Raw genomic sequence first — 57,671 nt, forward strand, 5'->3', positions numbered from 1 at the left:
CACCCCAGGTGACCGGGCCGGCGTCGTTCTGTCCCGTGCCCCTCTGGAGGTGCGGAGATGCGCGGGACATGCCGCATCCACGGGAAACATGAAAGACCCACAACGGTTACGCGGAATCAACGCCCAGCAACAGCTCCGAAACATCCAGTGGCCAGTATTCAAGGCATGGATACAACGGTGGATACACGGCAGGGCTTCCCCGGCGCCGCGGCGTCAGGACGCAAGGTGACCGAACAGGAGCGGGTCTACCTCCAGTTGCGGGACGACCTGCTCGCCGGCGCGATCTCGCCGCTGGTCCGCATCACCGAGATGCGGGTGGCGGAGCGCTACAGCGTCTCCCGCACGCCGGCCCGTGACGCCCTGGCCCGGCTTCGCGCAGATCGGCTGCTGGCCTTCCGAGACGGCGCCCTGTACCGGTACATGCCGACCCGCAAGGAACTGTCCGACCTCTACGAGCTACGCGTCACGCTGGAACGTCAGGGGATCGTCCGCTGTACGGGCGGCGCGGACACCGTCCATGACACCGCGCTGATCGAGGATGAGCTCGCCTTGTGGCATGAGCGGAAATCCCAAGGCGTCACCCCGGACGCTGGATTCGTCACCGCCGACGAGCAATTCCACCTCACGCTGCTGCTGGCCTCCGGCAACACGGAAATGGTCGAGATCCTGAAGGGGGTCAACCAGCGGATCCGCTCGGTCAGGATGCACGACTACCTCACTCAGGACCGCATCAACAGCACCATCGACGAGCACCTCGAGATCGGCGAACTGGTCCTGACCTGCCGCCTCCTGGAGGCGCTGGAAGCCCTGGAGAGTCACATCGGCGAATCCCAGACGGTGTCCCTGGCGCGCGCCACGGACAGCTTCTCCCTGTAACCCGGGCCAGATGCCCCAGACCTGGCCATTCGACAACGAAGGATACTGATGCCCTCCCTCTCCCCCACCGCTGCGGTCGCCCGTTCCTACGCGCGCATCGCCGCTGCCCACAGCAGTCACGTCTGGATCTCCCTGCAGGACGAATCCGCAGCTCTGAACGAGGCCTGGGGTGTGGAGCGCGAACTCGCAGCGGGCCGTGAGATGCCTCTGGCCGGATTGACCTTCGCCGTCAAGGACAACATCGACGTGGCCGGGCTCCGCACGACCGCGGCCCACCCGGGCTTCGACCGGCGAGCCGTGGTCAGCGCCTCGGTGGTGAGCCGCTTGCGAGCCGCCGGCGCGGTGTTCATCGGCAAGACCAATCTGGACCAGTTCGCCACCGGCCTGGTGGGCACCCGCAGTCCCTTCGGCCAACCCTCCAGTGCCCTCGCGCCGGAACGGGTGTCCGGCGGCTCCAGCTCCGGATCAGCCGTGGCCGTGGCAGAGGGACTCGTGGACTTCTCACTCGGCACTGACACGGCCGGCTCCGGACGGGTTCCCGCCGCCTTCAACGGCATCATCGGGCTGAAGCCGACGTACGGGCTGGTCGCCGCGGACGGCGTGGTCCCCGCGTGCCCGTCCTACGACTGCGTTTCCGTCTTCGCGCCGACCGTCGCGTTGTCCGCAGCCGTCCTCCGGATCGCGTCCGCTCCCTCGGAGCGCTACCCGCACAGTCGGGTGCTGCCGGACACGGCGCCCCTGTCCGCTCCCCGGGATCCCGTGGTGGCGATCCCCCAGGACCGGGATCTGACCAGCCTGCCCGAGGCCTTCCGGACTGCCTTCGCTGGTGCGATCGCACAGTTGGTGGGCCGTGGCGTCACCGTCCAGAAGATCGATTTCTCCCCCTTCGCGGAGGCCGGGCGGCTCCTCTATGATGGCGGCCTGGTCGCAGAACGAGCCGCCAGCTTCGGACGGTTCCTGGCCGAACACCCGGAGGGGACGGACCCCCACGTGGGGCGCATTGCCGCCCACGCGGAAGAGATCCCCGGAGTCACAGTCATCCAGGACCAGCAGGTGCTGGCTGAACTCACCCGACGGGGGCGGGAGCTGTTGCAGGGCGTGGACGCACTGGTGGTCCCCACAGCGCCGGAGCACCCCCTGATGACGGATGTCCTCGCCGACGACGCCGGTCTCATCAACACAGGGCTGGGGACCTTCACCAACTTCGTCAATCTCATGGACATGGCCGCCATCGCTGTTCCCGTCACCCACACCACCGGGGACGGCGCCTTCGGGATCACGTTCGTCACCAGGGCATTCCACGACCAGGTGGGGATCGACCTCGCCGCGGACTTCCTCCGTGAGCCGCCGGCCCTGTCCACCACCGCCGGAATCGACCTGGCCGTCTTCGGGGCGCACTTGCGCGGCCAGCCCCTGAACCGTCAGCTCACGGACCTGGGCGGTCGCTTCATCGACGACATCACCACGGCAGCCAACCACCGGCTCTACCTGGCCGAAGGGTCCCCGCCGCGTCCCATCGTGGCCCCGTCCGCCTCTGGCATCTCCGTGCCCGGCGAGCTGTGGCGCCTCCCCCTGACCTCTCTGGCGCGGTTGTTGACTGGCCTGCCGGCGCCGATGGGGCTGGGGCAGGTCTCCCTCTCGGACGGACGCACCGTCTGCGGATTCATCGGCCAGGTCCAGGGTGTGGAACGGGACATCACCTCGTTCGGCGGCTGGCGTGCCTACCTGGACGCTGCCGGTGAGGCCGCGCCCGCCCCCCTCCCGGTCCACGCCTAGCCCCTCCATAGCGTTCCTCTCTACTCGCCCCTCTCCGTCCAACCCCCTCCAAGGAGCTGCACCCACCATGCCGAACACCCGCCTCACCCGTACCCTGTCCCTCGCCGCCGTCAGTGGTCTGGTAGCCGCCTCGATGGTTGCCTGCGCACCCGCGGAGGGAGCCGGGGACACCATCACCGTGGGCACCCTCCGAGCCCAACCACACCTGTACACCCCGTACTTCTACGATCAGTTCGCACCGGAGGGCAAGAGCTTCGAGATCGTCCTGTTCGACTCCTCCTCGGACATCAAGAACGCCGTGGTCTCCGGATCCATTGATCTGGGCGTCACCGGCGCACCGTCTGTTCTCGCCGGATTGGCTGATGGCCAGGACGTCAAGATCATCGCCTCCTCGGCCGACGGCGGCTCCCGCATCGTCGGGGCTCCGGACATCACGGATCCGCAGGACCTGGCCGGCAAGACCATCGGTTACCCCATGGGTGCCTCACAGGAGATCCTGCTCAAGCTCACGCTCGAGAACCTGGGGATTGACCCGGACAACGACGTCACCCTGGTGAACCTGCCGTTCTCCGAAATGGCGAATGCCTATACCTCGGGTCAGATCGATGCCATGTCCTCAGCCGAGATCGGCCCATCGGTGGCCATGGACGCCGGAGCTGTTGACATCGTGTCTCCCTATGACACCCCGGTGGGAGAGGTCAACATCGTGCTGGCCGCCACCGGCGAGTTCGTGGCCGAGGAGCCGGACCTCGCCCAGGAGGTCGTGGACACCCACATCCAGGCCTCGGAGTACATGGCGGAGAACCCCGCGGAATGGTCAGCGGGCCTCGTGGAGGACTTCGGCATGGATGCCGCCGTGGCCGACCTCGCGATTCAGAACGTCACGCCCCGGTGGGAACTCGATGACGACTATCAGGCGCAGGTCGCCGCCCTGGCCGAACAGATGCTGGCCTTCGGGCAGATCAGCGAGGGCGTCGATACCTCGGCCGCCCTCGACCCCACCTTCGTTGATGCCTCCACCGTCAACGACTAAAACGAGCACTGATCAAAGGAGGACCCATGACCACTCCAGTCCCGACGACCTCCGCGCGTACCGCCGGTGATGTCGCCTCAGCCCCCGCCACCGCCCCGCCCCCTGGGGGCACCTCCACGAGAGGAGCAGCCTCCAGGCAGCCATCCACGGCCAGCCGATCCGGCACGGGCCGCGCCTGGCTACTGGCCATCCCCGTCCCCATCGTCCTCCTGATCCTGTGGACCCTGGGCGTCCAGGGCGAGTGGATCCTTCCCTTCGGCATCAAGATGGCCTTCCTGCCCACGCCCATGGACGTCGGCGCACGGCTGTGGGACTTCGCCTTCGGCGGGGTCATGAATGACGCCTTCAGCGGCACCCTGTGGGCCCACCTGTGGGCTTCTACCCTGCGCGTCCTGCAGGGCTTCGGCCTGGCCACCGCCCTCGCTGTTCCCCTCGGTGTGGTGATGGGCCGGTCCAAGACCGTCTTCCGGATGCTGGAACCGACCATCAATCTCATCCGACCGATCCCGGTCACCGCGTGGGCTCCTCTCACCTTGCTGATCATCGGGTTCGGGGATCGGTCCACGGTGTTCCTGGTCTTCCTCGCGGCGTTCTTCCCACTGTTGCTGAACACCATCACCGGGGTCCAGCAGGTGCCGGAACGGTTGCTGGAGGCGTCCTCCATGCTGGGTACCCCCACCAGCCAGGCCCTCTACAAGGTGGTCCTGCCGGCCGCCATCCCCAGCATCGTCAGCGGCATGAGGGTGGCGCTGGGTCTGGCATGGGTCATCCTCGTGGTCGGAGAGACCGTCGGTATCACCACCGGACTGGGCGCTGCCATCACCCAGGCCCAGGAGCAGTCCCGCACGGACCTGATCATCGCCGGGATGATCGTCATCGGCCTGGCCGGCTTCGCAGCCGATCGCCTGCTGACCCTGGCCGTCCGCCTCGTGGTCGGCCGCCGCCCCCTCGCCACGTAGAACCAGGAGAAATCACATGAGCATGACACCTCTGGGCACCGCCGTCGACGGCACGGTGGTCCTCACCCATCTCGGCAAGCACTTCCCCGGCGCTCCCCTGCCGGCCGTGGCAGACGTCAACCTGGACATCCACAGCGGCGAGTTCGTGTGCATCGTCGGAGCCAGCGGCTGCGGGAAGTCGACGGTCCTGCGCATGGTGGCCGGCTTCGAGCAGCCCACGGACGGCACCGCACAGGTCTCCGGACGGGACGTCAACGGCCCCGGCCCAGACCGTGGTGTGGTCTTCCAGGACTACGGCCTGTTCCCCTGGCTCACGGTGACGGAGAACATCGCCTACGGTCCGAGGCAGGCCCGGTTGGCCAAGGCCGACGTGCAGGACCGCACCTCCAGGGCCCTGGAGTCCGTGGGGTTGACCCGGGTCGCGAAGTCCTTTCCACACCAGCTCTCGGGTGGCATGCAGCAGCGAGTGGCCATCGCCCGGGTCCTCGCCAACCGACCGGCCGTGATGCTGATGGACGAACCGTTCGGCGCACTCGATGCCCTGACGAGAAGCGGGATGCAACAGGAGCTGCGACGAACCCATCTCGAGGCCGGCGTGACGATCCTGTTCGTCACCCACAGCATCGAGGAGGCCGTCTTCCTGGCGGATCGGGTCGTCGTCATGGCGGGGGGATCGTCCCATGGCAATTCCGGCCATGTCCGTGAGGTCGTCCCCATCACCCTGGGTCAGGACCGTGATCCCGCCTCCGGCGAGTTCAACGAGATCAAGCGGTACATCAACGGGCTGGTCCACGCGGGGAACGAGGTCCCGGCGTAGGCTTTCCCTGGCCCCTGAATCTGACACATGTCAACCTCTTCCGCGCCCAACTTGGGAGAACCCTTCGGATCAGCGCGCGGTAGCGCCCTCACACCGCTCGGGACTTTTTTACAGGTGTAAACTTTGCTCTGAACTGCAGGGCAAGGGAGACATTGATGAGCGATCGAGTGCAGGATGGACGGTCACTGGCACCGCTGGTGGACGCGGTCACGGCGCTGCTGGACGAGGGCGTGGACCCCCACCACCTGAGCGTCACGGACGTGGTGCAGCGCGCTCGGGTCAGCAGGCCCACCTTCTACAAGTACTTCAAGGACATCCCCTCGCTGGTGAGGGAGGTCGCTCTGCAGAGGATGGAAGCCACGTTCAGCCGTGTCCCGCAGGCGGCGCTCGGCGAATCCTGGACAGCCTTCGCCCGCGGCACGTTCATGACCCTGCTGACAGATCTGGCAGAACACCGCCGCTTCTACCTCGCCGTGCTGGCGATCAGTCCGGCGATCGTCATGACCGACTTCATCACCTACCTGTCCCGCCGCCTGCTCACGTCCTCTCCCCTGGGCCCGGTCATCCACCGCAGGAAGGGACCGGACACTCCCCGGCAGCGGGCCGACTTCCTGGCCGCGGGGACCGTGTGGCTGGTCCAGCAGTGGTTGGCCACCTCCACCGAACCGCTGGAGGACGTCGAGGAGATGGTGGACCGCCTCTCCTCCCTCCTCCTGTCCAGCTCCGGTGCCACGGAACAGGAGATCGCCGCGGTCCGCTCGGCATCGCCGGCTTCCACCCCCATCCCCACACACCCGCGCACGACGCCGGCCGGCACCTCCCCGGAAAGGATCGCCTGATGGCGCCGCCACGGAACCGCAAGCCCACCTTCCAGCTCCGGAACAGCGCCGGGCCGTGGGCAGCCGCCGGCGCCCCCGACTCTTCCGCCGACGGGTCCCCACCGCAGCCCACGAAGGCCGGGGCTTCTGCGCTCCAGAAGTACGGCGCCGTGGCCTGGTTCGGTGTGATCCTGCTGGCCCTGGCCATCATCCCGTCCCTGTACTCGGGGCTGCTCACCGGTTCCAACATGGACCCGACGGGTCGCCTCGATGCGGTGCCGGCCGCCGTCGTGAACCTGGACGAGCCGGCCGCATCCCAGGGCGAGACGATCCACTTAGGTGAGGACCTGGCCGAGGAGCTGGTGCACCCGGACGAGGACACGGACAACCTGGACTGGCAGCCGATGGACGACGCCGAGGCCCAGTCGGCCCTGGAGAACGGGGACGTGCTGGCCGTGCTGACCATCCCGGAGCAGTTCTCCACGCACGCGGCCGGGTTGTCCACGGGCGAGGCGGCGGACGCGGAGCAGTCCACTCTGCGCATGCAGACCAATGACGGCGCGAACATCATCATGGGCACCATCGCGAAGACCATCGGCGAGACCGCGTCCAGCACGGTCGCCGAGGGCATCGGCGAGGAGTACGTGAAGAACGTGCTGCTGGGGTTCACCGAGGTGCATGACGGCATGCAGGAGGCCGCCGACGGCGCCGGGCAGGTGGCCGAGGGTGCGCAGGATGCCGCGAGCGGCGCCGGTGACCTGGTGGTCGGGATCGACCAGCTGGCGGACGGCTCCGTCACCGTGGACACCGGTGCCCAGCAGCTGGCCGAGGGAGCAGCCTCCGCCGACGCCGGCAGCCAGGAACTCGCCCACGGCGCCACGTCAGTGAACGACGGCGCGCAACAGCTCAGCTCGGGGCTGGGCCAGATGCGGTCCCAGACCGAGTCCCTGCCCAGCCAGACCCAGACCCTGGCGGACGGGGCCGGGAAGGTGGCGGCCGGCGTCGGGCAATTGGACCAGGGGGTCACCGCCCTCGAGGACACTGCGGGCAGCCTCTCGGGCGGAGCCGGGCAGTTCACGGCGGGAGTGGACGAGGCCGTGGCCGGTGCGCAGCAGCTGCGGGACAGCGCGGGCGCGGTGGTGACCGGCGTGCAGCAGGTCCAGGGTGATGCGGGCGCGTTGGAGGAGAGGATCGCCAACCTGCAGGCCGCCTACGGTGCGATGACCGACGAGCAGCGCCAGGCCGCCCTCGCCGAGCTGGCGGACGGTGCGGGGCAGGTGACGGCCGGCGCCGAGCAGGCCGCGGCAGGGGCGTCCACGGTGAACGAGGGGCTCGGCGGGATCGTCGGGGATTCCTCCTCCGGCTCGGGGCTGGCCGGTCTGCAGGCCCACGTGGACCAGCTCGGCTCCGCAGCGTCCACGGCCGCCGCCACGGTCTCCGAGGTGGCGGACAACATCCACACCCTCTCGGACGGCGCCGACCAGGTGGCCGCGGGGGCCCAGGCCCTGGCGGACAGCTCCGGCACGCTGAGGGACGGGATCTCCACGGCGGCCACCGGCGCGCAGACCCTGGCCGATGGCACCTCGCAGCTGAGCGACGGCGCCGGCCAGCTGGCCGCCCGGATGCCGGCGCTGGCCTCCGGTGCGCAAGAGCTGGCCGCGGGCAGTTCCGAGCTGTCCTCCGGACTGGCCACTGCCGATGACGGTTCGCGCGAGCTTGCCTCCGGGCTGGGGGACCTGTCCGATGGCTCCGGCCAGCTGTTCACTTCCCTGCGGGACGGGACGGCGGACGTGCCGAGCTACACGGACCAGGACGCCTCGAGCATCGGCTCCGTGGCCGCCCTGCCGGTGAGCGCGGACCTGGAACGCACCAACGAGGTCCCCTCCTACGGCTACGGCCTGGCCCCGTACTTCATGGCCCTGGCCCTGTGGGTGGGCGCGCTGGGGTACTTCCTGATGCGCCCGGCCGTCCGCGAGACCATGATCGCCGAGCGCAAGCCGCTGTGGCGGGTGCTGCTGCGCTCGGCCGCTTTGCCCGCGCTGATGGGCGTGGCGCAGTCCCTGGTGATGGTCTCGGTGCTGGTCTTCGGCCTGGACCTGACGCCGGTGAACCCCTGGGGGCTGGCAGGCTTCGCCGTGCTGACCTCGGTGACCTTCATGGCCATCAACCAGGCGCTGATCGCCTTGCTGGGCCCGCCCGGGCGCTTCTTCGCCCTGATGCTGATCGTGCTGCAGCTCTCGGCCGCCGGCGGCACCTATCCCGTCCAGACCGCACCCGCGTTCTTCCAGGCGATCCACCCCTGGCTGCCGATGACCTACGCCGTGGAGTCCTTCCGTTCCCTCATTGCCGGTGGATCCATCGGTGTGGACCACGGGATCACGGTGATGCTGATCTGGATGGGCGTCGCGGTGGCGATGCTGGTGGTGGCCGTGGCGCTCCAGGGCATCAAGGCACGCCAGGCCACCTCCGGCACGGACCGGCCCGAGGTGCGGACCGCGGTGGCCACGGCGTAGCCCGCTCTCAGCGGTGCCCCGCCAGGGCCGCCGTGGAGAGCGCGGGCAGCCCCAGGTGCCCGCGCAGGGTGGTGGACTCGTACTCGTTGCGGAAGACCCCCCGCCGGCGCAGCTCCGGCACCACGTGGTCCACGAAGATCTCCGCCCCGGAGGGGAAGGTGTCCGGCATGATGTTGAAACCGTCCCCGGCCCCGGCCTGGAACCACTCCGTGAGCGTGGCCGCGATCTGCTCCGGTGTGCCGATGGCGAGCCGGTGACCACTGCGGATCCGCTGGGTGAGCTGCCGAGGTGTCAGGTTCTCCCGGCGGGCGAGGTTGAGCTGTGCCTCGAGGAAGCCGTGGCTGGTCCTCACCGAGTCACTGGGTTTCGGGAACTTCTCCCAGGGCAGGGGCCGGTCCAGGTCGAGCTCCCGAGCGTCGATGCCGAGGCGCCCGGCGATCAGACCGAGTTCCTGGTCCAGGGACAGGTACGAGTCGAGCTCGTCCGCCTTGCGGTGAGCCTCCTCCTCGGTGGAGCCGATCACGGTGGAGAGACCCGGCATGATCCTCAGGGTCTCGGGGTCGCGCCCGAAGGCCGCGGCGCGCCGCTTCATGTCCCGGGCGAAGGCGATCCCGTCCTCGAGGGTCGTCTGGGTGGTGAAGATGGCGTCGGCGTGCTTCGCACCGAGATTCCGGCCGCCCTCGGACGCGCCGGCCTGGACGATCACCGGCCGGCCCTGTGGCGTGTGCGGGAGCGTTCCGGCCCCCTCCACGGAGAAGAACTCCCCCCGGTGCCCCACCGGGTGCACCAGGTCCTGGGTGCCGTCCCCCCGTTCCACGGCCTCCGGATCCCAGCTCCCCCAGAGCCGGGTCACCACCTCGACGAACTCGTCGGCGCGGCGGTATCGATCGGAGTGGAACGCGGCCCCGTCCTGGCCGAAGTTCCGGGCGGCCGCATCACCGGCGGTGGTGACGGCGTTCCAGGCCGCCCGGCCGCCGCTGATGTGGTCCAGGGAGGAGATCCTGCGGGCCAGGTTGTAGGGGTGGTTGTAGGACGTGGAGGCGGTGGCGATCACCCCGATCCGTTCGGTCGCCGCGGCTACGGCCGTCAGCAGGACGATGGGGTCCAGCTTCCCAGTGGGTTGGGCGGGGTCCCCCTGGAAGGCGGGGCCGTCGGCCAGGAAGACCGCATCGAGGGCGCCTCGTTCGGAGATCTTGGCGATGGTGGTGAAGTACTCGACATCCGTGGTGGCGGAGGCGGGCACCTCCCCGAACTGGCGGGCGGCCGCGTGACCGCCCAGCCCCAGGACGTTCATGCCGATACTCATCTGTTGTGGACGGTGGGTCATCGGGCATCCTCTCGGGTGGGGTGGGGCACGGCGTCGATCAGCGCGCGCGTGTAGGACTGTGTTGACTCCTCGAAGACCTGGCGGACCGGACCGGACTCCACGAGCGCACCGCGCTCGAGCACCGTGACCGTGTCGGCCACCTGCCGGATCAGGCTCAGGTCGTGGGAGATCAACAGGAACGTCAGGCCGTACTGCTCTCGGAGGTCGAAGAGCAGGTCCACGATCTGCGCCTGGACGGTGACGTCCAGCGCGGAGGTCGGCTCGTCCAGCACGAGGACCGAGGGCGAGAGGACGAGGGCCCGGGAGATGGCCACCCGCTGGCGTTGGCCGCCGGACAGCTGGCTGGCCTTGCGCCGCCAGAGCTCGCGACCGATGCCCACACGGTCGAGCATTCTCCGGGCCTCCTCCAGCGCCGACCGGCGATCGAGGCCGCGGATCCGTAGGGGCTCGGCCACCAGCCCCTCCACGGGGATACGGGGGTTCAGGGCGGAGAGCGGGTTCTGGTAGACGAGTTGCAGCCGTTCCGGGGAGGCGTTCACCACCGGAGGCGTCCTCTCCAGCTGCTCGCCGAACACCTCGACCGTCCCCTGGTCGAACCCGGTCAGGCCGGCGACGATGCGAGCGATCGTGGTCTTGCCCGATCCTGATTCGCCGACCAGTGCGTGGATCTCCCCCGCCGCCACTTCGAAGCCGACGCTGTCCACGGCCCGGACGCCGGGCACGAAGGACCTGGACAGGCCGCGGACGCTGATCGCCCGCGCCGCGGGATCACGGCGGGCGGCGGACTCCTGCAGCCGGACCGCGTACTTGTCCGGGTTGAGGGCGGGCACGTCGGAGAACAGCTGGCGGGTGTACTCGGAGACAGGACGGTGCAGGACCTCATCCACCCGGCCCTGCTCAACAACGCGTCCGTGCCGGAGCACCACCACGCTGTCCGCCCGCTCCGCCGCCAGAGACAGGTCATGGGTCACGAGGATCAGTGTCAGGGAGAACTCGCGTTGCAGGGAGGTGAGCAGGTCCAGGATTCTCTTCTGCACCGTGACGTCCAGCGCGGAGGTCGGCTCGTCTGCGATCAGGACCTGGGGCCGGCCTGCGAGGGCGCTGGCGATCAGCACCCGCTGGAGCTGACCGCCGGACAGCTCGTGCGGATAGGACCGGTAGCGGTGCGCGGCGTCGAGGATGCCCACGTGCTCCAGCAGTTCCAGGGCCGCGTCGGCGGCCTCGGCGGAGCCCACGCCGCGGGCCTGTGCCACGGACTCCGCGATCTGTTGGCCCACGGACATCAGGGGGTCCAGGGAACCCAGGGGATCCTGGGGGACGTAGCCGAGAACGGTACCCCGCAGCGGCCGCCACTGCCGGTCCGTCAGGGAGGTCACCTCCCGGCCGTTCAGCGTCAGCCGCCCGGCCTCGATCCTGCCGTTGTCCGGCAGCAACCCCGCCAGCGCGGAGACCACGGAGCTTTTGCCGGAGCCGGACTCGCCCACCAGGGCGACGGTCTCTCCGCGGGGGACCGCGAAGGACACGTCCTCCACGCCGGTGGTGCGTCCCTGGCGCGAGACGTACGTCAGATGCAGGCCGCTGACCTCGGCGGCGATCGGCCCCGAGGCCGCCGCTTCGTCAAGCCCCTCCACTGGGGAACTGGGCCGGGTGGTGGTGAGCGTCATCAGGAGAATTCCTTTCTGAGCCGCGCCGCGAGGCGCTGCAGGTGGGACAGCGAGAGGACGGTCAGGACGATGGCGAGCCCGGGACCGATCAGCAGCCAGGGGGCGGACATCACGTACTGCCTCCCCTCGGAGACGAGCAGGCCCCACTCCGGTTGCGGCGGCACCGCTCCGAAGCCGAGGAAGCTCAGGGCGGAGATCCAGATGATGGCCCCGCCGAATTGCAGAGGGATCAGCGTGAGGACGGGCCCCAGGGAGTTCGGCAGGATGTGATGGATGAGTGTGCGGGTGCGGCCCGAGCCCTGGTGCTGCGCGGCCTCCACGAACGCCGAGTTCCGGATCCGCAGGACCTCCGAGCGGGTGATGCGGGCGAAGTTCGCGATCGAGGAGATTCCCACGGCAATGGCCGCGTTGATCGCCCCGAAGCCGAGCGCCACGATGATCACCATGGACAGCAGGAGTCCCGGAACGGACAGCAACACGTCCACGATCCGGCTCACCAGGGCGTCCACCCAGCCACCGAGGTACCCGGCCACGAGACCGAGGAGGATCCCCCCGGCCAGGCCCACGGAGACGGCCACGGCCGACGCCGAGAACGTGGTGGTGGTCCCGAAGACCAGCCGGGAGGCCAGGTCCCGGCCGAGGTAGTCGGTACCGAGCGGATGGGCGGCCCCCGGCGCCTCGAGGATCTGGCCCGCCCCCGCGTCCAGGGGATCGTAGGCGGTCAGCAGCGCGGGTGCGGCGACGGCGAGCAGCAACGCCAGGACGAAGAGCCCGGCGAGCCAGTCAGCGGTCCGCATGCTGCGCACCACCGCCCGGACCCGCCGTCGGCCGTCCGGTCCCGGGGCCGGACGGGGGCCACCGTCCGGTGACGGGGCTCCACCGTCCTGCGGAGCGAGGGCTGCGGGGGTCGGCAGGGTGCTGGTCATGATGATCCTTTCCGCACACGGAGCCGCCGCCCCCGCGCCGGATGCTGGGCCACCCGGGACTCCGTGATCACGATGCGGGGGTCGATCAAGGGGTAGATGAGGTCGGCGATCAGGTTGACCACCGAGTACAACGCGGCCACGAACAGCACCACGGCCAGGACCACGGGTGAGTCCTGTGAGCGCACGGCCTGTTCCGTCACCAGGCCGAGCCCCGCCCGGTTGAAGACGGACTCCACAATCACCGAGCCGGCGATCAGGTCCGCGATCGTGAGGGCGAGCAGGGTCAGCGCCGGGATGGAGCCGTTGCGCAGTAGGTGCCGGCCGATGATCTGCGCGCGTGACAGGCCCTTGGCCTTGAGCACCTTGACGAAAGGCTGGTCGTTCGCCTCGCCGAGTCCCTGGATCAGCACCTGCGTGACGGAGGGGCTCACCGCGATCCCGAGGGTCAACGCCGGCAGGATCAGCCCCGCGGGACCGTCGGTATCCAGGGCGGAGACCCAACCAAGCTGGTACGAGAAGATCTGCAGCAGGAAGAGCCCCACGAGGAAGCTCGGGGTGGAGAGCGCCAGCGAGGGGTAGACCGTGAGGACGGCCCGCACGGCCGCGGAGCGGCTGAACACGGCGAACACGGCCACCAGCGCGGCGATGAGAACGGCAATCCCGAAGGCCACGAGCGCCAGCAGCAGCGTTGAACCGATGCCCTGGGCGAAGAGGTCGCCCACGGCGCGGCCGGTGCCCAGCGAATAGCCGAGGTCCCCCTGGAAGAGCCGTCCGAGGGTGATGAAGAACTGCTCCACGGCGGACTGGTCCAGGTTGTAGTACTCGATGATGACCTGGGCTTGTTCCGGTGGAACCGGGTTCTGCGGGTTCTCCAGGCGGTTGCGGACCGGGTCCCCGGGCAGCGCGAAGAGCACCCAGTAGGTCAGCAGGTAGACCAGGGCCACCACCAGCAGTGCGTGCCCGGCTCGCCCGGCCACATACCGCCTCATTCCCTGCCCGACGCGCGGTCGCCCCGGTCGCTGCGGTGAGGCGGCGGTTCCGGGCGTCCTGGCATCATTCCCCGGGGAGACGGTGCTTTCCCGCGCGGCCTGGTGCGTCCGGACCCCGGCCGTCACTTCTCCTCCGTCCAGGCCCCGTAGAACAGCGGGCGGGCCTCGGCGCTGAAACCGAAGTCGTGGACGGTGGGCTGCACCGCGAAGATCTGGGAGTCCTTGATCAGCGGCACGGTGTAGGCCTCATCGATCACGTGGTCTTGGAGTTCTCCGAGGATCTCCTCGCGTGCGGCGGCGTCGGTCTCCGTGGCCTGGGCCTCGAAGAGCTCCTCCAGTCTCGCGTCCCCGGAGGGCAGCGCGAATCCGTTGGTCCCCTCCGGGTCCCAGGACGTCCTCAGGGTCGCCCACGGTGCCGGGTAGGGCCATCCGGAGCGCGTGGCCGCCACGTCCTCCGCGGCGTAGGCGGCCGAGACCTGCGAGTAGTCCGCATCCCTCAGCTCGAGGTTGATGCCCAGCTCCTTCAGTTGGGCCTGCACCAACTGGTACAGCGGCCGGGCGGTGCTGTCATAGACGTCGATCACCGTCACCAGATGCAGCTGCTGGCCGTCCTTGACCCGGTACCCCTCGGCGTCACGCTCGGTATAGCCGGCCTCGTCCAGGAGGGCGTTGGCGTGGTCCGGATCGTACTGAAGTTTCTCGCTCTGGTCCTTGAACCCGAAGGCGTCCTGGGTGACGATGCTCTGGGCCACGTCCCAGTTCTCCGTGTAGAGGTCCTCGATGATGCGCTCGCGGTCGATCCCGTTCTGGATCGCCTGCCGCACCCTGACGTCCTGCAGGGCGGGGATCTGCTGCTTGAGGACCCACTGGTTGGTGGCCCCGAGTCCCTGCGCGGAGATGATCTGGGCCCCCTGCTCCGCGAGCTGGGTCTCGTCACTGGGCTGGATGTAGCGGATGGCGTCCGCCTGCCCCGAACGGAACGTGCCGATGCGCACGGTGTCGTCCGTGACGGCGCGGACCACCACCTTGTCCAGGTAGGCCTCCCCCTCTTGGCCGACGCCCTCGGGCGCCCAGTCATAGCCCTCGCGCTGGGCGAAGACGATCTCCTCGCCGTACGTCTCGCTCTCCACCACAAAGGGGCCGCTGCCGATGAGCCCCGTGATCTGCTGCTGCTCCTCCAGCGAGGCCTCGATGGTGGCATCAGCGACCAGGGAGGCGGACCAGCCCGAGAGGACGTCGAGGAACTCTGCGTACGGGTGCTCCAGGACCACCGTCACGGTGTCCCCCTCGGCCGTCACTGATTCGACCGCCGGGAACTGGTTGTTCGCTTGAATGCCCTTGGCCTCGTCCCCTTCCGCCTGCCACTGGAGGTTGCGCTGCACGCTCGCCGCGTCCAGAGGCGTCCCGTCCGAGTAGGTCACGCCGGGACGGATGGTGAACTCGTAGGTCAGGCCGTCCTCGGAGACCTCCCAGGACTCGGCGATGTAGGGGGCCAGCTCCCCGGTCTCCGGGTCCTTCCAGATGAGCCGGTCGGTGACGTTCTCCACGTAGGCGCTGTCCTGCCAGGTCCCGGCGCCCTGCAGCTGGGTGGACCGGGACGCCTCGGCGTCGAGGTAGGTCAGGGTTCCTCCCTGCTTCTCCACAGGCCCGGTGGAGGCCGTCTGGCCGGCCGGGCTGCAGGCGGCCAAGGTCAGGGCCAGGGGTGTCACGGCCAGCCACAGCGCGGTCCGGCGAGTTCTTCTGGCGGGATGGTTCTGGATGGTCATGACTGGTTCTCCCCGGTGATGGTGGGTTTGCGTGCTTCGATGAGGTGCCGTGTCGAATGGGTGATGAACGGCCCGTGCGTCTGGATGCGGTCATGCAGGTCCCGGAGCCGGCCGCGGTATCCCGCCACGGTGAATCCGGGCACCCACCAGATGACCTTGCGCAGGAGGTAGACCACGGCGGCCACGTCATGGATCTCGATCCGCAATCTCGCTGACTCGAGGTTGACGATGTTCAGTCCCGCGGCCCGTGCGGCAGCAGTCTCCTCGTCGGGGTGCCGCGCCTGGCGGGCTACGGGCAGGGGGCCGAGGAAGAACTCGATGAGTTCGAACGCGCTGGCCGGGCCCACGTGCTGCGCCAGGTAGGTGCCCTCCGGCGTCAGGACCCGGGCGATCTCGTCCCACCAGATGGTCGCGGGGTGCCGGCTGGAGACCAGGTCGAAGGCGGCGTCGGCGAAGGGCAACGGCGGTTCGTCCGGGTCTGCCACCACCACCACGCCACGGGGGTGGAGCCGTGCGCTGGCCCGCGCGAGGTTCGGCGCCCAGGACTCCGTGGCCACGGCGGTCGGCGGGAACGCCTCAGCCTGGGCCAGGACCTCCCCGCCGCCGGTCTGGATGTCCAGAGAGGCGGAGGCGTCCCGGAGCCGGCGGGCCAGGCGGCCGGCGTACCCCCACGGGGGGCGTTCCTCGGTGGCCCGGCCCTCCAGCCAGGAGAAGTTCCACCCGGTCACGTCGGCGGAGGCGCCGGCCTCGAGGAGGTCCTCGAAGGTGTCAGTCATGGTCCGCGTCCTCCTGTTCGGCCTGCCCGTCCCGGCCCGTCGCCGGACCCTGACCACCCCAGAGAGCGAACTCGCCGGTCAGCAGATACTCGCCGACCGCCCGCGCCCGGTATTTCGCCGGGTTGTGGCTGGCGATGGTTCGGGCATTGCGCCAGTGCCGGTCCAAGCCCCGGACGGTGCTCGTGGCCGAGGCCCCGCCGACCTCGAAGATCTCGGTGGTGACCCGCTGCACCAGCTCGAGCACCACCAGTTGCGCCTGGAACACGTCGCGAGCCAGCCGCTGGGATTCCTTGGTCAGAAGATCCGTACTGGCCCCCTCCAGGGTGCCGTCAGCGGCCTTCCGCGCATAGGCGTCCAGCGCCGCCGACTGACTCAGCACGATCAACCGGGCCGCATGCGCCTTGGCGGCCACCTCGCCGACCACGGTCTGGACCACGTCCTGATCCCGGGGCGCCAGCTCACCCCGGTGGGCAAACGTCCGGCGGCGAGGGCGGACGTAGTCCACCGCGTCCTCCACCGCCGCCTGGGCCACGCCCGCGGCCACCAGGAGCAGGATCATCTGGAAGAGTCCGACCACGAACCCGGAATGCGGATCATCGGCGTCGAAGGCCCGGACGTCCCGGGGGTCCACGGGCACCTCGGAGAGGGTGAGGCCCCCGCTCGCGGTCAGCTGCTGGCCGAATCCGTCCCAGTCGTCCGCCACCCGCACCCCGTGGTGGGAGGCGTCCACCAGTACCGAATGCCGGGTGTCTCCGTGGACGGCGGAGAGGGAGATCCAGTCCGCGTAGATGCTGCCGGTGGTGTAGTACTTCGTCCCCGTGACGGTCCACTGCCCGCCGCGCTGCTCCAGCCGGGTGGTGATCTCGGATAGCTCCTGGCGCTCCGACGCGGCATTGCCGATCAGCGCCCCCGCGCCGATCCGGCGCAGCCACTGATCGCGGTGATCCCCGGGGGGTCTCAACAACAGCCGCTCCAGGAAGGCGATGTGCCCGCGGAAGAGGTGGGCCACGTTCGAATCGGCCGCGGCCAGGTCCACCAACAGTGCGGCGAAGTCGCTCAACCCCACGCCCCGGCCCCCGAACTCCGGTGGAACCCGCAAGGCGGTGAAGCCGCTGACCTTGAGCTCCTCCACCACCAGGAACGGCAGATCTCGAGTGCGCTCACGCTCTACAGCACCCGCACGGATGCGGGAGAAGAGCGGTGCGAACTCCGCCCGGAGCGCTTCGGTGCTCGTGCGCGCCGGGGTCGGTGAAACAGTGGTCATGGCTGCCCTCTCGGATGGCCGCGCCGGGCAGCGATCATCCAGGGATGTCTTCAGCCGGCTGCACTTGCCGGTCACCGCTGCGGGCCGGCCGAATCATCACCTGGTGCACCCCACTACAGCGAGAGGGTTGCAGTCCGGCCAGCCAGGGCTTCCCACCGGAACTCGTGATTCTGGGAACGAGGCTACGAACTCACGGTCCTGTCCGCATCACCTGATTAATCTGACGACTTCTACGCTCCGGTGTGCGCGAAGACCGCCGAGACCACGCCATAGGTCGTCATGGGAGGTCATCTCCTCATGACCTGGCCTGCCACGTCGTCCGAAACCGGCCAGGCTGAGCCCTCAGCCCTCGGCCTCCTGGCGCGAGGCCCGCGCCAGCCGTTCGACGAGCTCGTCTGGGATCGGCTTGCGGGGCGAGAAGGTGATGCCGGTCTTGGTCGCCTTGAGGCCGGCGGCCGCGATGTCATCGGCATGTGCGGAGAGGGCGCCCGGCAGGAGATACAGCCCGCCCTGCTTGCTGAACGCCGCATAGCTCGCCACGACGGTGCCACCGATGCTGAACCCCGGCATGTTGTAGGCCACCATCTCCTCCGCCTCAGGCAGGGTGCGGGCCAGGATCGCGCGCAGGCGCTGCAACTCCGGCCGGAACGGCTCGGGCGCCGCTGCGATGTAGGCGTCGTGGTCCGCGATCGTCGTCATGGGCGTGCCTCGCTTCTGGTGTTGTCGGTGGTCCAGATTCTCGTTCCCGGGATCCCGAGCCGTCCATGGTCCTTGGGCCGAAGGACCGCCCGGGCCACACCTGACTGGCCGCTCCGGATCGGTCCCCTGCGCCGGACCCTGCCCGGCGATAATGATCGCATGCCTTCCGCTGACGAGCTCCTGGGTGCACGCGCCGCCACCGTACTGACCCGTTCCATCCAGCAGGTCGTGCCGGGGACGGACCTGCATTCGTTGCCCCGAGCCGCGGAGTCGCTCGACGGCCTCGCCCTCCGCGAGCGCGCGGACCTCCTGCGGGAGGCCCTTCTGGCCGACCTCCCGGGCGACTACCAGTCGCTCGCCCACGTCATCCGTCAGGCGCGAAACAGCACACCGGATTTCGCCGGCTGGCTCATCTGGCCGGTCACGGGTGCGGTCCCCGCCCGGGCCGTCCAGGAGAACACCGCAGCAGCGTTTACGGATGCCATGGCCCTCCTGGCAGAACTCACGGGCCGGCTCACCTCGGAGTTCTCCCTCCGCACCCTCCTGCGTCACGACCTGGACCGCGGACTGGCGATCATCGCCGGTTGGACGGATTCCGCGGACGAGCACATCAGACGCCTGGCCAGTGAGGGCACCCGCCCCTACCTCCCCTGGGCGGTGCGCGTCCCGGCCATCACCGCTCATCCCGGCGTGACCGTGCCCCTCCTCGAGACTCTGTACCGGGATCCCAGTGAGTACGTCCGGCGTTCGGTGTCCAACCACCTCAACGACCTCAGTCGGGATGCCCCGGACCTCGTCGTCTCGACGGCACAGCGGTGGCTGGCGAACCCTGGGCCGCAGACGTCTGCCCTCGTCCGCCACGGTCTGCGCACCCTCCTCAAGAACGGCCACCCGGGTGCACTGGAACTGCTCGGTTTCGGGCCCGTGTGCGTCGACATCGACGGGCCGCATCTCACCGCGGACCGGGTGCCGTGGGGCGGAGAGGTCCGCTTCACCGCGGTGTTGCGCAACGTCGGTCCGGAGCCCGCTCGTCTCGCCATCGACTACGTGGTCCACCATCGCAAGGCCAACAGCACCCTCAGCACCAAGGTCTTCAAGCTGACCACCCGGACCCTCCAGCCCGGAGAGGAGATGGCCGTCACTCGGACGCACTCCTTCCGGGCGATCACCACCCGCCGCTACCACCCCGGCGGCCACGCGGTCGCCCTGCAGGTCAACGGGATCTCCACCGTTCCGGTGCCCTTCGAACTGTTACCCGCGGATCAGGCCCTCAGCCTCTCTTGAGGACCCGGATCGCCAGCTGGACCCGGTTCTCCACGCCCAGCTTGTCAAAGATCCGCCCGATGTGGGTCTTCACGGTCGGTACGGAGAGGAACAGCTCCCCGGCGACCTCCGTGTTCGTCAGCCCGTCAGCCACCCTGACGGCCACGTCCCGTTCGCGCGGGCTGAGGCCCTCCAATGGGTCCGTCACGGGCCGACGTCGGCCCTGCCGGGTCGCGAACGTCACGAGCCGGGCGAGGACGGTCGGGGAGACGGCCATCGTGCCGTCCGCCGCCCGGCGGACCGCAGTCACCAGGTCTTCGGGTGGCGTGTCTTTGAGCAGGAACCCGACGGCCCCGGCTTCCAGGGCGTCGAGGATGAAATCATCGGTGTCGTAGGCCGTCAGGACGAGGACCTGCGGCGGGTCGACGGCGGTCCGCAACCGCCGGGTCGCCTCGATGCCATCGCACCGCGGCATCCGGATGTCCATGAGGACCACGTCCGCCCGCAGGTTCGCGGCCAGCACCACGGCCTCTTCGCCGTCGGCGGCCTCACCGACGATCGTCACCTCGGGGTCACCCTCGAGGATCAACCGCAGCCCGGCGCGCATCAGGGACTCGTCATCGGCAATCAGGACGCGGATCGGTGAACTCACCTCTGCCATGGCAACCAGGCCTCCACGGTGAAACTACCCGCCGCCGCCTGGACTCGGACACTGCCGTCCAGCAGTTCGAAGCGCTCGCGCAGTCCGATCAGCCCATAGCCGCCGCTGCCATCGGAGACGGCGTGGGCGGGGACGGGGTTGCTGGCGATCAGGGTGATGCCTTCGCCGCGGACCCCGGTGAGCGTGAGCCGGACGGGACCGTGTGGCGCGTGCGTCCGTGCGTTGGTCAGACATTCCTGACCGAACCGGAAGACGGCGCGGGAGACCACCTCCGGAAGTGCCTCGCCGTCATCGGCTTCCAGCAGCCCGGAGGTGGTGAACTCGACCGGAGTGCCGAGTTCACGCGTCGTGGCCACGAGGCCCTCAAGGGCGGCGAGGGTCGCGTCCGGGGAGGCGGGGTGGTCCTCCTCCCGGAGCACGCTCAGCACGGTCCGTAGTTCCCGTGACGCCGTCCTCGCCGTCTCCCGCACCAATCCAGCCGTGCGGTGCAGGGTCTCGGCGTCCAGGTCCGTGCGGTATTCCAGGGCGCCGGCATGCAGGGAGATCAGGCTGAGGCGGTGCGAGAGGCTGTCGTGCATCTCCCGGGCGATCCGGGTGCGCTCGGCGGCGCGCACCTGCTCGGCGTGGGCCTCTCGCTCACGGCGGGCCGTGACCGCCTCCTGGCGCAGGGAGCGGATCAGTGCCCGCCGGCCGCGACGCACCGATCCCACCAACCAGCAGACACCGCACACCGCCACGGCGAGGAGCAGCACCATCCACACTGAGGCGGACGGATCAGGCTCCGCGACGGAGGCGTTGAGGACCGCTGCCGCGAGGAACACGCCGGCGGCCACGCCGAACCACCAGGGCCGGCGTCGGGCGGCGAAGGAGACCAGGACGATGACCTGGGCTGGTGCCGCCAAACTGGACACGGTGGCGGTCGCGATCACGGCTACACCGGCCGCGAGCGCCCAGCCGCTGTCCACGCCTGGGCGTGCCGTGGTTGCGGCAGAACCGGCGGCCGGGGCGCCCTGGGCCTCCGGGCCGGCGTCGAACCCTGCCGCTGGGGCAACCGGGGCCGAGAACAACGCATCGGCCCAGGGCCGGAGCGCGAAGGGCAGGATGGCCACGGCCAGCAATCCGAAGAGGAGGTCGCCGAACATCACCAGGGAGAGGCGGACGGCCTCAAGGGAGGACAGGGTCCCCGGGTCCTCTGGCAGCATGCTGCCGCGGACCACGGCGAACACGAGGAGCCCCGCCACCAGGGCCCCCAGCGTGGTCCCGGCGGCGTACCACCCCGGTCGGCGAATCCATCTCAGCACCTCGTCAGCCTACGGGTCAGTCACCGGGCCGGATGTCGTCCAAAGGGATGAATCTGGGTCGGCCGAGCGGACCGAGAAGACCAGACCGCCGGCTGATCACGGACGTGGTCATCAACCTCAGAGGTCACGCGGTGACGCGCTCGACGAGGATGCCGTCGTCGTCGGCGTAGAGCAGGGCCCCGGGATGGAACTCGACATCATCGATCGTGACCACCACATCGGTCTCACCGGTTCCGGCCTTGGCGCTCTTCCGGGGATTGCTGCCGAGTGCCTTGATGCCCAGGGCCGTTTCCGCCAGCTCGTGCCGGTCGCGCACGGCGCCATAGACCACGACGCCGGCCCAGCCCTGATCGGCCAGGGACTGGGCCATGGACCCGCCGAGCAGTTCACTGTCCAGGGTGCCCCCGCCGTCGACCACGAGGACCGCCCCCTCGCCGGGGGTGGTGATGAGGCGCTTCAGGAGGCCGTTGTCCTGGAAGCACCGCAGGGTCCGGACGGGGCCGTGGAACTGCCGGCGCCCGCCGAGGTTCTCGAGCCGCGTCGTCAACGAGGCCAACTCTTCGCCGCGCTCGTCGTAGACGTCGGAGGTCCGGATCACCGCGGCCGGTGTGGTGGTGCTGGTCATGGATATGCCTCTCAGTGGGTGACCGGCTCGGCGCCGGCGTGGGACAGGATGGTCGGGATGACCCCGCCGGCCCGGAGCAGGCCGGTCTCGAAGTCGGTCTCCACGGCGATGCGGGCCTCGAACCGTTCGGTTCCTGCCGCGCCCGCCGCGTCCTCCCCGAGGATGGTGACGGGAACCGTGGCCCCCGGAGCGACGCTGTGTGCCGGGGCGTCCACGTGCAACTGTTCCCCCGGACGCAGTTCGGACAGCCGTTCCCGCCACTCGTCGGGGACCAGTAGCGGCAGAATGCCCATGCCGATCAGGTTCGAACGGTGGATCCGTTCGTAGCTGGACGCCAGCACGGCCCGCACGCCCAGCAGGCGTTGAACCTTGGCAGCCCAGTCCCGGGAGGATCCCATCCCGTACCGGTCGCCGGCGACGACGACGACCGGATCACCATCCGCTGAATAGCGCCCGGCCGCGTCCCAGATGCTCATCAGCTCACCGCTGGGCCCGTGCACGGTGTGTGCCGTCGGACCTCCGGGCGTCAGCGCGTTGCGGACCGACTTGGCGTAGTAGGCGCCCCGGGCCATCACCTCCCAGTTGCCGCGCCGCGAGGCGAAGACGTTCAGGTCCTTCCGGTCTTCGCCCTGCCCGACCAGGAAATCGGCGATGAAGCTGTCTTGCGGGATGGCGCTGGCCGGGGAGATGTGGTCGGTGGTGATGTCATCGCCCAGCACCAGGAGCGGATGGGCGGCATAGCGGCCCAGGAGCGTCCCCTGCCCCGGTGCGGCGAAGGGCGGTGGGCGCAGCATGGTGGAGTCCTCGTCCCAGGGGAACAGTGGACCCGTCGGCGCCTCGATCTCCTCCCAGAGCCGGTACCGGGAGGCGGCACGGAAGTCACGGGCGAAGTCGGACGGGTCCACGGCGTCGGCCAGGACCCGGTCGATCTCCTCGGCGCTCGGCCACAGGTCGGACAGGTAGATCTTCATGCCATCGGCGGCGACACCCAGTGGCTCGCTGGCCACGTCCCAGTGGGCGTCACCGGCCAGCCCGTAGGCGACGACCATGGGCGGGCTCAGGAGGAATCCCAGGTCCAGGTCTGGGTGGACGCGGCCGGGGAAGTTCCTGTTGCCGGAGAGGATCGCCACCGGCTGCACGAGCCCGTTGGCCCGTGCCTGCTCGACCTGCGGAGTGAGGGATCCGGAGTTGCCGATGCAGGTGGCGCAACCGAATCCGACGATGTCGAATCCGACGGCGCTGAGATCCTCGGAGAGCCCGGCGCGTTTCAGATAGCTCGCCGCAGCCGGAGAGCCTGGCGCCAGGGAGGTCTTGACCCACTCCGGCGGACGCAGTCCGTGCTGCCGGGCACGGCGCGCCAGGAGTCCGGCGGCGATCAGGAGTCGCGGGTCGGTGGTGTTGGTGCAGCTGGTGATGGAGGCCAGAGCCACCGGGAACAACGGCAACGCCGTGTCCGGGGCGACGCTCGCGCGAGCCGAGCCGGCGTCGGCCCGGGCCGCCTCGGCGGGGAGCTGGGTCACGTCGGCAGGGAGCCGGGGCGGCTCGGTCGCGGCTTCCCGGTCGAGGGCGGCGGGGATCCCGCTGACCGGCAACAGGTCCTGCGGCCGCCGGGGGCCGGCAGCTGAGGTCTGAATGTTCGAGAGGTTGATCTCCACCGTGCGGGTGTACTCGGGCTCGGAGTCCGGTTCGAACCAGAGTCCAGTTGCCTGCGCGACCGTCCGGACCATCTCGATGTGGTCGGAGCTGCGCCCGGTGGACTGCAGGTAGGCCAGGGTGTGGTCGTCAATAGGGAAGTACCCGGTGGTGGCTCCGTACTCGGGTGCCATGTTGGCCACCACGGCCCGCTCCCCCACGGTCAGGGTGGCCACGCCGGGACCGAAGAACTCCACGAACTCCGCGGTCACGCCGAGCTGGCGGAGACGATGCGTGACGGTCAGGGCGAAGTCGGTCGCCAGCGCCCCGGGGCCGAGGGACCCGGTCAGCCGCACTCCGACCACGTCCGGGATCCTCAGGGTGGTGGGCATGCCGAACATCACCGTCTCGGCCTCCAGACCTCCCACTCCCCAGCCGAGGACACCGAGGCCGTTGATCATGGGGGTATGCGAGTCGGTCCCGAGCATCTGGTCCGGGATCACCCATTCGACGCCGTCACGTACCTCGGTGGTGACCACCGTCGCCAACTGCTCCAGGTTGATGGTGTGCATGATCCCGGTCCCCGGCGGATTGATGTGCAGGCCGTCCATCTCGGCAGATGACCATTTCAGGAACCGGTACCGCTCCCGGTTGCGCCGGATCTCCTCGCGGATGTTCACCGCCGGGGCATCCGGACGGCCGAAGGCCTCGACCGCCAGGGAGTGGTCCACGGAGACCTCCACCGGCAGGACCGGACTGATCCGTGTGGGGTCACCGCCACTGGCCGAGATCGCGTCCCGCATGGCAGCCATGTCCACCAGGGCCGGCGTGGACGTCGTATCGTGCATCAGCAGGCGTCCCGGACTGAAGTGGATCTCGTGCTCGCTGGTGTGCTGGTGAATCCACCCTCGCAGCGAGCCCAGCATCCGGTCACGGTCGGGGCCCTGCACGCAGCGGCCCACGTTCTCCGCCAGCAGGCGCAACACCACTGGCCAGCGCCGGAAGCCCGGCCCCAAGGTCTGACTCGCGAAGAGAGCGGAATGCGGGCGACCCTTCACCATGACCGTACCGGCCTGGCTTGGGGTCGTACGGCCAACAGCTTCAGTGCTCACGAGACCTCCTGGAATGGTTACAGCTTATAACCTGCAATCTAGTGTACCTGCTCCTATACTGAGTTCACCATCCAGCCCACCCGAGGAGCCCCATGGCTGCGCCCCGCGGCAGCGTGTTCACCAAGAACGACTACGCCTATGTGGAACTGCGCGACCGGATTCTCACCGGCGTGCTCCCCGCCGGCTCCGTGCTGCCCCAGGGGCGCCTCGCCCAAGAGATCGGCGTCAGCACCACTCCGCTCCGCGAAGCCGTCCGGCGCTTGGCAGCCGAGGGCCTCATCCTGCTCGAGGCCCACCGCGACGCCCGAGTGGCCGAGGTGACCGCGGCAGAGGCACGCCACCTCTATGAGGTCCGCGCCAGCGTGGATCCCCTTGCCGCCTCCCTGGCTGCGAGCCGACGCACCGACGAGGATCTCGAGCAGCTCCACCGAGCCGAGGCCGATTTGCGTCCCCTGGGCGGCAACGCCACTCTCGACGCGCTCATTGCCCACCGCGAGTTCCACCGCAGCATCTACCGCGCCTCGGGCAACCCGCTTCTCGTCGACATCCTGGAGCGCCTGTGGGACAAGGCCGACCGCTACCGCATGGTCGCCCTGGAAACGCGGCGAGACTCCGAGGAGGATTCACGCCGCGTCGCCAAGGAGCATCGGCAGATCGCTGCGGCCGTGGAAAGCGGCGACGCGGACGCGGCCGCTCAGGCCATGCGCGTCCACATCGACAAGAGCCTGGGCCGCCGCGCCATCGCGGCTCTCGAAGCGGGCGACTCACGCGCCTGAGCCCCTCCCCTGCTCCGACCTCTCGGCCGGATTTACCGCCATTCGTCTGACGTGTTGCACATCACAGGCTGTAGGTTATAACGTATAGCCTGCCGTCGGAGAGTCTGATGGTCCGGTCATTGCACCGGGTACCGGAGGAGAACACTCCATGGCACGAGCAGCAACCGCTGGCCCGTCCCGTTCTGCCGGGCGGACCGTCGCGACCGTCATCGCCGCCCTGGTGGGTGCCGCCTTGATCGTGTTGGCCGTAATCGATGCCTCGGCATCCGCGGGCAGTGCGAACGCCCGGAACCAGACCACCCTGATTGCCCCGGCCTCGGCTGGCGGTGGCTGGGACGGGGCAGCCCGCGAACTCCAGCAGGTCATGCGGTCCGAGGGGATCGTCAACAACGCCCAGGTGGTGAACATCCCCGGGGCCGGCGGCACAATCGGTTTGAGCCAGGTCTCGGGCATGAGCGGTGACGCCTCCACCCTGATGGTCATGGGCATCACCATGCTCGGCGCGATCAACATCAACGGGTCCGGGGTGGACATGGACGACATCACGCCCATCGCCCGCATCACCGATGACTACGACGTCCTGGTCGTCCCCGCCGACTCGCCGTACGACTCCGTGGACGATCTGGTGGCCGCGTGGGCCGAGGATCCCCGGAGTTTTCCGTTCGGCGGTGGGTCACTGGGCAGCGTTGATCAGATGATCATCGCCCAGCTCGCCCAGCAGGCCGGCATCGATCCCACGGACGTCAACTACATCGCCTATTCCGGTGGCGCCGAGCTGGCGACGTCCCTGCTCTCCGGCACCATCGACGCCTCCGTCAGTGGCTACGCGGACTTCAAGGGCCAGATCGAGGCCGGGAAACTCAAAGCCTTGGCCGTGTCTGCGCCAGAGCCCGTGGAATCCCTGCCCTATCCCACTCTGGTGGAGGAGGGCTACGACGTGGTCCTGACCAACTGGCGCGGCATCGTGGCCCCACCCGGCATCACCGAGGAGGAACGGGCCGAGCTGGAGGACATCGTCACCGAGACGGTGTCCACCCCGGCCTGGGCGGATGCCCTGGAACGCAACCAGTGGACCGATTCCTTCCTCGTCGGCGAGGAGTTCGAGCAGAACCTGGCCGAAGAGCGCGCCACGGTCGACCAGATCTGGTCCGACCTCGGTTACTGAGCCTGCTCCCCCACACATCGTGCACCTCCTGTGAAAGGAACCCCGTCATGACCATCCTCGTTGCCTACTCGCACACCGACGAAGGCGCCGCCGCCCTCGTCCACGCGGCCCGACTCAGCGCCAAGGACGCCCTGGACCTTGTCGTCTTCGATCTCGATGCCTCATCCACCGCGGACGACGGCTCCATCGCCCCCGGACATCTGCCCGAAGGTGCCGTCTCGGACGGACAGATCGTGTCCTGGCGCGGCCCGGACCACCAGTCCCAGGACGCGGCCGGTGACCTACTGGACGTGGCCGAGCAGATCGGTGCGTACGCGATCGTCGTCGGCGTCCGCCGCCGCTCCCGCGTGGGCAAACTGATCCTCGGCTCGATGGCGCAGAAGATCATCATCGACGCCAACGTCCCCGTGATTGCTGTCAAGGCGGACCAGCATGAACGCTGAGCACCAGACGTCCCGACCGGCCGAGCGCACCGCCGACGCCGGGACCCCTACTTCCACTCAGCGGGGCGCCCGCACCGCCCCCTTCTGGCAGGGCCGTGGCGCCTTGGTCATCGCGGCCCTGATCTTCGCCCTGGCCGTCTACCTCACCATCGGGCTCCTCACCATGGACGTTCCGGAGAGTGCCGAGGCACCGGGACCAAAGTTCTACCCGACGCTCCTGGCCATCGGGTCCTATCTCCTCACCATCCTGCTGGTCATCGACACCATCCGGCGGCCTCAATCGGGCACGCCGGACATCGCGCCGGAAGCGGATGAGGAGACGGCCACCGCGACGGCAGCAGCTGCCGCGGCGCCGACCGACCCGAAGGCCGTGGCGATCGGCGTCGCTGCCTTCCTCGTCTTCGCGCTCATTCTGCAGCCGCTCGGCTGGTTGCTGTCCGCCGCCGCGTTGTTCTGGGTCATGTCCATGGCCCTCGGTGCGCAGCGACGGCTTCTCAGCCTGGGCATCGGACTCGTGCTGTCCTCGGCCGTCCAGGTCGCGTTCTCCATGGGACTGGGGCTCACCCTTCCCGCCGGCATCCTCGGAGGGATCTTCTGATGGAATCACTGAACCTCCTCATGGAGGGCTTCGGGCAGGCCCTGACGCCCATCAACCTCCTGTGGGTCTTCCTGGGCGCACTCCTCGGCACCGCCGTCGGCGTTCTGCCGGGCCTGGGATCCTCGATGGCCGTGGCTCTGCTGCTGCCGGTGACCTTCAGCCTGGACCCGACCGCGGCGTTCATCATGTTCGCCGGCGTGTACTTCGGTGGCCTGTTCGGTGACTCCACCATGGCGATCCTCGTCAACACCCCGGGCGGGGCGACCGCCATCGCCACCTCCTTCGAGGGACACCGCATGGCCCAGCTTGGCCGCGCGCCGCAGGCCTTGGCCACGGCTGCGATCGGCGCGTTCCTGGGCGGCCTGGTGGCCACCACCATCGTCGTGTTCTTCGCACCGGTCCTGGCCGAGCTGGCCCTGTTCTTCGGGCCGGCGGAGTACTTCGCGCTGGCACTCTTCGCCTTCCTCGCCACGGCATCGGTGGTCTCCGACTCCGTCATCCGGGGCCTGGTGTCCCTGATGATCGGCCTCATCCTCGCCGTGGTCGGCATCGACGGCATCTCCGGCACCCAGCGGTTCACCTCGGGCGTCCCGGAGCTCTTCGACGGCATCAGCATCATCGTCATCACCGTGGGCGTCCTCGCCCTCGGTGAGGTCTTCAAGGTGGCCTACGAACGCCACCAGCCACAGCCGACGGTGGGCAAGGGCGCTGCGGGCCGTCCGTTCCTCTCCCTGCGGGAGTTCAAGGAGGCCCTGCCCGCCTGGCTGCGGGGCACCGCCTTCGGTGTGCCGTTCGGCGTCATCCCCGTGGGCGGCGCCGAGGTGCCCACCTTCATGGCCTACGGCACCGAGCGGCGGCTGGACCGCCGGCGTCGGAATCCGCAGTTCGGCAAGGGCGCCATCCGCGGCGTGGCCGGCCCGGAAGCCGCCGGCAACGCCACCGCCGGCACGGCGATGGGCGCGCTGCTCGCCATGGGACTGCCCACTTCCGCGACGGCCGCCATCATGCTGGCTGCCTTCCAGCAGTATGGCCTGCAACCGGGGCCGATGCTGTTCGAACGCAACGCGGACTTGGTGTGGCCGCTGCTGGCCTCGCTGTTCATCGGGCTCGTGGTGCTATTGATCCTGAACCTGCCGTTCGCGCCCTTGTGGGCCAAGCTGCTCCTGGTCCCCCGGCACTACCTGTACGCCGCGATTACGATGTTCTGTGGCCTCGGCGTCTACGCCACCTCGGCTGCTGTCACCGACCTGTTGCTTGTCCTGGCGATCGGCTTTGTCGGCTTCCTGATGCGACGGTTCGACGTCCCGATCGCCCCCCTGATGATCGGCGTGATCCTCGGACCACTGGCCGAGACCAGCCTGCGGAACGCACTGCTCTCCTCGGGCGGCGAGGTCTCCATCCTCTGGTCCAGCTCCATCACGTGGGTTCTCTATGGACTGATGGCCGCCGTCCTCATCGTCACCGCCTGGCGCCGACTCCGTCAGACGAAGGAACGTGATATCTGACGCGGACACCCCTTGATCCAGCAGAAGAACGACGTCGGCCCCGGCACCTCACTGCCGGGGCCGACATCGTTGGACGTTATTCGGCAGTCTCCGCCACGGCCGACGGCCGGCTCTGCACCCGGTATCTGCTGGGTCTGACACCGTACTCCCGGGTGAAGGCGGCGCTGAGGGCGAAGGCGCTCGAGTAGCCGACCTGCCGGGCGATCGACTCCGTGGTGTCCTCCCGTTCCTGCAGGAGGTCCGCGGCCAGGCACAAGCGCCACCCGGTCAGGTAGGAGATCGGAGGTTCGCCCATCACCTCGGTGAAACGACGGGCGAACGTCGCCCGCGAGACCTGCACGCGGCGGGCCAACGAGTCAACGGTCCAGGCCCGCGCCGGATCGGCGTGGAGTGCCCCGAGCGCGGGGCCGACGACGGGATCCCCGGCCGCCCCGTACCAGGCGGGGACGTCCGTGTCCGGCAGCGCGAACCAGTCCCGCAGTGCCCCGATCAGCACGAGATCCAGGAGCCGGTCCAGCACCGCCTGCTGTCCGGGTTCGCGGTTCTCGAGTTCGGACTCGAGCAGCCCCAGCGCCCGTGATCTCTGATGGGCGCCAGGGACCACGACGACGTTCGGCAGGGCATCGAGGAGCCGCCCGGCGATCCTGCCGGAGGTCGGGAAGGACCCGGCGAGCAAGACATGCTCTGAGTCCAGCCCCGCCTCGTCAGCCACTCGCCCGAGTCCACCGTGCCCTGCGGAGAGGCGCTCCCCGGTCTCCTCGAGGCAGACCCCCTCGGCGGTCAGCACACACGCGGTGGGGATCCGCCCGGTGGGGTCGCTGGACAGAAGCGTGGACCTCGAGCCGGTGAGGATCGCGAGGTCGCGGGTGCCCAGGCGTAGTGGATCCTCCCCGTCCCGCCGGAGCCAGGCCTCGCCCCGGAGCATCACCAGGACGGTGATCGAGGCACCACCCTCCTGACGGATCGCCCAGGGCGGGGAGAGCAGGTTCTGGCCGATCAACGCCCCGGAGGAGCGGATGTTCTCCAGCACTTCACTCAGCGTGTCCACGCTGTCAGGTTAGACGATCACGCATCGATTCCGGAGTTCCAGATATTCTCTGTCTGATCGGCGTGCGGTGGACTGGTGATTCCCCAACACCAGGAGAGACACTATGCCCGTCAATCATCCCCCCGTCCCCGGCTCCGCCCTCTGGGTGCTCGCCCACCCCCGCCCGAAGTCGCTGAACGGCCACCTGTACCGCGCCGGCGTCGAGGCCTTGTCCCGGGACCACGATGTCGCCACCTCGGACCTCTACTCCCTGGGGTTCGACCCCGTCTTCGGCCGAGCCGACCTGGGCGAGCCGCACGACCGGCCGGGGAACCTGGCCGAGCTCGCCGGACAGGCCTACTCCCGCGGCGAGCTCCCGGCGCAGGTCCAGGCCGAGCACGCGAAGCTCGCCGCCGCGGAGCTGCTGGTCCTCCAGTTCCCCCTGTGGTGGTACGGCCCGCCAGCGATCCTCAAGGGCTGGCTGGACCGCGTGCTGACGGACAGCTTCGCCTATGACAACGAGCTGGACCCGGACGTGCACCTCCCCCGCCGCTACGGGGATGGCGGACTCACCCGGCGCAAGGCCCTGATCATCGTCACCGCCGGGGAGGACGAGCGCACCATCGGCCCCCGGGGGCTCAGCGGCGACCTCGACTCACTGCTGTTTCCGCTGACGCATGGAGCCCTCTGGTACGTCGGCATCGACGCCCTGGATCTGCACGTGGTCCACGATGCCGATTCCCTCGCCGCGGGAGATGTCGAACGGGAGCGCGAGCGGCTCCTCCGCCGGCTCCAGGGAATCGACAGCGAACCGAGCCGCCCCTACCGGAGCCTCCGCGATGGCGACTACCCCTCCGATCTGCGCGCCCTGAATCCGGACCTGCTGCCCGGTCGCACGGACCTCGGCATCCACCGCCGCGAACCCCGGGCCCACACCCTGCCGGCCGGGGCCGACGCGTGGCCGATCACGACCCGAAGCCCGGACCCTGGCGCACCGGAGTACATGGCCTTCAGCGTTGCCTCGGACGACGGCGCTTCTCGAGCTGCCAGACGGTGATGACGGCAACGATCTCCGCGGCGAGAAAGAGCAGCATGTAGGGGCCGCCGGCACCCGCGCTGCGGTCCTGGCCGATGCCCCCGCCATCAGCGAAGAGGGCCCCGATGCCCATGGCGAAGACGTTGTTCATCACGTGGAAGGCGATGGGCGCTTCAAGGCCTCGGCTCAGCACGGCCATGACCGCGGTGCTCCCGCCCAGTCCGAGGTAGTGCACGATCATCCATGGATCCGTGCTGGTGTGGAGCGCGGCGAAGAGCACACTCGAGCCGGTGATGCCGAGGATGAGCGCGGGACCGGAGGCACGGATCCAGGAGGCATAGGAACCGGTGAGGACTCCGCGGAAGGCGACCTCCTCGGCAGCGGCCTGGAGAGGCGTGGTCAGCAGCACCACGGCCAGCAGAGCGATGGTGGTGCCGGAGACGGCGAACAGGGACAGGGGGGACGGGTTGACCCACTGGAGCACACCGTTGGTGATGAACAGGAGCACCGCGAACAGGCCGGCATACGTTCCCAGCCGGCCCCACTGGAAGGACCGCCCCACGCTCAGTGCGGAACGCCATGGCACGCGCCCCACCTTCGCGAACAGGAGAAGAACGAGGGGGGCGATGAGGATAATCGCGAGGTTCGTCGCGAGGTAGGTCAGCGGGGTGAGCGAGGTGTCGGCGGGATCTTTGCCGAACACGCCGACCTCCACGATGACGGCGGCGCTTCCCAGCAGCAGCTGGAAGAGATAGGTCGCAGCGATCACGACGATCGTCAGCAGCAACGGGACCCGCCACCGCATCGACACATGGGCGCCGAAGGGCCGAGCGTCATCGACCGGGGCGGAGGCCGCCCCCGGTCCGGCAGTGGGGGTGTCAGGAGTCGCGGTCATGGGTTTCCTTTCGTCCGAGGTGGTGGGCGAAGTGCTTCTCGATCGCGTGCTGGAGACTGATCTGGTTCTCCGGGTTGCCGAAGCCATGCCCCTCGTCGTCGGCCAGAAGATAGTCGACGGCGACGCCGCGCTCGCGCAACGAGTCGACGATCGTGTCGGACTCCGCTCGGGGGACGCGGGCGTCGTTGGCACCGTGCGCGATCAGCAGCGGGGTGGTGATCCGGTCAACGTAGGTCAGAGGGGAGCGGGCGTGCATCTGCGCCTCCTGCTCCGGAACATCAGGGTCTCCGGCGTAGGCGTACCAGTTGCTGGCGAGGTAGGGGCGGCTCACCGGGGGAAGGCTCCGGATGAAGCTCGTCAGATCCGCGATGCCGACGATGTCCACGGCCGCGGCGAAGCGGTCCGGGGTGAACGCGGCACCGACGAGAGCGGCGTATCCACCGAAGGAGGCCCCCATGATCCCGATCCGCCCCGGGTCCGCGATGCCCTGGGCGATGCTCCAGTCCACCGCATCGAGCAGATCCTCGTGCATCGCCCCGGCGAACTCCCCGACCCCCGCGTGGGTGTGACGCCGCCCGTATCCGGAGGAGCCGCGGTAGTTCACCTGCAAGACCGCGTACCCACGGTTGGCCAGGAACTGGGCCTGCGGGCTGTATCCCCATGCGTCGTGGACCCAGGGCCCGCCGTGCACGAGCAGCACGAGCGGCAGCCCGCAGGGCGGGAGGCCAAGCGGAAGGTCACCCGGGAGGTCAACCGGGAGCGTGAGGAACCCGTGCAGGGGCAGTCCGTCACGGGCGCTGAAGGCGACCGGCTCCATGGGCACGAGATCAGCGGGATCCAAATGCGGATAGGACCGGAACAGGCGGCGGCTGTGTCCGGTGGAGTGGTCGTAGAACCAGGCCACATCCGGGTCCCTGTCGTGCACGAAGGTGGCGACCCAGCGCTGACCGGTGGTGTCCGAGGACAACGAGCCCAGCACCCCGTCGGACAGCTGGGACAGCGCGCTGTACGTCTCGGCGAAGTCCGGATCGATCACCTCGATGTGCGGCCGTGGCCCGGTGAACCGTGCGGCGAGGATCCTCCCGGTGAGGCGGTCGGTGAACAGTGTGGGCGGCAGCACGCCTGGCGCCAGGACGCTCATGACGTCGAGGCTTCGTCCCTCCACCGCCGCCAGCACGCTCACCTCCCCGGTCGCGCGCTCAATGCGCACCAGCTGCAGGTCATTGCCTTCGAGATAGCTGCCGAGGATGAGACCGGTGCCGTCCGGCGTCGCCTGCTGTAGTTCCACCCCGATCGGATGGTCCGCGCCTTTCAACACCCGCAGGACGCGCTCCTCACCGGTGCCGGGATCGAGGGTCGAGAACTCGGTATCCCCTTCCGCGGTGACACGGGAGAGGAAGGCCGGCTCCCCGTCTCGATCCAGCAGCAGGTTCACTCCTGGTGCGGATTGCTCGTGGAGGAGGGTGACCTCGCCCGTGGACACGTCGATGAGGAACACATCCAGCGAGGCGGGGCGGGGATTCATCGTGGCGATCACCGCCCCGGCGCGGGAGCGCAGCAGCTCCGCGGAGAACACCCGCGATCCCGCCGGCAGAGGGGTGAGGTCGGCTGCCGGAGCCGCCGGATCCTCGAGGTCCACGCGGAAGAGATGCCACTCCTCATTGCCATCGGTGTCCTGGAGATACAGCAGCCAGCGGGGGTCATCGGCGAAGAAGTAGGTGGAGATGCCTCGCCGGGCGTCACGGGTGACACAGCGGGCGGCGTGGTGGTCTTCGTCGATCCCGCGCACCCAGACGTTGCGCCGGCCGTGAGCGGGCGCGAGGTACGCCAGCCGCGTCCCGTCTGGCGAGAGCGTGGGGTGTGCGAAGTCGGGATCGCCGAAGAGTTCCTCGACGTCGAGCCGTTGGCAGTTCTGCCGGGTGCTGGTCATGCGGGCTGCTCCTTCCAAGGGGATGCTGACTCCCTCATCGGAAACCGTGCCCCAGGGGCACAGTCAAGGCCGCCCTTCCGATTCCCTCCCCCATCGCCGAGGATGGACCTATGCCTGTCCTCGCTCGTGACCGCTGATGGCTTGGAGCACGCGCCAACTCGCGGACCTCGCGGGCACCACGGTGAAGACCATCCGGTACTACCACGCGATCGGAATACTCGAAGAGCCCGCACGGGCGGTCAACGGCTACAAGCAGTACGGCACGGTCCACTTGGTCAGCCTGCTGCGGATCAAGCGACTCCGTGAGCTCGGGCTGTCAGCAGCCGAGATCCAGGCGACGGCCGATTCGGACGGGGATTTCTTCGATACAGTGCGTGAACTCGACGCCCGGCTCGCCGCCTCCATCGAACGACAGCAGAAGGTCCGTGACGACCTCGCCGAACTGCTCACCCACCGCACCGGACCGGATGTCCCCGTCGGCTTCGAGTCCGTCGCGCACAGCCTCACCGGGGCGGATCGGGCGGTGATCTCGATCAGCGCGTTGCTCTTCGAGGAGCAGGGCATGCGGGACCTGCGGGACATCGCCGACTACCACCAGGACGCCGACGCCGCCTTCAACGAACTGCCGGCCGATGCTGACGCCGAAACCGTTCGATCCGTCGCCACACGCCTGGCGACGGTGCTGCGCACGATCCACGAGACATACCCCGGCACGCGGGACCTGCCCCGCCCCACCACCCTCCGCGAGACCGAAGCGACGCACGCCCTGATCCAGGCACTGACCGATCTCTACAACCCGGCACAGATCGACGTCCTCCAACAGTCGTACCGTCTCGCGCAGGAGGGTTCCACTTCCGAAGGAGCGGGCGGTTGACGGGGGTGGCGAGCGAGGACATCAGCGCCACCTGCGCCGAGCGCATCCCGCTGGGCCGAACTTCCGAGCCCGATGAGATCGCTGGCGAGGACGCCCGTTTCATCACCGGCGCCCTCCTGCCGGTGGACGGCGGCCAGACCTCCTGGAGCGCCCAGCCCAACATCTCGGTCGGCCTCTCGACCTGATCCCGCTGACCGCTACGGTATCCGGCCGCGGCATTTCCCCACGATCATGAATTTTCACGGTGATCATCACGGGGATATCGCACGATCACCGGGAATGTGCGGGACGCGGGAGCGGGAGGGGGCAGGGGCCAACGCCCGCTAGCACCTCGCGCACCACCATCCCCGGATCCGGTGCCTCCATCAGCGCCCGCACCAGCGCGACGCCGGCCACGCCAGTCCCAGCCAGCGCGGCGGCGTCCGCGGAGGTGACGTCCCCGATCGCGACGATCGGCAGGGCCGTGGCCGCCACCAGTTCCGGATAGCCGTCCATGCCGAGGGGTTCCCGGCCGGACTCCTTCGTCGGGGTCCGCCGGAACGGCCCGGCGCCGATGTAGTCCAGCAGATCGCGTTGGGCCTCGGCGGCACGGACCAGATCCAGGGTCCCCGTCGTCAACCCGATAATCGCCTCCGGCCCCAGCAGTGCACGGGCATCGGCCACGGGCAGGTCGTCCTGTCCCAGGTGCACCCCGTGCACCGCAGCTCCCCGCGAGCGGGCCGCCCACGCGACGTCCGGCCGGTCATCCACCAGCACCCGGGTCGCCGGGCTGGCGGCGTGCACCGCCTCGGCCACGGCACAGGTCAACTCCAGCAGCTCTGCGGCGGAGGCCTCCTTGGCCCGCACCTGCACGACGCCGGCCCCGGCGGCCGCAGCGGCCGCGGCCACCTCCATGGTGCGCCGGCCGGTCCCGGAGGTGACCAGGTAGCAGCGCAGGTCGAGAGCATCCTGGGGCGCCCTCATCGCTCCACCTCCTGTCCCGCGCCGTCGAGCGCATCCGGCACAGAAGGGGTGGGGCAAGAAGAAGTCACGCGGACATCCCTTCGCTAGGTCGAACTAGATCAGGTTCCACGGGTGTGATCTCAGCGCCGGACAGCGCACCCCGTGTCCAGGAGTCAGTGTAGGGCAGGCATCACACACCACCTCTTGCAGGACCGGCCCCGGGTGGAGTCACTCCGCAGAGCTACCGGACGTGCCCACTCCGGGGTGACGATCCGCGAGTCCCTTCTCCGTAGCGTGCATTCCGCCCGGCAACAATGCCGGCGAAAAAGGAGCACCCCATGCAACCCGCACCCTCACCCGCACCCCTGAGCAAGCCCCCAACATCATTGGTCCCGAAGACCCCGTTCTGGTCCCGCCCGTCAGTGCGCGCGAGCACCATGGTGGTCATTTTCGCTGCCCTGATGATCGTCACCAATTCCGCCGCCTCCGCGCTCGGCAGCCCGGCCGCCGCTCTGCTGATCGGTCCGGTTCTCGGTGTACTCGTGCTGTGGCTCTACTCCGTCGCCGTGCGCCGCATCGAGCAGCGTCCCGTCATCGAGCTCGCCCGGCCCACCGCTGCCAAGCGGCTGCTCCTCGGCACGCTCGGCGGGCTCACCCTGGCCTGCGTCTCCATCGGCTTCATCGCCGCGTTCGGCGGATACCAGATCATCGGGTGGGGAACACTCGCTGGAGCCCTCACCATCGTCGGCATGATGTTCGCCGTGGCCGTCGCCGAGGAGGTCCTCTTCCGCGGGGTGATCTTCCGCCTCGTCCAGCAGCGCTGGGGCACCTGGATGGCCCTCGCGGCGTCCGCGCTCCTGTTCGGCCTCGTCCACCTCGTCAACCCCGGTGCCACCCTCTGGGGAGCCCTCACGCTCGCCGTCGAGGCAGGCCTCATGCTCGGCGCCGCCTATGTGGCCACCGGTTCGTTGTGGCTTCCCATCGGCCTCCACCTTGGATGGAACATCACCACCGTCGCGATCTTCGGCACCATCGGCTCCGGGGGCGACGCGCGCGAGGCCCTCGTGGAGGCCGTGACGCCCGGCCCTGTCTGGCTCACCGGTGGCAGCTTCGGACCCGAAGCCAGCCTCATCTCCGTGGCCGTATGCTCCATCGCCACCGTGCTCCTGCTGATCTCCGCTCACCGCAACGGCCCGATCACCCACCCTCAAAAACACGTCAGCACTTCGCGGACCACGGCCCGCTGATCATCGGCCTCCCTCGGCGCCCACGGCATCGAGCGCATCCAGCAGGTGCATCCGGAAACTCCCCGGCCCGGCGGCCCGCTCGGCGGCGAGCTCCCCGGCCAGGTTCATCCACACGGTAGCGGCCAGCGCGGCCTCGAAGCCGTCCTCGGCCACCACCGAACAGGCCGCGGTCAGGGCGCCGAGCAGGCACCCCGTGCCGGTGACCCGGGTGAGCTGGGAGGTGCCGCGCGCCACCAGGATGCTGCGGCCGGCGTCGAGCACCAGGTCTGTTGCCCCGGAGACGGCGACCGCTCCCCCGGTCCTCCGCACCACCTCACGGGCCGCCTCCTCTGCGGCCGCCGGCGCCGAGAGCGAATCGGCACCGCGCCCACCCGGACCGGCACCCACCAGGGCCAGAACCTCGGAGGCGTTGCCGCGCACCACCACGGGCCGCGAGTCCAGCAGCCGGCGGGCCAGGGGCGTGCGAACGGGGGCGAGGCCGATGGCGGTGGGGTCGAGCACCCAGGGGCGGCCGTCCCGCACGGCGGCGGCCACGGTGGCGGGGATGCCGTCCATGGCGTCCGTGCTGAGGGTGCCGAGGTTGACCGCGAGCGCGTCGGCCACGGTGGTCACCACGGGCGCCTCGGCTTCCGTCTCCGTCATCATGGGGCGGGCGCCGGCGGCCAGCAGCCCGTCCGCCACGATCCCCATGGACACCGTGGCGGTGATGCAGTGCACCAGCGGCGCGCGCTCCCGCACGGCGGAGATCACATGAGCGACGGCGGCCAGGTCCGGATCGGGGTCCGCGCGCCCGGGTGCCGGGCCGGTCACCGGACCACCCCCGCGGCCACGGCGTCCAGGTCATCCACCAGATCCTTGGGGGCGAGCCGGGGTCCGAGCGCGGCGCCGAGGGCGAGCAGCAGTCCCCCGAGGCCGACGAGCATCATGACCGAGCCGTGGCGGCCCAGCACCGGTTCGATCAGCGGCAGGTAGAACGGGTAGAGCGCCGGCACCACCAGGGACAGGCTGTAGCCCATGCCGTAGCCGGTGGAGCGGACCTCGGTGGGGAAGCGCTCGGAGAGGTAGGCGGAGACCGGCCCGTAGGCCGATACCGTGATGACCTGCAGCACCGCGGCGAACACGGCGGCGAGCACGAGCGTGGAAGCGGTGAGCGCGAGCCACCACACCACCGGTCCGGCCAGGGCGGCCACCAGGCCCCAGAGCACGAACAACCGACGCCGGCCGGTGAACGTGGAGAGGTGACCGGCCACGGCCATCACCACGGCCTGGGCCACCGAGGCCAGCCCGATGACCACCGGCACGGCCGCCGGGTCCAGCGCGGAGTCCGTGGTCAGGCGTTCGGTCAGCAACAGCACCGTGCTGTAGGTCAGCAGCCAGAGCCCGGTCATGAGCAGGAAGACCTGCCAGAAGGCCTTGGCCCACCTGCCGGTGAGCAAGGATCCCAAGCCCGACGCCGGCCGCTCGCCTGCCCGTGCGCCCTGCGGTTCGTCCAGTTGCGCGCCGCGCCGTGCTGCTGCGCCGGTTCCCGGGTGCGGTTCAGGAGCATCAGCCTCGGCCACCTCCTGCGCCCGCTCCCGGGCCCGGCGGTGGAACACCGGGGCGTCGGCCACCTGGCGGCGGTAGTACACAAACATGCCGAGGGAGAGGGCCGCGCCGATGACGAACAGCAGCCGCCAGCCCCACAGGGCATACTGCTCCGGGCCGATCAGGGCGAGCAGCCCGGCCACGGAGAACGCGATGGTGGCCTGCGCCCAGGGGGCCATGGACAGAATCAGCCCGCTCATGAGGCCCCGCTTGCGACCGGTGGACCACTCCATGGCCAGCGGGATGGCCGCGGAGTACTCGCCGGCCACGAAGATCCCGCCGAGGAACCGCAGCGCCAGGATCAGCGCCACCGTGCCGGCACCGAGCAGCTCGTGGGTGGGCATGGCGGCGATGGCCAGGGCGCAGGCGGCGGTGCCGGCGATCGCGATGCGGGTGGTGCGGGTCCGCCCGAGCCGGTCGGAGATCCGCCCGAACACGATCCCGCCGACCGGCCGGCCGAAGAGCATCGCCACGATGATCAGTGCCCCCGTGGAGGCGGTGGCGGCCGGCCCTGCGAGCACGAGCATGGCCGGGGCCAGTGCGGTCACCGGCAAGAAGACATGGATGTTGTCGATCCAGTTGCCCACCACGCCGGCGCGTAGGGCGGCTTTCCCCTCCGGTGGCATGGCCGCGACGCCGGCCTGGTCTGGGGACTGTCCGTAGGTGAGGCCGTTTTGGAGCCCGCGGGCGGGGGCGGTCATCGGGCCGCTCCGGAGAGGTCTGCGGTGGCGTTGCCAGCAGGGTCGGCGGCCGGCGCCGCCTCCGGCTGGCGCGCCGGTACCGCCTCGGTTGATCGCTGCGGTGGGGCCGCTGCTTCCGGTTCGAGCCGCGTGGCCTGCTCGAAGAACTCGAGCTCGTGCCGGCAGGCGATCAGGTAGGCGCGGGCCGCGGCGGCGCGCACCGTCGGGGAGGCTCCGGCGAACTCGTGCTCCACCTGCTCCAGGGCGCCCTGCACGGCCGCGACAAAGCCGGGATCCCGGTAGGTATCCAGCCAGGCGGCGTACGGGTGGTTCGCTGGGACGTCCGGAATCGCGCCACCGACCTGAGCGTAGAGCCAGAAGCACGGCAGCACGGCGGCGGCCCCCACGGCCCGGTCCTCGCCGAGCGTGGTGGCGAGAAGGAAGTCCGTGTAGGCACTGGTCACGGGGCTGGCGGTAGTGCGGGCAGCCTCGGGCCGGGCCGCAATCCACGTGCGGTGCAGGTCCGCTTCCTCGGTGATGGCACCGGTGGAGGCCTGAAACCAGAACTGCTGCGACTCGGTGCTGGAGGAACGCGCGGCGAGGGCGGCCAGGGCACGGGCGTAGCGGTTGAGGTAGAGCGCATCCTGGGCCAGGTAGAACGTGAAATCGGCCTCGGACAGGCTGCCCTCCACCAGGGCCTGCACGAAGTCAGACGCCCCGATGGCCATCGTGGTCTCCGTGCCCGCCTCCCAGAGGGCAGCGGTCCAGGGGCCGACCGGTGCAACAGCGGGCGTTGCGGTGGCCGGCACGTGGGACGTGCGGCTCCGGTCTCGCTGGATGTCGGGATCCCGCGGGGCACCCAAGTCCTGAGGGGCCTCGAGTACGGGCGGGACGGGGTCGTAGGCCAACCAGGGGTTGGCGGCGCCGGCGGCCTGCAGCCGGCGTGAGCGGTGGGAATGGTCCACGGGGCCATGGCCGGAGCCGAGCTGCAGGGCTGCGCCGTGGAGGATGGCCTCGTGCAGCCAGTAGGTGGCCCAGGCAAGCGCAGCTTCCGGGGTGTCACCGCGGCCAAGGCGGGTGGCCAGAGCCGAGGACAGGGAGCAGCCGGTGCCATGGGTGCTGGTGGTGTCCACGCGGGTGGAGGGCACCGGGAGAAGGGTTCCGTCCGGGCCGACCCAGGTGTTCGTGACCCGCCGCCCATCCAGGTGCCCGGTCTTCACGACGACGGCCACGCCCGTCTCGGCGGACCAGCGGGCGGCCTGGTCGAGCGCCTCCTCCTCGGTGGTCGCGCGGGGTTGGCCGGTGAGGACGGCGAGCTCGTCGATATTGGGAGTGACCACGGTGGCGCGGCGGCAGAAGGCGACCATGGCCTGCTCGGCCTCGGGCTGCAGGAGCCGGTCGCCGCTGGTGGCGATCATGACCGGATCCACCACGAGGATGCTCGGTGGGTTCTGTTCCAGCCATTCGGAGACCGTGGCGATGATGTCCGCGGTGCCGAGCATGCCGGTCTTGACGGCCTCGAGGGTGACGTCGTCGCTTACGGCGTGCAGCTGCGCGGCGAGGAACTCGGCGGGTGGGACGTGGAGGTCCCGCACGCCGTGGGTGTTCTGGGCGACGAGGGTCGTCACCACGCTCATGCCGTAGCCACCGGCCGCGGTGATCGACTTGAGGTCCGCGGCGGTGCCGGCACCCCCGGTCGGGTCGGTCCCAGCGATGGAGAGCACGCGGGGCACCGAGCGTGCGGCGGGCAGGGCGGGGCTGGGCTGAAGTTGGGTAGGGCAAGAAGAAGTCACGCGGACATCCCTTCGCTAGTACGAGCTAGATCAGGTTCCACGGGTTTGATCTCAGCGCCAGCCGACGCACCCCGTGTCCACGAGCCAGTGTAGGCCAGGTCCCCCGATGGCCGTCGGCTTCCCATCGCACTTGACCCCCACGTAGGCGGTTTGGCCCAGATCCTTGATTTCCAGGGTTCTCTGCCCCTCAAACCGCCCTATTCACGTCATGGATTGCATGGTTTGCCTGCATCAGGTCCCGGCCAGGTCCCGACTCTTGGCAGCCGACCACTGATCCCTTGGGGGTTACGTGGGGTTTATGGAAGCGTGGCGGGAAACTCCGCAATGGAAAGGTGCGCGCGACCATCGCGCATAGCCACCTTCCCTCGGCGATGTGCCGCTGAGGGGAGGGGCCGCACTCAACCTACGAGAAATCACCGCAGGTCTTGCACGAGTTTGGGAACCGCTCGCCGATGTTGGAGGTAGCCTCGGTCCAGAGCGCTACAACGGCGAGTTCCGATCGGACTCGTGCTCCGTCAGAGTCATGAGTCGCAAGAACTAGTCCTGCTCGGCAGAATTACTTACCAACTCGAACCAATGCGGCAAAATCTGCCGACTCGGTTGCATGCGTCTGCGCCCAACATGTAGCGAGCACCGTCAGAACGTGCGGTCTGCCATATGCCTCGCCCAACCGATTCACCCAGTCATGGGCGTCCTCCCCCTCAAGGTCATCGAGCTTTCGCTGAAGCTCAGCCTCATCGACACGTAGAGCCTCGGCAAGCGCGGTCGGGTCATCCTTGAGTGTTCGGAAGAGCTCGTCCGGGTCGTCGTTACTCGGCAGAAAATGAAGCGGCCAGCGACCCTTTATTGGCGCATCGGACAGCTCTCCCCTTTGATCACCGTCAGGGACCACGGCGAACGCTAACTCGGGCCCGGGAGGCCGAGGCAGGCTGCCGCGGAGGGGGGTCATATACCCATTGCCGTCGCCCCAGACGAGTGAAGTGGTCTTGGAGAGCACGCGATCGCCCTGGTCGAGCAAGGCACGGCAGAGGTACCAGGCCGACTCGTCCTCGACGAATAGAACGCGCTCTATCGGTGGTCTCGCCAGCAAAGTGTCGGCGATTGTGGGGTCGTCCTGAGAGTGGAACCCGCCTGTCGACCCGCCAGCGCCCATGCGCAGAAGCAGAAACGCGCCATGATCTACCGCCGACGAGATCATTTCTTCCGAATGTGTCGAAATGACCATACGCCAGCCGCGCTGCTGACAGATTGTCAGAAGTCGCGAAAGAAGGCGTTCGACACCGATCGGAGGCAGGTACGCGTCAGGCTCGTCCAGGAGCAAGGTCAGGTTCTTGTGGTTCTTGAACTGTTCGAGGATCCAGAGCAAAAAGTGGACCGAGAACTCACCGAGACCCATATCGAGTGCGTCGTACTCGATCCCGGCATAACTGACCGTGAAATACGGAGTTAGCGGATCATCTTCTGGGCCGCCGCCCCACCGGAACTTCGCCGCGATTTCCCCGTCCTCCGGACCAACGTCGAGCGCGTACCAGTCGACCGACTCGTAATCGCGGCCGACCACCCTTCGCACGTCTTTTAGCCTCTTATCATCAGGGCCAAGTCTGCCAAGCTCGTCCTTCATTTCCTCTAGATTCGAGAGCGATCTGAGAACGATGAGCGCTTGTTCACACAGATGATGCAGATCCAGGTAGAGCCCGTCGTCTCCTAAGCTCGAGGCGATGGACCGTAGCAATCGCGATTTACCTGATCCATTTCGTCCGCCAAGGACGGTGCATGGGCGGGAAAGGTCGATGGCACTTGTGGCACCAATGTCCAATAGGTTCGGCTTCGCTCGTCTGTGTGCGGTCTGAAGCTCGTGCCAGACGAGCAGTTCCTTGGCTCGTCTCATGCGGACGCATCCCGATTAACGATCGGGTTCCCCCAGTCAGACTGCTCGATAAACGTCGAAATGGAGCCCTGGACGTGATTGGTCGGACTCCCCTGAAATTGGCGTAGCAGGCTGTCCGAACCACGCTTGGGCAGCGTGTTGAACTCGTGCTGCGACACCAGATGAATCACCAGGTCACGAATCAGAACGGATGATACGTCGGTCACGCGATACGACGCGCGATCATCATAGAGCGCCGCGAGAGGGCCCAGGAAGTCGGTGTTGTCGTCCTCGCGCGCCTCGAGACGCAGTTCCTCAAACCGAGCAAGAAGATCGTCGGGTATCGGGCCAGTATCAGCGGGAGCCCACGCGCAGTACACCAGCCACGTCTGCAGGGTTCCCTTGTTGAATCGGACTCGGATCGGCGTCCGATCGATGAGTTCAAGCAGCCGAGCTGCCGCTGATCGGACACCAGAGATCGTCGCCTCGTCGAACGCTCCACTTCGATACTGCGCTTCGACCACGTTGTTGTTGATGTGCCGCCGCATGTCGTCAAGCTGCAGCGCCACGCAGGCTCGTGCGATGACGTCGTCATAGGCGAGCCGGCTATTGCTGAAACCGATGCGCTCCTTCGTCAGTAGACCGCTCACCTTGAGTTCTTCAACCAGTTCCTTAACCTGATCTCGCGCTTCGCCATGGAGGGCGTTGCGTTTCTCAGGTGGGGTTAGGTTGTACGACTGATTTAGCCTGAAGAAGAGCTCGTTTGGCTCCTGCGGCTCATAATCGTCTAATTTGATCACGGAAATCGAAAAACTGTTCACTGCGCGCCGAACCTCGGATGGGAGCTTTTCATACGTCAAGCCATCGAGTCGCTGTATTCGCTCATCAGGAGGCTCTGTAGACCCGTTTACCTTGATTTTGTTCGCGAAGAAGTCGCGGATCGCAGCCAGCCGCTGCTGTCCATCCAGCACCACATCTCCGCCCTCCGAGTCCACAACGATGTGGATCGCGGGCACGTACCAATCGCGCAGGACAGTATCGATCAACCGTTGGCGCCGCGGGGTATCCCAGATTTCGTCGCGCTGAAAGTCCGGTTGAAGATCAAGCTCACCATCCCGAATGCGTCGCACCAACGACTCAAGGTCAGGATCTGACTTTGTAAGTCTCACAGGTCTCCTTATAAGAGTGCTGACGCCTCGATGCCATCAATCCTAGAGACTTCGGCGCCGAGCGAACGGGGCTTGCTTGCTTCGGGCGAGTCAGCCAGAGTCGATAACTTTTTCCTGGGGTTGAGCGTTTGCGCGGCGAGCGCGAGCATCAACGTGCATGTTGACTGGAGTTGCCTCAATCACGCGCCTGACCATTTCAGCGATGAAATGATCCGGGCGCAGGTCAGCAGGGACTCTCTCCCAGGGAAGATGCACGCGAGGAAGGCTCTCCAGTGCAGCGTCGACTTCAGACTGTTCAACCTGCTCTTCGGCCTCGTCCTCCACTTCTTCACCGTCGTGCACACCAGCCTCTGCGAGTGGGTCCTCACCATCACCTTGATCGTCGTCTACCTTCTCTACGGCGAGATGGCTTCCGTACTCGATAACGATGAGGGACACAGCGTGGTAGGCGTCATCTTCTCGTCCAAGTTTCTGGAGGAGGTCGATGAGCCACTCGGCCTTGTCGGGCGACTCGTCGAAGATGGTGGATCGGAGCCCGTAGACGAAGCCGAGTGCGGCGAGGGGGTGGCGCAGGCGGAGGTTCTTCGCGTCGCCGTAGGATTCTTCGACCCGGTTGGCGGCGTTCTTACCGAAGCTGGAGTCCATCCGTTTTGTGCTGATGAGGAGCTCTGGTCCTGCTGCCCAGTTCGACATGACGACGTCGACCTGCTTGAGGTAGTTCTTGCCAAGGATGTTCGCCGAGGATGCGGCTGCTCCGGTAGGTGGTGTCTTTGCTTGAAGTCTCTTCCAGAGCGCGTCCCGTTCTTTGGCTGTGACTTTGTTGAGCAGGCTCACGATGGGGCTAGGCAAGATTCGCGGCGCCGAAGGACGCGGCCAAGCGGCGTCAGCATCGAACCCGGAGCGACGGAGCTCATACGAAAGCCAGACGTCCAACGCGAGAGCGGGTACGCCCGTCGTAGTGGGGGCTTTCAGGTAGAGCGGGACACCCAGAAGCTTGATGAGTGTGTCATAGTCGGGCTCATAAGAGAGAGCTCCGCTCTCGTCTTTAACCCAAGGGTTACTGTGCTCCCCGCTGGGAGCGGCATCAGCGACGATGCGATCAAAGATCGCCCACGCTTTCGCCTTAGTCGATGGTTCAGCGGCCACTTCGTCCCCTTGCTTGGCGTCGGCCAGCCAGGGCGGCGTGGGCGTCTCGCACATGGTCGAGTTCTGATTCTGTAATGACGCCGGAGCCAACGAGCACGACGCTATCGACGAGCTTGACCGCCGCGATGAGGTCACCTTGTTGGAGGAGCTTCGTAACGTCTGGCTTGATCAAGCGCAGCTGCTCTGCACAAGTCTGGACATGTGCAGGTGAGGGCATCGCCCAAACGTCAGCCTCGCGTGGCTCAAGTTTGAGTATCCCTCCCCCATACGAGCGCCCCACCATTTCGGCGTTGAGAAGAGTCACCGAGTTAAGGCTCGCGATCGGTAGAAGCTCGCGCCCCAATTCCCGGTGTTGATCGTCGAGGTAGACGCCGTGGACCGAGTTGAGGTGGTGCGCGCCTGCCGTGTTCGTCGTCAGCCGAGGCGTGTCCGCGTTCATGCACGTCAGCAGCAAGTCGGCAGGTTTCAGCAGCGGCACTCGGTACCACGGCTTCCGCACTCGGCACTTGTATGCTTCGTCAACACCTGCGAGGTGTCCGGCGTCGATGTATGCCTGCGCAGCTGGAGACGGCCTGTCAGCTGGGCGGAACAGCCAGGTAGATTTGCCTTGTTGCCCGAGCTTGATCATCGCACTGTTGGAGAGTTCAAGCCCTCTGAGATGGGAACTACCAGGCGGCGAAAGCCGAACAAGGTCTTTGCGAGGCAGACCGAGCTCTTTGACTCGTGCCGGGGAGAGGGCGAAATAGCGATTATTGCCAGTGACCATTCCGAGAGTGGTGTCACCCCAGGCGTCGAGGCTTGTGAAGTGACCTTCTGCTCGGAGCGTACGAAGAGGTTCTACCGCGTCCGGGTCCACCAGCAACCCTGTCCATTTCGCTGATGGGTCGGAAGGCGTCCAAGTGAGCGAACCGCTAAGCGATGCAAGCGCCTCGGCGTCTTGTGCTTGGTAGATCGTTGCGTGATCGGTTGGCCCCTCGTTGAAGCCGTCTGCGAGGAGTAACACGACATCGGCTTCCGCCTCAGGGAAAACTTGCTCAGCGAAAAGAACAAGTTCAACGCTGCGGAATCGGTCAAAGAGGAACTGTCGAACCGCTGCAGCGTAGTTCACGCTGAGAAGCTCTGCGGGGAGCACAAGGCCCATCCGTCCACCGTCTTTCAAGAAGAGGGCGGAGTGGACCGTGAAAGCGGCCCAGCTTGATGCCAGCGCAGTCAGAGAGACACCGGCTTTCAGAGCCGCTGCGCGTGACCGGGTTCGGGAATCGCCACTGAAATCCTGGTAGCGAATGTATGGCGGGTTGCCGACCACGACCGAGTAACGGGGCTGTGGCTCGACGAGAAAGAAGTCGCTGACCGTGATATTCGGGTTTCCACCGGCTTCCTCAACCCGACGGTGCGCGACCGCGGCACTGTGCGCGTGAATCTCGACACCGTCTACAGAGGGCGCGCTAGAGCCGTTCTCGTGGAGACGGCGCACTGCTTGGACGAGAAAAGCGGCATCACCGGTAGAGGGTTCGAGGACGGAGTCTGTCGAGCTCCGGATCGCCCAGTCAGTCACATAGCGCGTTATCGCCTCGGGCGTGAAGAACGCGCCACGAGCTTTGCGCAGTTCTGCCGTGTCGGCAGGAGTGGCGGCGGTTTCAAGCATGCTTCCATTCTGCCGCACACCCCCGACAGACACGGGGATGCTGCTCAGCATGGTGTGCTCTCGCCAGCAGGAAACCACCAGATTGCGTGACGAAACACGCCAGTTAGCGCGCGCTGGCCCCGGTCGGTCGTGCCATCACGCTGGTCTTCCAAACGCTTGCTCCAGGAAGTCGGCCGTGATCGGGTTCACGGTCTCGTTGCGACGGATGTAGTACTCCCTCATGATCGAGGGGTAACTGTGTCCGAGCAGCTCGAAGGCAAGCTTCAGTCCCCCGATCTCCTTGATCGCGGTAGCCGCGGTGCGGCGGAACCGCTGCGGGGCGACGTCAAAAGTCTCCGGCTATCTCCATCACATCCCGGAGCTGCCTCCGGATGTTGTTCGTCGTGTGAGGTGTCCCAACGCGGGTGGAGAACAGCAACGCCTCCGGGTGTGTGAATTGGATTTTCCCGAGCCGCATCTGGATCGCTCAAAGCGCGAAGCTGGGCAAAGCGGCGCGACTCGACGGACCAAACCACCTTGGGATGGTCCTGACGGTCGGCAGGTTCTCCCTTCCGGTTTACGATCGTTCCGGAGATCCGACGAGATCGGGGCATTCAGGTCGAGGTCACCCCCGAGAATACGTCCGGGGTACGAGGGGGCCAGCGTAGCCGGGAGACGTGATCCATCGGATTACGCGGGATAATATCGTGGCGCACCGCGAGTGTAAGGGCAAGGCGCATGACGACTCGGGCTTGCCGCGCACGGTTGTAGCTCTGCTTCGCGGGATGCTTGAGGAAATAGTCGCAGCGGGCCACGGCGATCTCCCGGAGTGTGACGTCCTCGACAAGGGGTAGAACGAGGGCGCGCATGTTGCGCTGGTACAGCAGCCTCGTCGTAGGCGAGAGGCGATCTTCGAGTTCCATGTCTTCAAGCCAGTAGGGCAGAAGCCCAGGAAATGAGCTGTCTGCGCTCATCCCAGAGATCCTTGAGTGGAAGAGGTCGCGTTCAACGAGTTTCTTCTTCAACGACTGTTCTGCCGCGGTCCGACTCAGGCCTATGACCTGGACGTTTCGATCTTTGCCATCCCAGTCGCGGTACCGGAAAAAGTCCGGGCGACTTAGCGTCCGCCGCCTGTACGGCAAGTGCTGATGATGCCGAAGGGTCCGATCGGGGTGCGAGGTCTAGCCACGGTTGGCCACCTCCATGTTGGAGCTGATGCGGAAGGAGACGGCGTAGTGGACGCTGTGAAGTCGTTAGTGCATCCGTCCAGTCTGGCGGGTGAGAGACGACTCCGCCTTCGCGCAAGAGGAGCCCTGGTTCTGCGGGGTTGTCTTCGAGGCACTCGCTGTAGCGTTGCTTTTATGGATGAGGATCTTGAGGCGATGTACCGGATCCGTCTGCGCTCGCTCATGTGGGCAGCGGGCTTGTTGAAGGAACTGCGCCACTCTCGTGATGTCGAAGCTGTGGCTGTTGCTGCGAATTGGGGTCTCGACGCTGTATACGACCTCTTCGAGGCATTCATCTTTGCCAAGGATGTCCAGAAGCACATGACGCAAGACGATGTCCTGCTGGCGTCAACTGCGGGCCAAGTGGTCGGTGGGCTGATGTTCATGCGCGGAGAGAAGACACATCGTGCGAGGCGTGTTGATGCTCCCAGCCCGTTCAAGGATCTGCCTTACGACTTCGCTGGGCTGACTAACTGGACGTGGTCCAAGCTCACGACCATGCCGAATGACGGTCGTTACACTCGGCGCGCAGAGTGGTATCAGCAGTACGTCCAGGAACGGCCGCTGTGGGTACCACTTGAGTCTGCCGAGTATTGGTTTCTTAAGAATTGGCCAGCCGAAGTCCCTCGCTCCAAGATCATTGAAACCTCCGACTGGGTGGATGGCATGCGCCCGTTCTACGCCTCTGGTTCAGATGCGTAGAACTGCGGCCGGGCCCAAAAAGTGGCGATGAGAATTGCCTCACTTCAAGTGCTTGGTGTGTCCGGCGCTGCTGTGCACTCGCATCTCACGGCCCTGCGCACGAATTAGCAGCACGAAGCTCCACGGTCCGACGAGGATGGACTTGAGCGCGTTCCACAGGGCAAGGAGGAACAAGAGAAATAACCGCCTACTCCACCCATGTCCAATGAGCCCGGTACAGGGCACATCGATCAGCAGGTAGATGACGCCTATGAGCATCGCGGGGACGCCCCATTTGAGGCCTCGCAGGGACCAGAGGGCGTCATGGTCATTTCTGGTAACGAGACGATCGCTCCCGTGGTCATAGCCGCGGAGGCCAGTGCCAACGTCCGGGTGACCAGGGCCGTCGTCGGCAGGCTGGTGATCACCACGTCCGCCGGGGCACCGCCTCTTCCAGGCACTCCGCCCGAGTGGCACCGGCAGCCAAGCACCGATCCATGGGGCCTGCATCCAAGCCGAACACTGTGACCTCGACGCCGTCCTGGGCCAGTCGCCGGGCGACGGCGCCGCCCATGTTTCCCACACCGATACTGGCTAATTTCATGTCAACTCCTTGTGCTGAGAGTGTTCTGTTGACTGATGGGGCGGCCTCGCCGGCGCCGATCCATGCTGGCCAGTGGTGCCCTGACCTGGATGCTGCCGGATTAGACCGAAAGCGTGGTGGCGACGTAGCAAATGGCCCGGAACTCCTCGAGGTCCTCGGGCAATCGAGTCCTGACCCAGACCCAGGGAGTCCTCAATGACAACTTTGTGGAGGGAATGCGATCCACCCGGGACGCGCCAGGGCGTCTCGAACAGTCTCGGGGCTAGCACCAGGCAATTTTCGGCGCCCTGATCGCCGCGGAAGGCCCGCGGCCACCGAAGCGCCGCGTCCACGGGGCAAGCGACACCGCCTAGGCTTTGAAGGTGCACTGACCCCGCTGAGAAACTTGACGTGGCCACGCACCAGAGAGGGCCCGGATGCGCCTCGAACGGCCAGGGTTTCGCTTCGAGACGGAGTATGGCGTGATCACCCCTCCGGTGTCACAGCCGAGACCGCCAACATGGCCCGCCTCATTCGCGACGCCGACTTCCTGGTCCACGTGGTCGTCTCAACATGGGCTACTACCGGGACTAGGACTCCAGGGAGGAGTTCCTGCACTACCTGGAGTCCAGCAACACGACGCCCGAGCGGATCAGGCGGATCGCCTCCGACGCAGGGGTCAAAAAGGTGTTGGTCAGCCACATCGCCGGGGTCTCCACGGACGCCGGCCCGGCCGACATCGCCGAATTCTACGACGGGCCGTACACCCTGGCCGCCGACCGGCAGATCTTCAGCATCTGACACCAGGACTGAAGCCGCGGTTCACTCAGACCCGACCTACTGCGCCACGTAACCGCCATCCACGGACCACACGGCGCCGGTGACGAAGGACGCGGCGTCGGAGGCCAGGAAGCAGATGACCTCGGCGACCTCCTTGGGGGTGCCCAGACGGCCGATCGGTTGACGGTCGGTCATCTGGGCGCGTACCGACTCGTCCAGTCCGGCGGTCAACGGTGTCTCCACGTACCCCGGTGCCACCGCGTTCACCCGGATCCCCGACTGCGCATAGCCCAGCCCGGCCGAGCGGACCAGGTTGGCCACCCCGGCCTTCGCCGCCGAGTACGGCGCCGAGCCGGCCTGGCCGACCAGCCCGAGGATCGAGGAGACCGCGACGACGGCCCCGGAACCCTGAGCATCCATGTGCCGCAGCCCGTGCTTCATGGACAGCGCCACCCCGGTCAAGTCGATGTCCAGCACGGTGCGCCAGTGGTCCAGGTCCAGCTCGTGCAGCGGACCCTTGCGCTCGGCGATGCCGGCGTTGGCCACCAGCACATCCACGCTGCCCGACTCACCAGCCGCGACGCCAACATCAGCCCCGAACTCAGCAGCGACGTCCATCAGTGCCGCCACGGACTCCTCGTCGGTCACGTCGGCGCGCACGGACAAGGCCCGGCCACCGTCAGCCTCGACCTGGGCCACCACGTCGGCAGCTCGCGGGTCGACGTCGCCGATCACCACGGCCGTGCCGCGGGCGGCCAGCATGCGGGCGGTGGCTGCCCCGATGCCCCCGGCCGCACCGGTTACCACGGCGGTGCGCCCCGCGAACGGAGAGGGGTTCACTCCAAGGCTCAAGCCTGGACCTCCATAGCCCGCCTCAGCGCCTCCGGCTGACCGGACTCGGCCGCCAGCTCGGCGATGTCCCGGCCCATGCGGTAGCCGAACACCAGGGCTGGGCCGATGTGCGAGCCGTAGCCCGGGTAGCCGCCCCCGAACACCGACACGGCCGCGGCGCCGACGGAGTACAGCCCCGGGATCCGCGAGCCGTCCTCGCGCACCACGGCATGCCGCGAGTCCACATCGATCCCGGCGAACGTCCCCAGGTCCCCCATGCGCATCTTGGCCGCGTAGAAGGGGCCCTTATCGATGGTCGCCAGGTTCGGATTGGGCTGGTGGTCCATGTCCCCACGGAAGTGGTTGTACGCGGTGGACCCGCGCCCGAACTCGGTGTCCTCCCCCGCCACGGCATCCCGGTTGAACCGCTCCAGCGTCGAGGCCAGCCCGGCCGCATCCACCCCGATCTTCTCCGCCAACTCGGCCACGGTCTCGCCCTTAACCAGGTAATCCGCGGCATAGAACAGCTGGCGCGGAATCGGCGTGGGCTTGGCGAAACCGATGCCGTACTTGCGCATGAGCTTCTCATCGCCCACGATCCACGCGTAGACGGACTCCTCGTCCTTCATGTGGTCCAGCATCTGCCGGCCGAAGTCGTGGTAACTCAGCGCCTCATTGCCGAAGCGCTTGCCGTGCTTGTCCACCGTGATCATGCCGGGCAGGCCGATCTGGCGCAGGTGCGGGAACAGCCGCTGCCTACGCGTGACCAGGTCCTTGAACACCGTCACCGGCGCCCAGGAGGCCACCGAGGACACCGCGGTGCTGATCCGCCCGCCGACGGCCATCGCCATGCGCGCCGAGGAACCGTCATGACCCTGGGTGGGGGTGAAGTGCTCCCGACCGTCGGGGTCGTGGGGGAAGTACTGCCGGCGCAACTCCTCGTCCCCGGTGAACCCGCCGCCGGCCAGCACCACGCCCAGCCTGGCCTTGACCCGGCCCGCGCGTTCCCCGCCGATGATCGCGCCGGTGACCGCGCCGTCGTCGTTCACCACCAGCTCCTGCACCGGAGTATTCGTCCACACCCGCACCCCGACGTCCAACGCGGAGGCGACCATGCGGGTCATCAAGGCCGAACCGTTGGTGCGCTTGAGGGGCTGCTGGAACAGGGCGGTGTCCACCCAGGTGCGAAGCAGCTTGGACGCGGTGTAGGTGAAGGCCTTCACGGACTGGTTGGCCTTCAGGATCGTCGCCATGTCCGGGCCGACCTGAGGCATGTAACCGAACACCGTGTACGAGCTCAGGTAGGGCTGCAGCTCCTTGCGGCGGGACCCCAGCATGCGGATGTCCGCGTCGGACGGCAGGATGGCGCGCCCGCCCAACCGAGCTCCCGGCAGGTCCATCTGGTAGTCGGGAGCCTTCTCCGGGCAGGAAAACACCACGGAGGTGTTGTCCTCGAAGAAGTCGATGGCCTCGGGGACGGTGTCCAGGAACCCGGCCACGCCCTCCTCGTTGTAGTAGTCGCCGGACAGCGCCTTCAGATAGGTCTCCGCTTCCTCGCGGGTGTCACCGGTGGCCGCTGCGCCCTTCGGGTTGCCCGGCACCCAGGACCACCCCGCGGACAGCGCCGTGGTGCCGCCGAAGTGCGGGGACTTCTCCGCCACGATCACGTTCAGCCCGTCATGGGCGGCCCGCAGAGCGGTGGCCATCCCGGCGGCACCGGAGCCGACCACCAGCACGTCGCACTGGTGGATGTGCTGGATGGGGGTGTTCTCAGTCATGTGTTCTCCAGAGGTCGGGGAAGGGTTCGAGGTGTTCGCCATGGTTAGATCCGGCCGGCGCCCTTGAGGTACGGCTCGCCGAGTCCCTGGATCGGGGTGTGGGCGGTCTCCCGGGAGCTGAAGCAGGCCACGGCGGCGATGAGGGCCACCACGCAGCCAAAGATCGCCACCGGGACCCAGCCGAACGCGCCGGCGCCGAGCAGCATGCCGCCGATCATCGGACCGAAGCCGGCCAGGATCAGGCCCAGCTGGTTGCCCATCGCCATGCCGGTGTAGCGGACCGGGGCGGCGAACAGCTCACCGAAGAACGAGGGCCAGATCCCGTTGAAGCCGGAGTACAGCACGGTCATGAAGAGCATCGAGGCGGCGAACACCAACCAGATGTTGCCGGTGCCCAAGGCCAGGAAGTACAGGAAGATGGAGACCGAACAGCCGATCATGGCGGTCAGCATCAGCGGTTTGCGGCCGATCCGGTCCGAGAGCTTGCCGGCGAACGGCATGACCGCCATGGATAGGCCGATGGCCACCGCATTGACGGTGAGGATGTCCGTGCGCTCGAATCCGCCCTGGTCCACGGCGTAGGACAGGCCGAACACGGTGAAGATCGTCTGCATCACGGAGAACGCGGACATCAGCAGAACTCGGAACACGTCCCCGCCCTGGTACTTCAGCACCTCGCCGGCGGGCAGCTTCTTCACCTCGCCGGCCTCGGCCACCTCTTCCTCGAAGACCGGGGTCTCGTCCAGTTTGGTTCGCACCCAGAAGGCGATGGCCAGCACGAAGATGGAGAGCAGGAACGGGATCCGCCAGCCCCAGCTCATCAGGGCCTCCTCCGGCAGGGCCGCGATGGGGATGAACACGATGGTGGAGAGCACCATGCCCGCGGCGTAGCCCATCATCACGAAGGAGGTGAAGAAGCCGCGGCGGCCCTCCGGGGAGTGCTCGATCGTCAGCGAGGACGCCCCCGCGGATTCGGCGCCGGCGGAGAAGCCCTGGGCCAATCGGGCGACCACCAGCAGGACGGTGGCCCAGATGCCGATCGAGTCAAAGGTCGGCAGCAGGCCGATCGCCAACGAGGCCAGGCCCATGATCAGCAGGGTCACCAGCAGCACGTTCTTGCGTCCCAGCCGGTCACCGAAGTGGCCCATCACCAGGCCGCCGAGCGGACGGGCGATGTAAGCCACGCCGAAGGTGGCGAAGGAGGCGATCGCCGCGATGGCCGGGTCGCCGCCCGGGAAGAACAGCTGCGGGAACACCAGGGCGGCGGCGGTGCCGTAGATGAAGAAGTCGTAGTACTCCATGGTGGAGCCCAGGAAGGAGGCCAGGGCCGCCTTCTTGGGCGTCCGCTTGGCGTCGAGCGCGTCCAGCGTGGCCCGCTCCGCCATCGGGTCCTGCGGGTGCAGTGGATCGTTCGCGGGCTGACGATGCTGTCCCGCGGTGCGGGGAGTGGTGGTGCTCATGAGGGGTCCTTGGGGGTGTGGGAGGACGGGGCGTCCTGCTCGGTGCTGATCTCCAGGTCCACGTAGGCCAGGTCCCGCACGTTCGGCAGGGAGAACGGCTTGATGGCCTCATGGAGGGGGTGGGTGTTGTAGACGGCGAGGGCGTCACGGTCCTCGAAGTCGGCGATGATGACGTGGTCCCAGGACTTGTCCGTCTTCAGGACGTCGGGTCCGTGGTCCAGGGCGAGCAGGCCGGGGATGGCGCCCCTCAGGCCCTCCAATCCGTCGATCCACAGCGCGCGGATCGCCTCCGTGAAGCTGTCCTTCCAGCGGAACATCACGATGTGCCGGATCATGCGGACACCTCCTCGAGGTCCCGCGAACCGGGCCGGGCAGCGCCCGGAGCGCGGCCGGCGTCGTGCCCGGTGCTGCCCACATACTCCGCCGGCTGGCCGGCCAGGGTGCGGCCGGCGAGGTAAGCCATCGTCATGAGCGGGCCGAGGGTGGCCCCGGCGCCGGGGTAGCCGGCGGCGTAGGGACTCTCGGTGGTGTTGCCCGCGGCGAACAGGCCGGCGATCGGTGCGCCGTCGACGTCGAGCACCTGGCCGTGGCCGTCCGTGGCCACACCACCGCAGGTGCCGAAGGCGCCGTTGACCACCTCGAGGGCGTAGTAGGGGCCGTACTGCAGCGGGCCGAGGGAGGGGTTGGGCCAGGCGTTGTCCGCGTCCCCCCAGTAGCGGTCGTACTCGGAGGTGCCACGGCCGAAGTCCGGATCCTCGCCTTCAACCGCGTGCGTGTTGAACCGGGCGACAGTGGCCTCGAGGGCCTCCACGGGGACGCCGATCTTCACGGCGAGCTCGCCCAGGGTGGGTGCCTCGACGAGATAGTCAGGGGTCGGCTGGCCGGCGCGGTGATCCATCAGGCCGTAGCGCTCCAGATACGACTGGTCGAAGACCACGTGCGCCGGCGTGTTCAGCGTCTGGTTCTGCGCGGAGTCCCAGGACTGCAGCACACGCGCCAGGTCGTTGTAATTCTGCGCCTCGTTGGCGAAGCGCTGCCCGTGGCGGTTGACCATGATGGAGCCCGGGCCCTGGCGCTCGAAGCGCAACAGGTTCCCCACCGGCTCGCCGTCCCGCAGGGTGCCGACCACGGACATCGGTGCCCACCAGGCCTCGCGGGTACCGCGGGTCATGGCGCCGATGCGCTGGACCATCTTCAGGGCGTCGCCGGTGTTCGAGGGCGGGGAGCACATCGTGTAGAGGCGGGTGGCGAGCATCGAGTCGGCCAGTGACTTGTCCCATTCGAAGCCGCCGGCCGCCAGCATTACGCCGGCGTTCGCTTGGATCTCGGTGCCGTCCTGAAGCACGACGCCGGCCACGCGCCCCGCGCTGGCCCCTCCCCCTGGCGCTGTGCGGGCAGAAGCCATCGGTTCGTTCTGGCCGGACAGTGAATGGTCGGGGCCGGCGTCCTCGGTGGTGGTGATGAGGCGCTCCACGCGGGCCTCGATGGCGAACTGCACGCCGTGGTCCAGGCAGGCCTTGAGGAGCATGGCGGCGAGGGCATGGCCCTTGGCCGCGAAACCGTTGGCCTGGCGAGCGTTGAGCTCGTCCCACGGAAAGGCGGTGAACGCCCCCCAGTCCTCGTACTCCTGCATGGTGTACGGGTGGCGGCCGTCGGAGCGGACGTGCTCGGCGATCGGGCCGAGGGCCTCGCGGTAGTTGAAGAGTTCGGGTTCCACGGTGCGCCCGCCGGTCACGGCTCCGGGCAGGTCCTGGCGGTAGTCCGGGAAGTTGTCCAGGAAGATGAAGCGCACGCCGAGCTCGTCCTCGGCGAAGCGGAGCATGGTGTCCCCGTGATCCAGGGCGGCGTCCAGCAGTTCGGCCCGGCCCCGGCCGCGGGCCACGGCCTCCACGTACTCGCGGCCGGCCTGCTTGGAATCGGCGATCCCCGCCTCGCGGGCGTAGTGGTTGTCCACCACCCACAGCATGCCGCCGGAGACGGCGGAGGTGCCGCCGAGCAGCGCGGACTTCTCCAGCACGATCACGGACAGTCCGGCGCGGGCGGCCGTGGCTGCGGCGGTCAGCGCGGCGGCGCCGGAGCCGACCACGACGACGTCATAGCGGCCGGCGTTCTCAGTGGAGTCTGCGGTAAGCAGGCGCATGGGTGGTTCCTTCGATCAACGGTGGTTCTGGGGTGTTCTGGAGTAGTTCGGCGCGACCCGAAGCCATGACCCAGAGCGTGACACCGATCACAACTCCGCCGAGAGGGGGTGTCCCATTGATCCGAACACCGGGGTCCGTTCAACGGGACGGCGTGATGCACCCACGGTGGCGGGCGTCGGCGAGGCAGGAATATAGCCGGGCCGCGGAGCAGCCACCGGGTCATACCCAGGTCGATGCCCATGGGCTCGCAGAACGTTCGGCGACACCGAAAATGTGATCCAGCTTCCATTTAAGCCGAAGCAGTACTACCGTAATACCGTATTAGTCCTTGGCTTCACCCGGGCCCTACCCCGCCCGGCTTCATGCCCAGCAACATCACGGAGAGTCAGTCCTATGAGTACCCGATCAGCCGCACAACCGAAGAGCCTCTTCATCGGGCTCGGCAACATGGGCCGGCCCATGGCGGCACAGTATGCCCCCGCCTTTCCATCCTGGGTTTTCGACATCGACGCCAGCGTCGCTGATGACGTTGCAGAAGAGACAGGCACCCTAGCGCTCCCACATCTCAGCGCCTTGCCGGCCGGCATCGAGACCGTCATTCTGATGCTCCCGAACAGCCAGATCGTCGAAAACACCCTGCGGGGCGAGGACGGTCTGTTCAGACAGTTGGGATCCGGTGCACTGGTGATCGACATGAGCTCATCACAGCCGGACAGCACCCGCGCCCTGGCCGCCGAAGCATCCGCATGCGGCATCCACTATGTGGACGCCCCGGTCTCCGGAGGAGTCCTCAAGGCTCGAACTGGCGAGCTGTCCCTCATGGTCGGCGGTTCGGAAGATGCCGTCGAGGCTGCTATGCCGCATCTCGAATCTATGGCTGGCGCCATCGTCAAGGCGGGCCCCTCGGGTGCCGGCCATGCGGCCAAAGCCCTGAACAATCTTCTCTCGGCCACAAACCTGGCCGCTGCTGCTGAGATCCTCTGTGTGGCCCAGGCCAACGGCATCGAGCCGGAAACCATGGTGGACGTCATCAACTCTTCCACGAGCCGCAGCCAGGCTTCCGAAGTCAAGTATCCCCGGCACATCCTGACTG

49 protein-coding genes and 3 riboswitches (1 of these 52 running past the window's edge) are annotated in these 57,671 nt (G+C 67.9%); of the genes, 19 read left to right on the forward strand and 30 right to left on the reverse strand.

The features are described from left to right. The first annotated feature begins 225 nt into the window (after positions 1–225). The 7 genes from RUH65_RS01985 (at position 226) to RUH65_RS02015 (ending at position 8,792) form a co-directional block, all read left to right on the forward strand. Entirely contained in the window at positions 226–876 is a 651-nt protein-coding gene (locus RUH65_RS01985; protein ID WP_313815517.1) for a GntR family transcriptional regulator, read from the forward strand. Positions 877–924: 48 nt separating this feature from the next. Continuing rightward, on the forward strand, positions 925–2,652 hold the full coding sequence (atzF, locus tag RUH65_RS01990; RefSeq protein ID WP_313815518.1) for an allophanate hydrolase: 1,728 nt from the start codon (positions 925–927) through the stop codon (positions 2,650–2,652). 67 nt (positions 2,653–2,719) lie between these two features. Next, on the forward strand, positions 2,720–3,685 hold the full coding sequence (locus RUH65_RS01995) for an ABC transporter substrate-binding protein (protein ID WP_313815519.1): 966 nt from the start codon (positions 2,720–2,722) through the stop codon (positions 3,683–3,685). 26 nt (positions 3,686–3,711) lie between these two features. Beyond that, entirely contained in the window at positions 3,712–4,644 is a 933-nt protein-coding gene (locus tag RUH65_RS02000; protein ID WP_313815520.1) for an ABC transporter permease, read from the forward strand. A 16-nt stretch (positions 4,645–4,660) separates the two neighbouring features. Beyond that, positions 4,661–5,461, forward strand: a complete 801-nt coding sequence (locus RUH65_RS02005) for an ABC transporter ATP-binding protein (RefSeq protein WP_313815521.1) — start codon at positions 4,661–4,663, stop codon at positions 5,459–5,461. 155 nt (positions 5,462–5,616) lie between these two features. Further along, the gene (locus RUH65_RS02010) at positions 5,617–6,300 is read left to right on the forward strand and encodes a TetR/AcrR family transcriptional regulator (protein ID WP_313815522.1); all 684 of its coding nucleotides are present in this window, start codon (positions 5,617–5,619) and stop codon (positions 6,298–6,300) included. Beyond that, positions 6,300–8,792: a YhgE/Pip domain-containing protein gene (locus tag RUH65_RS02015; protein ID WP_313815523.1), complete on the forward strand. Its 2,493-nt coding sequence runs from the start codon at positions 6,300–6,302 to the stop codon at positions 8,790–8,792. Before RUH65_RS02010 ends, RUH65_RS02015 begins: the two co-directional genes overlap by 1 nt. Before the next feature lie 7 nt (positions 8,793–8,799). On the opposite strand, the gene RUH65_RS02020 is transcribed toward RUH65_RS02015, so the two are convergent. From RUH65_RS02020 to RUH65_RS02055, 8 genes are all read right to left on the reverse strand, one after another. After that, positions 8,800–10,119 carry an LLM class flavin-dependent oxidoreductase gene (locus RUH65_RS02020; RefSeq protein WP_313815524.1) on the reverse strand — a complete coding sequence of 440 codons (1,320 nt, stop codon included), beginning with the start codon at positions 10,117–10,119 and terminating at the stop codon, positions 8,800–8,802. Further along, complete coding sequence (locus RUH65_RS02025; RefSeq protein WP_313815525.1) at positions 10,116–11,783, reverse strand: ABC transporter ATP-binding protein; 1,668 nt, start codon at positions 11,781–11,783, stop codon at positions 10,116–10,118. The genes RUH65_RS02020 and RUH65_RS02025 overlap by 4 nt, the downstream gene beginning before the upstream one ends. Continuing rightward, the gene (locus RUH65_RS02030; RefSeq protein WP_313815526.1) at positions 11,783–12,709 is read right to left on the reverse strand and encodes an ABC transporter permease; all 927 of its coding nucleotides are present in this window, start codon (positions 12,707–12,709) and stop codon (positions 11,783–11,785) included. The genes RUH65_RS02025 and RUH65_RS02030 overlap by 1 nt, the downstream gene beginning before the upstream one ends. Continuing rightward, on the reverse strand, positions 12,706–13,686 hold the full coding sequence (locus RUH65_RS02035) for an ABC transporter permease (protein WP_313815527.1): 981 nt from the start codon (positions 13,684–13,686) through the stop codon (positions 12,706–12,708). Before RUH65_RS02035 ends, RUH65_RS02030 begins: the two co-directional genes overlap by 4 nt. 134 nt (positions 13,687–13,820) lie before the next feature. Beyond that, positions 13,821–15,464, reverse strand: a complete 1,644-nt coding sequence (locus RUH65_RS02040; protein ID WP_313815528.1) for an ABC transporter substrate-binding protein — start codon at positions 15,462–15,464, stop codon at positions 13,821–13,823. Continuing rightward, positions 15,461–16,240, reverse strand: coding sequence for a class I SAM-dependent methyltransferase (locus RUH65_RS02045; RefSeq protein ID WP_313815529.1), 780 nt, complete (start codon positions 16,238–16,240; stop codon positions 15,461–15,463). Before RUH65_RS02045 ends, RUH65_RS02040 begins: the two co-directional genes overlap by 4 nt. After that, a complete protein-coding gene (locus RUH65_RS02050; RefSeq protein ID WP_313815530.1) occupies positions 16,233–17,504 on the reverse strand; it encodes an acyl-CoA dehydrogenase family protein in 1,272 nt (423 codons plus the stop codon). Before RUH65_RS02050 ends, RUH65_RS02045 begins: the two co-directional genes overlap by 8 nt. 55 nt (positions 17,505–17,559) lie before the next feature. Further along, positions 17,560–17,674, reverse strand: a riboswitch (SAM riboswitch). Between the two features lie 172 nt (positions 17,675–17,846). Next, positions 17,847–18,203 (reverse strand): DUF1801 domain-containing protein, encoded by a 357-nt coding sequence (locus tag RUH65_RS02055; protein WP_313815531.1) that lies wholly within the window; start codon positions 18,201–18,203, stop codon positions 17,847–17,849. A gap of 159 nt (positions 18,204–18,362) precedes the next feature. Between RUH65_RS02055 and RUH65_RS02060 the strand changes: the two genes are divergently transcribed. Beyond that, the gene (locus RUH65_RS02060; protein ID WP_313815532.1) at positions 18,363–19,487 is read left to right on the forward strand and encodes a DNA alkylation repair protein; all 1,125 of its coding nucleotides are present in this window, start codon (positions 18,363–18,365) and stop codon (positions 19,485–19,487) included. On the opposite strand, the gene RUH65_RS02065 is transcribed toward RUH65_RS02060, so the two are convergent. The 4 genes from RUH65_RS02065 to acnA all read right to left on the reverse strand — a co-directional run bounded on the left by RUH65_RS02065 (position 19,474) and on the right by acnA (position 24,797). Continuing rightward, positions 19,474–20,127, reverse strand: a complete 654-nt coding sequence (locus RUH65_RS02065; RefSeq protein WP_313815533.1) for a response regulator transcription factor — start codon at positions 20,125–20,127, stop codon at positions 19,474–19,476. The genes RUH65_RS02060 and RUH65_RS02065 overlap by 14 nt on opposite strands. Continuing rightward, entirely contained in the window at positions 20,115–21,428 is a 1,314-nt protein-coding gene (locus tag RUH65_RS02070) for a histidine kinase (protein ID WP_313815534.1), read from the reverse strand. Before RUH65_RS02070 ends, RUH65_RS02065 begins: the two co-directional genes overlap by 13 nt. A 124-nt stretch (positions 21,429–21,552) precedes the next feature. Continuing rightward, entirely contained in the window at positions 21,553–22,053 is a 501-nt protein-coding gene (gene rraA, locus RUH65_RS02075; protein WP_313815535.1) for a ribonuclease E activity regulator RraA, read from the reverse strand. Positions 22,054–22,064: 11 nt separating this feature from the next. Further along, positions 22,065–24,797, reverse strand: a complete 2,733-nt coding sequence (gene acnA / locus RUH65_RS02080; protein WP_313815536.1) for an aconitate hydratase AcnA — start codon at positions 24,795–24,797, stop codon at positions 22,065–22,067. Between the two features lie 92 nt (positions 24,798–24,889). Between acnA and RUH65_RS02085 the strand changes: the two genes are divergently transcribed. The 5 genes from RUH65_RS02085 to RUH65_RS02105 all read left to right on the forward strand — a co-directional run bounded on the left by RUH65_RS02085 (position 24,890) and on the right by RUH65_RS02105 (position 29,284). Next, on the forward strand, positions 24,890–25,573 hold the full coding sequence (locus tag RUH65_RS02085; protein WP_313815537.1) for a GntR family transcriptional regulator: 684 nt from the start codon (positions 24,890–24,892) through the stop codon (positions 25,571–25,573). A 148-nt stretch (positions 25,574–25,721) separates the two neighbouring features. Continuing rightward, positions 25,722–26,738, forward strand: a complete 1,017-nt coding sequence (locus RUH65_RS02090; RefSeq protein WP_313815538.1) for a tripartite tricarboxylate transporter substrate-binding protein — start codon at positions 25,722–25,724, stop codon at positions 26,736–26,738. Positions 26,739–26,785: 47 nt separating this feature from the next. Further along, a complete protein-coding gene (locus RUH65_RS02095) occupies positions 26,786–27,181 on the forward strand; it encodes a universal stress protein (protein ID WP_313815539.1) in 396 nt (131 codons plus the stop codon). After that, positions 27,171–27,779, forward strand: a complete 609-nt coding sequence (locus tag RUH65_RS02100; RefSeq protein WP_313815540.1) for a tripartite tricarboxylate transporter TctB family protein — start codon at positions 27,171–27,173, stop codon at positions 27,777–27,779. Before RUH65_RS02095 ends, RUH65_RS02100 begins: the two co-directional genes overlap by 11 nt. Then, a complete protein-coding gene (locus RUH65_RS02105) occupies positions 27,779–29,284 on the forward strand; it encodes a tripartite tricarboxylate transporter permease (protein WP_313815541.1) in 1,506 nt (501 codons plus the stop codon). The genes RUH65_RS02100 and RUH65_RS02105 overlap by 1 nt, the downstream gene beginning before the upstream one ends. A 76-nt stretch (positions 29,285–29,360) precedes the next feature. Here RUH65_RS02105 and RUH65_RS02110 read toward each other — a convergent pair whose 3' ends face one another. Continuing rightward, complete coding sequence (locus RUH65_RS02110) at positions 29,361–30,332, reverse strand: AraC family transcriptional regulator (RefSeq protein WP_313815542.1); 972 nt, start codon at positions 30,330–30,332, stop codon at positions 29,361–29,363. A 103-nt stretch (positions 30,333–30,435) separates the two neighbouring features. On the opposite strand from RUH65_RS02110, the gene RUH65_RS02115 reads away from it, so the two are divergent. After that, positions 30,436–31,368: an NAD(P)H-dependent oxidoreductase gene (locus RUH65_RS02115; protein ID WP_313815543.1), complete on the forward strand. Its 933-nt coding sequence runs from the start codon at positions 30,436–30,438 to the stop codon at positions 31,366–31,368. Here RUH65_RS02115 and RUH65_RS02120 read toward each other — a convergent pair. After that, positions 31,322–32,242 (reverse strand): CPBP family intramembrane glutamic endopeptidase, encoded by a 921-nt coding sequence (locus RUH65_RS02120; protein WP_313815544.1) that lies wholly within the window; start codon positions 32,240–32,242, stop codon positions 31,322–31,324. The two genes, RUH65_RS02115 and RUH65_RS02120, sit on opposite strands and share 47 nt — an antisense overlap. Then, positions 32,226–34,172 carry a S9 family peptidase gene (locus RUH65_RS02125; protein WP_313815545.1) on the reverse strand — a complete coding sequence of 649 codons (1,947 nt, stop codon included), beginning with the start codon at positions 34,170–34,172 and terminating at the stop codon, positions 32,226–32,228. Before RUH65_RS02125 ends, RUH65_RS02120 begins: the two co-directional genes overlap by 17 nt. 136 nt (positions 34,173–34,308) lie before the next feature. Between RUH65_RS02125 and RUH65_RS02130 the strand changes: the two genes are divergently transcribed. Together RUH65_RS02130 and RUH65_RS02135 are read left to right on the forward strand one after the other, a co-directional pair. After that, entirely contained in the window at positions 34,309–35,046 is a 738-nt protein-coding gene (locus tag RUH65_RS02130) for a MerR family transcriptional regulator (protein ID WP_313815546.1), read from the forward strand. Further along, complete coding sequence (locus RUH65_RS02135; protein ID WP_313815547.1) at positions 35,043–35,231, forward strand: hypothetical protein; 189 nt, start codon at positions 35,043–35,045, stop codon at positions 35,229–35,231. Before RUH65_RS02130 ends, RUH65_RS02135 begins: the two co-directional genes overlap by 4 nt. Positions 35,232–35,316: 85 nt before the next feature. On the opposite strand, the gene RUH65_RS02140 is transcribed toward RUH65_RS02135, so the two are convergent. Next, positions 35,317–36,009, reverse strand: a complete 693-nt coding sequence (locus RUH65_RS02140; protein ID WP_313815548.1) for a thiamine phosphate synthase — start codon at positions 36,007–36,009, stop codon at positions 35,317–35,319. Between the two features lie 58 nt (positions 36,010–36,067). Then, positions 36,068–36,161, reverse strand: a riboswitch (TPP riboswitch). Positions 36,162–36,326: 165 nt separating this feature from the next. Between RUH65_RS02140 and RUH65_RS02145 the strand changes: the two genes are divergently transcribed. Further along, positions 36,327–37,235, forward strand: coding sequence for a type II CAAX endopeptidase family protein (locus tag RUH65_RS02145; RefSeq protein WP_313815549.1), 909 nt, complete (start codon positions 36,327–36,329; stop codon positions 37,233–37,235). On the opposite strand, the gene thiM is transcribed toward RUH65_RS02145, so the two are convergent. The 8 genes from thiM to RUH65_RS02185 form a co-directional block, all read right to left on the reverse strand. Then, positions 37,236–38,045 carry a hydroxyethylthiazole kinase gene (gene thiM / locus RUH65_RS02150; RefSeq protein ID WP_313815550.1) on the reverse strand — a complete coding sequence of 270 codons (810 nt, stop codon included), beginning with the start codon at positions 38,043–38,045 and terminating at the stop codon, positions 37,236–37,238. Then, a complete protein-coding gene (locus RUH65_RS02155; RefSeq protein ID WP_313815551.1) occupies positions 38,042–39,520 on the reverse strand; it encodes an MFS transporter in 1,479 nt (492 codons plus the stop codon). The genes thiM and RUH65_RS02155 overlap by 4 nt, the downstream gene beginning before the upstream one ends. After that, positions 39,517–41,223: a bifunctional hydroxymethylpyrimidine kinase/phosphomethylpyrimidine kinase gene (locus RUH65_RS02160; protein ID WP_313815552.1), complete on the reverse strand. Its 1,707-nt coding sequence runs from the start codon at positions 41,221–41,223 to the stop codon at positions 39,517–39,519. Before RUH65_RS02160 ends, RUH65_RS02155 begins: the two co-directional genes overlap by 4 nt. Before the next feature lie 59 nt (positions 41,224–41,282). Beyond that, positions 41,283–41,376: riboswitch (TPP riboswitch) on the reverse strand. A gap of 472 nt (positions 41,377–41,848) precedes the next feature. Continuing rightward, complete coding sequence (locus tag RUH65_RS02165) at positions 41,849–43,180, reverse strand: hypothetical protein (RefSeq protein ID WP_313815553.1); 1,332 nt, start codon at positions 43,178–43,180, stop codon at positions 41,849–41,851. Beyond that, positions 43,177–44,289: a DUF262 domain-containing protein gene (locus RUH65_RS02170; protein WP_313815554.1), complete on the reverse strand. Its 1,113-nt coding sequence runs from the start codon at positions 44,287–44,289 to the stop codon at positions 43,177–43,179. The genes RUH65_RS02165 and RUH65_RS02170 overlap by 4 nt, the downstream gene beginning before the upstream one ends. Positions 44,290–44,418: 129 nt before the next feature. Continuing rightward, entirely contained in the window at positions 44,419–45,474 is a 1,056-nt protein-coding gene (locus RUH65_RS02175; RefSeq protein ID WP_313815555.1) for a hypothetical protein, read from the reverse strand. After that, complete coding sequence (locus RUH65_RS02180; RefSeq protein ID WP_313815556.1) at positions 45,464–47,119, reverse strand: N-6 DNA methylase; 1,656 nt, start codon at positions 47,117–47,119, stop codon at positions 45,464–45,466. Before RUH65_RS02180 ends, RUH65_RS02175 begins: the two co-directional genes overlap by 11 nt. Positions 47,120–47,712: 593 nt before the next feature. Then, the gene (locus tag RUH65_RS02185) at positions 47,713–48,072 is read right to left on the reverse strand and encodes a hypothetical protein (RefSeq protein WP_313815557.1); all 360 of its coding nucleotides are present in this window, start codon (positions 48,070–48,072) and stop codon (positions 47,713–47,715) included. Positions 48,073–48,459: 387 nt separating this feature from the next. Here RUH65_RS02185 and RUH65_RS02190 point away from each other — a divergent pair, with 387 nt between their 5' ends. Next, positions 48,460–49,026 carry a hypothetical protein gene (locus RUH65_RS02190; protein WP_313815558.1) on the forward strand — a complete coding sequence of 189 codons (567 nt, stop codon included), beginning with the start codon at positions 48,460–48,462 and terminating at the stop codon, positions 49,024–49,026. 403 nt (positions 49,027–49,429) lie between these two features. On the opposite strand, the gene RUH65_RS02195 is transcribed toward RUH65_RS02190, so the two are convergent. The 6 genes from RUH65_RS02195 to RUH65_RS02220 form a co-directional block, all read right to left on the reverse strand. Next, a complete protein-coding gene (locus RUH65_RS02195) occupies positions 49,430–49,609 on the reverse strand; it encodes an NAD(P)-binding domain-containing protein (RefSeq protein ID WP_313815559.1) in 180 nt (59 codons plus the stop codon). An 816-nt stretch (positions 49,610–50,425) separates the two neighbouring features. Beyond that, on the reverse strand, positions 50,426–51,220 hold the full coding sequence (locus RUH65_RS02200; RefSeq protein WP_313815560.1) for an SDR family NAD(P)-dependent oxidoreductase: 795 nt from the start codon (positions 51,218–51,220) through the stop codon (positions 50,426–50,428). Beyond that, complete coding sequence (locus tag RUH65_RS02205; RefSeq protein WP_313815561.1) at positions 51,217–52,977, reverse strand: FAD-dependent oxidoreductase; 1,761 nt, start codon at positions 52,975–52,977, stop codon at positions 51,217–51,219. Before RUH65_RS02205 ends, RUH65_RS02200 begins: the two co-directional genes overlap by 4 nt. Before the next feature lie 44 nt (positions 52,978–53,021). Next, complete coding sequence (locus RUH65_RS02210) at positions 53,022–54,437, reverse strand: MFS transporter (protein ID WP_313815562.1); 1,416 nt, start codon at positions 54,435–54,437, stop codon at positions 53,022–53,024. Next, on the reverse strand, positions 54,434–54,772 hold the full coding sequence (locus RUH65_RS02215) for a Dabb family protein (RefSeq protein WP_313815563.1): 339 nt from the start codon (positions 54,770–54,772) through the stop codon (positions 54,434–54,436). The genes RUH65_RS02210 and RUH65_RS02215 overlap by 4 nt, the downstream gene beginning before the upstream one ends. After that, positions 54,769–56,577: an FAD-dependent oxidoreductase gene (locus RUH65_RS02220; protein WP_313815564.1), complete on the reverse strand. Its 1,809-nt coding sequence runs from the start codon at positions 56,575–56,577 to the stop codon at positions 54,769–54,771. The genes RUH65_RS02215 and RUH65_RS02220 overlap by 4 nt, the downstream gene beginning before the upstream one ends. Positions 56,578–56,971: 394 nt before the next feature. On the opposite strand from RUH65_RS02220, the gene RUH65_RS02225 reads away from it, so the two are divergent. After that, positions 56,972–57,671, forward strand: partial view of an NAD(P)-dependent oxidoreductase gene (locus RUH65_RS02225; RefSeq protein WP_313815565.1) — the 5' portion only. Its footprint extends 221 nt past the window's final position; the window shows 700 of its 921 coding nt (coding positions 1–700); the start codon lies at positions 56,972–56,974; its stop codon lies off the right edge, out of view.

The organism is Citricoccus sp. (assembly GCF_032154715.1).
GTDB lineage: Bacteria > Actinomycetota > Actinomycetes > Actinomycetales > Micrococcaceae > Citricoccus.

Excerpts from the sequence above, each read along its gene's own strand:
- RUH65_RS02195 (WP_313815559.1), bottom strand. The coding sequence starts at position 49,609 with ATGAAATTAGCCAGTATCGGTGTGGGAAACATGGGCGGCGCCGTCGCC.
- RUH65_RS02090 (WP_313815538.1), top strand. The coding sequence starts at position 25,722 with ATGGCACGAGCAGCAACCGCTGGCCCGTCCCGTTCTGCCGGGCGGACC.
- RUH65_RS02010 (WP_313815522.1), top strand. The coding sequence starts at position 5,617 with ATGAGCGATCGAGTGCAGGATGGACGGTCACTGGCACCGCTGGTGGAC.
- RUH65_RS02100 (WP_313815540.1), top strand. The coding sequence starts at position 27,171 with ATGAACGCTGAGCACCAGACGTCCCGACCGGCCGAGCGCACCGCCGAC.
- RUH65_RS02105 (WP_313815541.1), top strand. The coding sequence starts at position 27,779 with ATGGAATCACTGAACCTCCTCATGGAGGGCTTCGGGCAGGCCCTGACG.
- RUH65_RS02190 (WP_313815558.1), top strand. The coding sequence starts at position 48,460 with ATGGATGAGGATCTTGAGGCGATGTACCGGATCCGTCTGCGCTCGCTC.
- atzF (WP_313815518.1), top strand. The coding sequence starts at position 925 with ATGCCCTCCCTCTCCCCCACCGCTGCGGTCGCCCGTTCCTACGCGCGC.
- RUH65_RS02115 (WP_313815543.1), top strand. The coding sequence starts at position 30,436 with ATGCCCGTCAATCATCCCCCCGTCCCCGGCTCCGCCCTCTGGGTGCTC.
- rraA (WP_313815535.1), bottom strand. The coding sequence starts at position 22,053 with ATGACCAGCACCACCACACCGGCCGCGGTGATCCGGACCTCCGACGTC.
- RUH65_RS02085 (WP_313815537.1), top strand. The coding sequence starts at position 24,890 with ATGGCTGCGCCCCGCGGCAGCGTGTTCACCAAGAACGACTACGCCTAT.
- RUH65_RS02155 (WP_313815551.1), bottom strand. The coding sequence starts at position 39,520 with ATGACCGCCCCCGCCCGCGGGCTCCAAAACGGCCTCACCTACGGACAG.
- RUH65_RS02060 (WP_313815532.1), top strand. The coding sequence starts at position 18,363 with ATGCCTTCCGCTGACGAGCTCCTGGGTGCACGCGCCGCCACCGTACTG.
- RUH65_RS02205 (WP_313815561.1), bottom strand. The coding sequence starts at position 52,977 with ATGACTGAGAACACCCCCATCCAGCACATCCACCAGTGCGACGTGCTG.
- RUH65_RS02055 (WP_313815531.1), bottom strand. The coding sequence starts at position 18,203 with ATGACGACGATCGCGGACCACGACGCCTACATCGCAGCGGCGCCCGAG.
- RUH65_RS02130 (WP_313815546.1), top strand. The coding sequence starts at position 34,309 with ATGGCTTGGAGCACGCGCCAACTCGCGGACCTCGCGGGCACCACGGTG.
- RUH65_RS02020 (WP_313815524.1), bottom strand. The coding sequence starts at position 10,119 with ATGACCCACCGTCCACAACAGATGAGTATCGGCATGAACGTCCTGGGG.
- RUH65_RS02185 (WP_313815557.1), bottom strand. The coding sequence starts at position 48,072 with ATGAGCGCAGACAGCTCATTTCCTGGGCTTCTGCCCTACTGGCTTGAA.
- RUH65_RS02025 (WP_313815525.1), bottom strand. The coding sequence starts at position 11,783 with ATGACGCTCACCACCACCCGGCCCAGTTCCCCAGTGGAGGGGCTTGAC.
- RUH65_RS02095 (WP_313815539.1), top strand. The coding sequence starts at position 26,786 with ATGACCATCCTCGTTGCCTACTCGCACACCGACGAAGGCGCCGCCGCC.
- RUH65_RS02050 (WP_313815530.1), bottom strand. The coding sequence starts at position 17,504 with ATGACCACTGTTTCACCGACCCCGGCGCGCACGAGCACCGAAGCGCTC.
- RUH65_RS02180 (WP_313815556.1), bottom strand. The coding sequence starts at position 47,119 with ATGCTTGAAACCGCCGCCACTCCTGCCGACACGGCAGAACTGCGCAAA.
- RUH65_RS02120 (WP_313815544.1), bottom strand. The coding sequence starts at position 32,242 with ATGACCGCGACTCCTGACACCCCCACTGCCGGACCGGGGGCGGCCTCC.
- RUH65_RS02220 (WP_313815564.1), bottom strand. The coding sequence starts at position 56,577 with ATGCGCCTGCTTACCGCAGACTCCACTGAGAACGCCGGCCGCTATGAC.
- RUH65_RS02005 (WP_313815521.1), top strand. The coding sequence starts at position 4,661 with ATGAGCATGACACCTCTGGGCACCGCCGTCGACGGCACGGTGGTCCTC.
- RUH65_RS02015 (WP_313815523.1), top strand. The coding sequence starts at position 6,300 with ATGGCGCCGCCACGGAACCGCAAGCCCACCTTCCAGCTCCGGAACAGC.
- RUH65_RS02125 (WP_313815545.1), bottom strand. The coding sequence starts at position 34,172 with ATGACCAGCACCCGGCAGAACTGCCAACGGCTCGACGTCGAGGAACTC.
- RUH65_RS02000 (WP_313815520.1), top strand. The coding sequence starts at position 3,712 with ATGACCACTCCAGTCCCGACGACCTCCGCGCGTACCGCCGGTGATGTC.
- RUH65_RS02030 (WP_313815526.1), bottom strand. The coding sequence starts at position 12,709 with ATGACCAGCACCCTGCCGACCCCCGCAGCCCTCGCTCCGCAGGACGGT.
- RUH65_RS01995 (WP_313815519.1), top strand. The coding sequence starts at position 2,720 with ATGCCGAACACCCGCCTCACCCGTACCCTGTCCCTCGCCGCCGTCAGT.
- RUH65_RS02145 (WP_313815549.1), top strand. The coding sequence starts at position 36,327 with ATGCAACCCGCACCCTCACCCGCACCCCTGAGCAAGCCCCCAACATCA.
- RUH65_RS02065 (WP_313815533.1), bottom strand. The coding sequence starts at position 20,127 with ATGGCAGAGGTGAGTTCACCGATCCGCGTCCTGATTGCCGATGACGAG.
- RUH65_RS02165 (WP_313815553.1), bottom strand. The coding sequence starts at position 43,180 with ATGAGACGAGCCAAGGAACTGCTCGTCTGGCACGAGCTTCAGACCGCA.
- RUH65_RS02215 (WP_313815563.1), bottom strand. The coding sequence starts at position 54,772 with ATGATCCGGCACATCGTGATGTTCCGCTGGAAGGACAGCTTCACGGAG.
- RUH65_RS02045 (WP_313815529.1), bottom strand. The coding sequence starts at position 16,240 with ATGACTGACACCTTCGAGGACCTCCTCGAGGCCGGCGCCTCCGCCGAC.
- RUH65_RS02140 (WP_313815548.1), bottom strand. The coding sequence starts at position 36,009 with ATGAGGGCGCCCCAGGATGCTCTCGACCTGCGCTGCTACCTGGTCACC.
- RUH65_RS02210 (WP_313815562.1), bottom strand. The coding sequence starts at position 54,437 with ATGAGCACCACCACTCCCCGCACCGCGGGACAGCATCGTCAGCCCGCG.
- RUH65_RS02040 (WP_313815528.1), bottom strand. The coding sequence starts at position 15,464 with ATGACCATCCAGAACCATCCCGCCAGAAGAACTCGCCGGACCGCGCTG.